Below are 54,076 nucleotides of genomic sequence, written 5' to 3' on the forward strand. Positions count from 1 at the left end.
CGAAGGGACGCTGCGCTGCGTCCGGGGCACGAGCTTCTGGCTCAAACAAAAGCCCCGGAGACATCTCCGGGGCTTTCGTCGTTCTGCATTGCGCAGCGCGTTGCAGCTACGTCCTTGTCCGCATCCGCATCATGAAGCTGTCGAAGCTGAGCTCGGCGACCTGCATCCAGGCCAGCGAGTCGGCGCGGTAGGCCGTCAGGCTCGCATACATCTTGCCGAAATGCGGATTGCTCTTGGCGAGATCGGCGTAGATCTCGTTGGCCGCGCCGTAACAGGCCTCGAGCACCTCTTGGGGGAAAGGCTTGAGGATCGCGCCGACCGACAGCAGGCGCTTCAGGGCAGGCGGGTTAACCGAATCGTACTTGCCCGTCACCCAGGTGAAGGTGTCCAGCGACGCCGCGCTGATGGCCGCCTGATAGTGCTTAGGCAGCGCGTTCCACTTGTCGAGGTTCATGACGTTGTGGCCTTGGCCGGTGCCTTCCCACCAGCCGGGATAGTAGTAATACTTTGCCACTTTCACGAAGCCGAGCTTCTCGTCGTCATACGGCCCGACCCATTCGGCCGCGTCGATCGTGCCCTTCTCCAGCGCAGGATAAATGTCGCCGGCGGCGATCTGCTGAGGCACCCCGCCGAGTTTTGCGATGATGGTGCCGGCGAAGCCGCCGACGCGGAATTTCAGGCCCTTGAGATCGTCAACGGTCTTGATCTCCTTGCGGAACCAGCCACCCATCTGCGCTCCGGTCGAGCCTGTGGGAACGCCGACGGCATTGTACTCCTTCAGGAGGTCGTTGATCATGTCCTGACCGCCGTTCCACAACAGCCAGGAAATGTGCTGGCGCGTGTTGAGACCGAACGGGAGCGAGGTGCCGAACGTGAATGCCGGGTTCTTGCCCCAATAGTAATAGAGCGCGGTGTTGCCCATCTCGACGGTGCCGTTGGCGACGGCGTCGAGCACCTGCAGGCCCGGCACGAGCTCACCGGCAGCAAAGGGCTGGATCTGGAAACGATTGTCGGTGATCTCGGCAACGCGCTTGCAGAAATATTCGCAGCCGCCATAGAGCGTATCGAGTGATTTCGGCCAGCTTGCAGCCAACCGCCATTTCACCTCGGGCATCGATTGTGCAACGGCCGGGGCGGCAACGGCACTCGCGGCGAGGCCCAGTCCGCCCGCCGTCAGGAATTTACGACGTTCCATGTATTCCCTCCCTGTCATGTCCAGTCCTCGACGAGGGATCGCGATCTTGTCGTCGCTTTGTCTTCGCCGGTGGCCGACTTTTCTTGGCGTCCGAAATTCTGTGTTCCCGGATCGGGGGGAAGGATGGACCAAAGGGAGATGGCAAATCAAGCGCACTTTGGTTGCGCTATCGCCGCTCGTTCAATGCTGCGCTGCGAACGCCGCCTCCATGGCCTTCCGCGTCTTCACCGTCTCATTGCCGGCGTCGAACTCGACGTCGCTCCAGCGCACCACCGCGCCGTGCACGACGTCATGCTTCAGCTTGACGCGGTGAGCGAGGCCAATCGGCAGCGCGCCGGCCTTCAGGCTCGCGGCGGCCGGTACCAGCTTGCCCCACACCGTGTAGCCGCCTTCGCCGTCGAGCATCTCGCCCGCACGCAGATTGCGCTTGGCGACCGCCGCGACGTCGCCGCAGAAGCCGTAGGGCTGCCCGGTCGGCTCGCCCCGCAGCGCGGCCGACAGCACCGAGATGTTCAGCTCCAGCCCGATCAGATGGTAGGGCTTGTACATCGCAGCGTAGCGTCCGCTGCCGTCGGTCTTCAGGCCGTATTGCCGAAAGCAGTCGGCGGCATAATCGTTCGGCGCCTCCAGCGCGACATAGACACCCCAGCGCAGGTCGCGGAATACGGGCCGTCCGTCGCGTTCGAGCGAGGACACCACCTCGACCACGCCCGGCCGCTCCAGCACGCCCCCATGCGAACGCGGCCGCATGATGTGCGGCAGATCGTCGACGCCGCAGGGTGGAAACAGCAGGCCGTCCGCGGGCACGTCGAGCGCGCAGGCATTGGCGATCGCGGCCATCTCGATCGCCGATTTGGTGCCGTCGAGAAACGAGTTGAACATCTGCGGATTCATGCCGGCCGACTGCGCTTCGCCCGCGGTCAGGCCGTAATGCTGCCAGACGCCGTCGGGCGTCACGTCGTGATAGGCCGGCAGATATTTCGTGCCCTTGCCGGCGGCGACGACGCGAAAGCCGGTGGCGCGGGCCCAGTCGACCATCTCGGCGGTCAGCGCCGGCTGGTCGCCATAGGCCAGCGAATAGACCACGCCGGCTTTGCGCGCTTCCTCGGCGAGCAGGGGGCCTGCCAGCACGTCGGCTTCGACATTCACCATCACGATATGCTTGCCCGCGGCGATCGCGGCGCGCGCGTGCCTGATCCCCACGGCGGGATTCCCGGTCGCCTCCACCACCACGTCCATCGCGCCGCCGGCAATGGCGCGCGCGCCGTCATCGGTGAAGACCGTCGCGGCGATGTGCTCGGCGCTCCAGCCGACCGTGCGGCACGCCTCGCGCGCGCGCTCGCGGTCGATGTCGACGATGATGGGCACCTCCAGCCCCGGCGTGTGCGGCACCTGCGCCAGGAACATCGAGCCGAATTTGCCCGCGCCGATCAATGCGACACGGACCGGTCTGCCGGCGGCCGCACGGGCCTGGAGGAGGCGGAAGAGGTTCATGGTGGAATGTCCTGGTCATGATTGTGTCCCGGACGCGGTGCAGCACGTAGTGCTGCTCCGCAGAGCCGGGACCCAAAGAAAAGCTATCCGTGGGACGTGGGCCCCGGCTCTGCAGCGCATCGTCGAAGAGACGCTGCGCTGCGTCCGGGGCACGAGACCTGTTTACTCCGCCGCCTGCCTTGGCGCACGCGCAAGCCGCAGCAGCGCGTCGTCATCCACGGTCTTGATCGGCGCAAAGTCGCGGTGGGCGATATACTCCGGCCGCGTGGGGTTGCGAATGTAGTTCGAGACCGCATTCAGTGTCAGATACACGATCTTGCGCGGGTAGGGCGTGATGTTACCGCTCGAGCCGTGCACCAGATTGCCGTGGAACATCAGCATGCCGCCGGGCTTGCCGGTCGGCGCGACGATGCCACCCTGCGCGACGAGGCGCGTCACGGTGGCCTCGTCCAAGGTCCATAGCGGATAGGATGTGGTGGCGAGGTCGTGCGAGGCTTCGAGATCGCCCGCGTTCTGGCTGCGCGGCACCAGCATCAGGGGGCCGTTGATCGGCATCACCTCGTCGAGGAAGATCGCGATGTTCATCGCCCGCGGCTCCGGCATGCCGTCGTCGCGCTTCCAGGTGCCGTAATCCTGGTGCCACTGCCAGACGTCGCCGGTGAAGGCCGATTTCGCGTTGATCTTGAACTGGTGCATGTAGACGGGCTCGCCGAACAATTGCTCGACGGGCTCGATCATGCGCGGATGCGCGCCGAGGATGCCGAACGCCTCGTTGTAGAGATGCGCGGCAAAGGCCGTGCGCGGCGCGCCGCTCTTCTCGCGCCAGACTTCGGGCCGGTTGGCGTTGTAGATGCCGACCGCCTCGCGCGCGAGCAGGTCGACCTCCTCCGGGGTGAACAGCTCGGGCAGGAACAGCCAGCCCTCGCGGTGGAAGAACTCCAATTGCTCCTGGGACAGTTTCATGGGTCATCCTCCTGTTCTGTTTGTTGTTGTCATTCCGGGGCGCGCGAAGCGCGATCCCGGAATCCATTTCTCCTCAGCGCCTGCTGCCTGATGGATTCCGGGCTCGACGCTCCCGGACCGCGCTTCGCGCGGTCCCGTCGCGTCGCCCCGGAATGACGGCGACTACGCCGCCGCCTCCGTCGCCCTCAATCTCTCCTCTGTCATCCGTCCCGCCGTCTGCGCGTGCGCCAATGCAGTGCGTTCGGCGGCCTTCGGGTTGCCAGCAAGAATGTGCGCGGCGATATCGGCATGCTCGGCCCAGGCGCTGCTGCGGTAGTCGAGCTCCGACAGCACCGTCGCCATCGAGCGCCGCATATGCGGCCATTGCGGCGCAATGGTCTCCTCGATCGCGGGATTGCCGGCGAGCTGATAGATCGCGCGGTGGAAATCGACATCGAGCGCGATGAGCTCGGCCAGCGTGGTCGTGCGGTCGATGTGGCGGCCGGCGGTCAGCGCCGCGTCGAGCCGCGCGCGTCCTGCGGCGTCGCTTGCGGCGCGCTCCGCGGCAAGCCGTGCGGCCAGCGCATCGATCGCGCCGCGCACCTCGTAGAGCTGGCGGATGCGTGCGGGATCGAGCTGGGTGACCTCGAAGCCGCGCTTGCCGCTCTCGGCGACGAGACCCTGCCGGTGCAACAGATGCAGCGCGTGCGACACCGGCTGGCGCGAGACGCCGAGCCTGTCGGCGAGTTCGTTCTGCCGGATGCGCTGCCCGGGCTGGAGCGTGCGGTCGGAGATCGCTTCCAGGATGCGCGCATAGACCTGGTCGATCAGATTCGGAAGCGGGTCGAGAGGGATCACGCCGGCAGCTCCGAAGAGATAAAGAGAATACGGAATTCCGTATTCGAAGCTACGCTTCGGATGCAGGCCGCGTCAAGCGGTATCCGAGGGTGGAGCGAGAGGCCTTTTTCAGGTCCGGTAAGTCAATGATTTCGCTGGGCCTTTCTACTGTGCATGGGGTTGTTTTCGCGAAAATTGGTTCAGCTCCCAGCACCACCAGAGAGGGCAGCTACTCCGCCAAGAACCTGCTCACGATGTCGCCGAACCCCAGCGGGTCCTGCTCGAACATCCAGTGGCCGGCATTCGGGATCACCGCCGTCTTGGCTCCCGCGATATGCTCGGCGAGCACGCGCCACATCACCGACAGGCTGCCCGTGGTGGCGCCGCCGCCGATCAGCAGCGTCGGCGTCCAGATCGCCTGCGCGTCGCTGAGCGTGTAAGGCCTGCGCTGCTCGTTGATCTGGCCGAGGAAGGTCAGCGCGTTGTCGCGCAGTTGCTGCTTGGCCGCCGCGGGCACGCGCCGCCAGGAGCCGTCGCCCTCGATGCCCTCGTAGAAATTCTGCAGCGCGCCTTCGAGCTCGCCGGCGCGGATCATCTCGACCGAGCGCGCCGTGCGCGCGGCGAGCGGCGGATGCGCGGGGGTGCCTTCGGGCACCGGCAGGGATGCGTCGAGATCGCCGCCGGGCTCGGCCAGCACCAGTTTCCGCAACAGCTCGGGCCGCGCCTGCGCCACGCGAAAGGCGATGTGGCCGCCGCGCGAATGACCCATCAGGTCGACGGGCGCGGGCTGGATCTGTTCGAGAAAGGCGATCACATCCGAGACGTGCTGCGCCATCTTGTAGTCGTCGCCGACGGCGTCCCAATGCTCGGGAAAGAAATGCCGCAGGCTGACCGAGATCACGCGATGGCTCTTCGACAGCGGACCGAGCACCGCATACCAGGTGCGGAAATCGCCGAGCGTGCCGTGCACGCAGACCAGCGGATGGCCCTCTCCGACTTCGAGATAGGCCATGTCGTAACCGTTGACGCGAAAGCTTTGCATTGGTCAGCTCGCCAGAAAATCCAGGACGACTTCGGAGTATCTCTGCGGCGCCTGCTCGAACATCGGATGCGTCGCGTTCGGGATCACCGCGGTCTTCGAGTAGGGCACATGCGCAGCGAGCGCATGCAGCACCTTCGGCAAGAGGCCCTTGGTCCGCGCGCCCAGGATGAACAGCGTCGGCATCTTGATCGCCTCCGCATCCGCCTTCGAGAACGGCGGACGGTTGTCGCGGACCTGGCCGATCAGCGTCATGGCGTTGTCGCGCAGGTTCTGCTTCACCATCGCCGGCAGCCGCGGCCAGGTGCCGGCGCCTTCCAGCGTGTCGACGAAGACGGCGAGCCCGCCGTCGACGTCGCCGGCCGCGATCTTCTCGGCCGAGGCGGCGAAGCGCGCCAAGAGCGGCGAGGGGCCGCCGACATAATCGGGATCGAGGCTGGCATCGAGTTCGCCGCCGGGCTCGGCCAGGACCAGCCGGCGCAGCAGATCGGGGCGCGCTTGCGCGACGCGAAAACAGATGTGCCCGCCGCGGGAATGGCCCATCAGGTCGACGGGGCCGAGGTCGAGCTTGTCGATGAAGGCGATGACGTCCTGGACGTGCTGCGCAATCGAATAGGTGTTGCCGACCCCGTCCCATCTCTCCGGAAAGAAGTGCCGAAGGCTGACGGCGACCACCCGATGCCGCTGCGACAGCGGGCCGAGCACGCAGCCCCAGACACGGAAGTCGTTGAGCGAGCCGTGCACGCAGACCAGCGGCGGCCGGCCCCGGTCTTCGCCCACGTCGAGATAGGGCATGTCGTAACCGTTGACGTGGAGGCTTTGCATTCAAGGCTCGCAAAAAGGGGGAGGCGGAACTCCTGTGCAAGATTCCCGGAAACCGGGTGGATCGCAACTATTTCCAAGCCTAGATTGCGGCCGAGAGCACATTGGGGGCATGCGACAAGGACGCAAGCGGGAAACACGCTATGACCGACCAGCATTTTGCCCTGTTCGACACCAGGATCGGCCTTTGCGCCATCGCCTGGGGCCCGCGCGGCATCAACGGCACGCAATTGCCGATGGGTGGCGAAGAGAAGATCCGCACCCGCATCAGCCAGCGCCACACCGAGGCCACCGAGGCCGAACCGACCCCTGAGGTGCAGCACGCGATTGACCGCATGACAAAGCTGCTCGCGGGCGAGCCTGATGACCTCACAGATATCGAGCTCGATCTCGACGGCGTGCCCGAGTTCAACCGCGGCGTCTACGCGATCGCCCGCGCGATTCCGCCGGGCAAGACCATCACCTACGGCGACATCGCCAAGCAGCTCGGCGGCGTGCAGCTGTCGCGCGATGTCGGCCAGGCGCTCGGCCGCAACCCGTGCCCGATCGTCGTGCCCTGCCACCGCGTCCTCGCGGCCGGCAACAAGCCCGGCGGCTTTTCCGCGAACGGCGGCGTGGTGACCAAGCTGAAGATGCTGGAGATCGAAGGCGCGCTGGTGAACCACACGCCGAGCTTGTTTGATTGAGGCTCTCTTACCCTCCCCCTCCAGGGGAGGGTAAGAAGTCGGCTAAATCTTCGCCGCCGCCTTCGGCCAATACTTATCGCGCAGGTGCCGCTTCACCAGCTTGCCCGTGGGCGTGCGCGGCAGCTCGGCTTCGAAATCGATCGAGCGCGGGCACTTGATCGCGGAGAGACGACCCTTGCAATAGGCAATCAGGTCGGCTTCCAGCGCCTTGCCGGCGCGGCCCATGTCGTGCGGCTGCACCACCGCCTTCACTTCTTCGCCCATCTCCTCGTTCGGCACGCCGAACACGGCGACGTCGGCGACGTCGGGGTGGGTGATCAGCACGTCCTCGGTCTCCTGCGGGTAGATGTTCACCCCGCCGGAGATGATCATGTAGGATTTGCGGTCGGTGAGGAACAGGAAGCCGTCCTTGTCGAGATAGCCGACATCGCCGAGCGTGGACCAGCCCTTGGCGTTGTAGGCCTTCTTCGTCTTCTCGGGGTCGTTGTGATAGGTGAAGGCGGGTGCGTCGGCGAAATAGACCGTGCCGATCTCGCCGACCGGCTGCTCCTCGTCGTTCTCGTCCAAAATCTTGATCTTGCCGACCACGGCGCGGCCGACGCTGCCGCGATGCTCCAGCCATTGCTGCGAATTGCAGACGGTGACGCCGTTGCCTTCCGATCCCGCGTAATATTCGATCAGGATCGGTCCCCACCATTCGATCATCTTGGCCTTCACGTCGACCGGGCAGGGCGCGGCGGCGTGGATTGCGCCCTTGAGCGTGGAAACGTCGTACTTGGCGCGTACCTCGTCCGGCAGCTTCAGCATGCGCACGAACATGGTCGGCACCAGCTGCGATTGCGTCACCTTGTATTTCTCGACCAGCTTCAGGAACTCTTCGGCGTCGAAATGCTCCATGATGATGGAGGTGCCGCCCAGCACAATCGCCATCATGTTGAACCGCAGGGGCGCTGCGTGATACAGCGGCGCCGGCGACAGATAGGTGCTCTCCGCGTTCATGCCGCACATGTCGGCGCAGAGCACGCGCAGGAAGGCGTTAGGCACGTCGATCCTGCTGCCCTCGAACGCCTTCTTGATTCCCTTCGGCCGGCCGGTGGTGCCCGACGAATACAGCATGTCGTAGCCGGCGACCTCGTCCGTAACAGGCGTGGTCGGCTGCGCGGCAGCTTCCTTGTCGTAGGAACGGAAGCCGGGCAGCGGCTCGTCCATCATGTAGAAGATCGGCTCGCCGGGCGTACCCTTGATCAGGCCCTTGATCTGGTCGGCGCATTTCGGTGTCGTGATCACGACTTTGGCGCCGCAATCGGCGATGATGTACTCGATCTCGTCCTGCTTCAGGTAGCGGCTGATCGCGGTGTAATAGAGCCCACTGCGCTGCGCGGCCCAGCACAGCTCCATGAAGGCGAGGCGGTTCTCCATCAGAAGCGCGATGTGATCGCCGGCCTTGAGATCGAGCGAGCGGAACAGCTGCGCGCCCTGGTTCGAGAGCTCGTCGAGCTCGCGATAGGTGATCGCCTTGCCGGTCCCGGCCATCCGGTAGGCGATCTTGTCGGGCGTGGTGCGGGCGTGGATGGAGGGATGGGTCATCGGGAGGTCTCGCAGCAAGCTAGATGTCATCCCCGCGAATGCGGGGATCCATAACCACAGGGCGCGGTCGTTGAAACGAGATGGAGCTCCGGCGCGGCACAACCACAGCCTTCTGTGATTATGGATCCCGGATCGGCGCGCGCTGGGGCGCGCTTGTCCGGGACGACACCGTTTGTGTGGCCGCGGCTTACAGCCGCTCCACGATCGTCACGTTGGCCATGCCGCCGCCTTCGCACATGGTCTGCAGGCCGTAGCGCTTGCCGCGCTGGTGCAGGGCGTGGACCAGCGTCGTCATCAGCTTGGTGCCGGAGCCGCCGAGCGGATGGCCGAGCGCGATGGCGCCGCCGTTGACGTTGAGCCTGCTAGGATCGGCGCCGGTGGTCTTGAGCCAGCCGGTCGGCACGGAGGCGAACGCCTCGTTGACCTCGAACAGGTCGATGTCGTCGATTTTCATGCCGGCCTTCTCCAGCGCCTTCTTGGTGGCGTGCAGGGGAGCATCGAGCATGATGACGGGATCGCCGCCGGTCATGGTCATGTGGTGGATGCGCGCGAGCGGTGTTGCGCCGAGCTGCTTGAGGCCGCGCTCGTTGACGACCATCACGCCGGAGGCGCCGTCGCAGATCTGGCTGGCGCTGGCCGCGGTGAGCTTGCCGTTCTCGGCGATCAGCTTGACGCCCTTGATGCCGTCGAGGGTGACGTCGAAGCGGATGCCCTCGTCGATGTGGTGGGTGTCCTTGGAGCCGTCGGCGCGGGTGATCTCGAGCGGCACGATCTCCTTCTTGAAGTGACCGGCCTGCGTCGCCGCGATCGCGCGCTGATGGCTGTTGTAGGAGTACTCGTCGAGATCATCCTTCGACAGGCCGTACTTCTCGGCCATCATCTCGGCGCCGGTGAACTGGCTGAACACGATGTTCGGATACTTCTTCTCGATGCCCGGGCTCTTGTAATTGCCGAAGCCGTTCTTGGCCGGCAGCTGCGACGACAGACCCATCGGCACGCGCGTCATCGATTCCACGCCGGCGGCGATCACGACGTCCATCGCGCCGGACATGACGGCTTGCGCGGCGAAGTGCAGCGCCTGCTGCGAGGAGCCGCACTGGCGGTCGATCGAGGTGCCCGGCACGCTCTCCGGCAGCTTCGAGGCCATGATCGCGTTGCGCGCGACGTTGTTGGACTGCTCGCCGACCTGCATCACGCAGCCCATGATCACGTCTTCGACGAGGGCCGGATCGATCTTGGTGCGATCGACCAGCTCGTCCAGCACCTTCGCGGCGAGATCGGCCGGATGCCAGCCGGCGAGACGGCCCCCCTTGCGCCCGCCGGCGGTACGCGCGGCGGCGACGATATAAGCCTCGGCCATGTCGGTTTCTCCCTGAATTCTTGATTGGGTTGGTTGTCGGGGACGGATTTAAGGGACGGGATGTCATTTAGTCAATCGATCAATTAACTCTTGTGATGAGGCGCTGCTTGAGCTTATCTGCGCCCCGCTTCGAGCGGCGAACAGGGATCTTCCGTGGCTACCAGCGTTCCGAACAGGCTCCCGAGCGGGAAGAATTCCACGGCGGAGAAATTGCTCGTGGCCGCGAGCGAGCTGATGATCGAACGCTCCTCGATCGAGATCTCGCTGTCCGACATCGCCCAGAAATCGGGGGCCAATGCCGCGCTGGTCAAGTATCACTTCGGCAACAAGGACGGCCTGCTGCTGGCGCTGCTCGCGCGGGATGCTGCGACCGAGATGTCCAATCTCGAATATCTGCTGGCGCAGCCGATCACGTCGACGGCGAAGCTGAAGCTGCACATCGCCGGCATCATCCGCGCCTATCACCGGTTCCCCTACATGAACCGGCTGATCCATTATCTGCTGCACGAAACCAATGCGGGCTCCGCCGACGAAGTCTCGAAATTCTTCGTGGCGCCGCTGCTCGACTTCCACCGCCGCCTGCTGGCCGAAGGCGTCAGCCGCGGCGAGTTCCGCGCCACCGATCCGGTGCTGTTCTACACCAGCCTGATCGGTGCCTGCGATCACCTGTTCTTCGGCCGGCACGCGATGTCCCGCGCGACCGGTGTCGGTCCGGTCACCGATGACGTCTGCCGGCAATACATCAAGCACATGGAAACGCTGATCTGCGGCGGCATCCTCACGCAAGCCGGGGAAGCCGCGGCGGCCGGATAATCCGGCCGAAGCTCTGCAAGTCTAGAGAAGAAACGCCCAAGGAAAGGTAGAATACGATGGAGTTGAAAGACGTAGCCGTTCTCATCACCGGCGGTGGTTCGGGTCTCGGCGAAGCCACCGCCCGCGCCATGGCGGCCAAGGGCGCCAGGATCGGCGTGATCGACCAGAACAAGGAGAACGCCGAGAAGGTTGCCGCCGAGGTGAAGGGCGTCGCGCTCCATGCCGACGTCACGAGCGAAGAGCAGATCAAGGCTGCGATCGCCAAGGCGGAAGCCGCGCACGGCGTTGCGCGCGTGCTGATGAACTGCGCCGGCATCGGCGGCTCGCAGCGCATCGTCGGCCGCGACGGCGTCTATCCGCTCGAAAAGTTCGCGCGCATCATCAACGTCAACCTGATCGGCACGTTCAACTGCCTGCGGCTGTTCGCCGAGCGTCTCGTCACCATCGAGCCGGTCGGCGAGGAGCGCGGCGTCATCATCAACACCGCTTCGGTCGCGGCCTATGAAGGCCAGATCGGCCAGATCGCCTATTCGGCCTCGAAGGGCGGCGTCGTCGGCCTCACGCTGCCGGCCGCGCGCGACCTCGCCAGCCAGAAGATCCGCGTCAACACCATCGCGCCCGGCCTGTTCTTCACGCCATTGCTGATGGGTCTGAACGAGGAAGCCCGCAAGAGCCTGGGCGCCCAGGTGCCGCATCCCTCGCGTCTCGGCGATGCCAAGGAATACGGCGCGCTCGCCGTGCACATCGTCGAGAACCCGATGCTGAACGGCGAGACCATCCGTCTCGACGGCGCCATCCGTATGGCTCCGCGCTAGGCTTTCTGTCTTACCCTCCCCTGGAGGGGGAGGGTCGATCGCGCGCAGCGCGAGCGGGGTGGGGTGATCTCTCCACACGGGCAGCGTCTCAAGCGGAGAGACCGTCACCCCACCCCGTCTCACATTTCGCTGCGCTTCATGTGAGCCGACCCTCCCCCTCCAGGGGAGGGTGGGAGACGGTCTTCGTGTGGCACAAAAAAACGAGGCCCCCATGTCCCAACCGCTGCTGATCGAGCATGACGACGGCGTCGACCGGGTGACGCTCAATCGTCCCGACAGCCTGAACGCGCTCGATCCCGCGCTGATCGACGCGCTCAACGTCTATTTCCAGGGCCTGCAGCGCAATCGCGACACGCGCGTCGTCGTGCTGAAGGGCGCCGGCAGGAACTTTTGCGCCGGCCTCGATCTCAAGGCGGCGATGGCGCGCCGCGCTGGGCAGCAGGAGCCGCCCGGTGTCACGGAGTCCCTGGATTCGCAGCGCCGTATCGCCGACATCGTGATGCTGATGCGGCGTTGTCCGCAGCCGATCCTGTCGCTGGTGCAGGGCGCAGCCGCCGGCGGCGGCTTTGCGCTGGCGCTCGCCTCCGACATCCGTATCGCGACGAAATCGGCGCGGATGAACTGCGCCTTCATCAAGCTCGGGCTCGGCGGCTGCGACATCGGCACCAGCTACTTCCTGCCGCGCCTCGTCGGCGTGTCCGTCGCGTCCGAGTTGATCCTCACCGGACGCTTCATCGGCGCCGAGCGCGCGCTGGCGGTTGGGCTGGTCTCGGAAGTCGTGGACGAGGACAAGCTCGATGCCGCAGCCGAGCCCTATGTCGATGCGATGATGACGGCTTCGCCGGTGGGCCTGCGTCTGTCCAAGGAATGTCTCAACATGAGCGTCGACGCGGGATCGCTCGAGGCTGTCATCGCCATGGAAGATCGCAACCAGGTCCTGTGCAGCCGGTCCGAGGAATTTTCGGAAGGCATCAGGGCCTTCCTTGAGAAGCGAAAGCCTGTCTATATCAGGCGCTGAACGAGAACGATCCGCAAAGGACGATAATTCCGGGAGACGCAAAATGAGTGGAAGCGCGGCGGCTGTGATGACGAAGCCCGCCTTTCGCAAGATCGAGTGGCTCGCACGCGACATCGACGTCGAGCGGCGCGGCGACGGCACGGTGGTGCTGAAGTCGCGCATTCCGCTGCAGCCTTACGAGACGCACATTCCCGCATCGCTGGCGAAATGGGCGAAGGAGGCGCCCGAGCGCATCTGGCTGGCGCAGCGCGGCGGTCCGAACCGCGAATGGCGCAAGGTGTCCTATGGCGAAGCGAAGCGCACCGTCGATGCGCTGACGCAAGGGCTGCTCAATCTCGGACTCGATGGTCGCCCCGTCGCGATCCTCTCCGGCAATTCGATCGAGCATGCGCTGATGACGCAGGCCGCGATGCAGGCGCGCGTCCCCGCAGCGCCGGTGTCGCCGGCCTACTCGCTGATGAGCCATGATCACGTCAAGCTGAAATATTTGTTCGACCTGATCAAGCCGGCCGTGGTGATGGTACAGGACGGCCCGACCTTCGAGAAGGCCCTGAAGGCGCTCGATCTCAGTGGCGTCACCGTGGTTCATGTCGCGCGGCCCTGCGACGGCATTGAGAGCATCAGCTTTGCCGGGCTTGCGGCGACGCCCGTCACGAACGCCGTCGAGGAGTCGATTGCGAAGATCACGCCGGACACCGTCGGCAAGCTGCTGTTCACCTCGGGCTCGACCGGCATGCCCAAGGCCGTCATCAACACGCAAGCGATGATGTGTGCCAATGCGGCGATGATGATGCAGGTGCGGCCGCGTGACCCGAACGGCCCGACCACGACCATGCTGGACTGGATGCCGTGGAATCACACCATGGGCGGTAATGCGGCCTTCCATCCGGTGCTGGTCGACGGCGGCACGCTTTACATCGACGACGGCCGGCCGATGCCGGGCCAGTTCGAGGAGACGCTGCGGAACCTGCGCGAGATCTCGCCGACCTATTACGCCAACGTGCCGGCCGGTTACGCGGCGCTCGCCGCCGCCATGGAGAAGGACGATGCGCTCTGCCGCTCCTTCTTCAGGAATCTCTCGATCATGGCCTATGGCGGCGCACGGTTGCCTGACGATCTCTACGACCGCATGCAGGCGCTCGCCGTGAAGACCACCGGCGAGCGCATCGTGTTCTACACCGGCTGGGGCTCGACCGAGACCGCGCCGACCTCGACCGGCACCTATTGGGACACCGAGCGCGTCGGCCTGATCGGTCTGCCGTTCCCGGGCGTCGAATTGAAGATGGTGCCGTGCGGCTCGAAATACGAGCTGCGCCTGCGCGGCGTCAACGTCACGCCCGGCTATTTCGGCCAGCCGGAACTGACGAAGACGATGTTCGACGAGGAAGGATTTTACTGCATCGGCGACGCCGGCATTTTCGTCGACGATTCCGATCCGGTGCAGGGCATCATCTTTGCCGGCCGCGTGGTCGAGGACTTCAAGCTCACTACGGGCACCTTCGTGCATGTCGGCTCGCTCCGCACCGACGCGATCGCAGCCGCAACGCCGGTGGTGCATGACGCGCTGGTCGCCGGTCAGGACCGTGCCTTCATTGGCCTCTTGGCTTGGCCCAATCTGCACGCCTGCCGCCAACTCGTCGGCAATCCTGATCTCAGCTTCGAGGACGCCGTGAAGCATCCAGAGGTGATCGCCTGCTTCAAGCGCGGGCTGGAGGCGCACAACAGGGAATGCGAGGGGGCCAGCAGCCGCATCATCGCCCGCGCGATGCTGATGGTCGAGCCGCCCTCGATCGATGGCAACGAACTGACTGACAAGGGCTACATCAACCAGCGCGCGGGCCTCGAACGCCGCGCGGCGTTGGTGGAGCGGCTCTATGCGGACAAGCCGGATCAGGATGTGATCGTGCTGCGATGAAGCCTTTCTCTCTCCATTCGTCATTCCGGGGCGCGCGCAGCGCGAGCCCGGAATCCATCGGGCCGCATACGCCTGGAGAAATGGATTCCGGGCTCGCCGCTACGCGGCGCCCCGGAATGACGGTCTCAATGACAATAAGATAAGAGGTAGCCCGCCATGAACTTCGACTTCTCCGACGACCAGAAGCAGCTCCGCGATCAGGCGCGCAAGTTCCTCGCTGAGAAATGCTCGCCCAAGGCTGTGCGCGCCGTGCTCGACGGCAAGGCGCCTTACGACAAGGAGCTCTGGAAGGGCCTCGCCGAGATGGGCTTCCTCGGCGTTGCGATCCCCGAGGAGTTCGGCGGCGCCGGCGCCGGCCATCTCGAGCTCTGTGTGATTGCCGAGGAGATGGGCCGCGCCAATGCGCCGGTGCCGTTCTCCTCGACCGTCTACCTTGCCGCCGAGGCCCTGCTGATCGCGGGCAACGATGCGCAGAAGAAGAAGTGGCTGCCGGCGATTGCTTCCGGTGAAGCGATCGGCACGCTGGCGCTGTTCGAGGGCAAGGGCAATCCGGCGCCGAAGAACGTCAAGCTGACCGCTGCGAACGGCGTGCTCAACGGCATCAAGAAGCCGGTTGCCGACGGCGCCATCGCCGACTTCGCGGTGGTCGCCGCGCGCACGGGATCGAGCGGACGCGACAGCGACGTCTCGCTGTTCCTGGTCGACCTCAAGGCCGGAGGTGTCGAAGTGAAGAGCCTCACCAATCTCGATCCGACCCGAGGGCAGGCGGAGATCGCCTTCAAGGACGCCAAGGCCGAGCCGCTCGGCGCCGCCGGTGAAGGCTGGAGCATCTTGACTCAGGTGCTCGACCGTGCCGCGGTGCTGTGCGCCTTCGAGCAAGTTGGCGGCTCCGACCGTGCGCTGGAGATGGGCCGCGACTACGCGCTCGATCGCATCGCCTTCGGCCGCCAGATCGGCTCGTTCCAGGCGGTCAAGCACATGCTCGCCGACATGTACGTCTCGGCAACGCTGGCGCGCTCCAACAGCTATTACGGTGCCTGGGCTCTCTCGACCAACGCGGCCGAGCTGCCGGAAGCGGCCGCTGCCGCGCGCATCAGCGCGACGCAGGCGTTCCAGCACTGCGCCAAGAACAACATCCAGGTTCACGGCGGCATGGGTTTCACCTGGGAGTTCGACTGCCACATGTACTACCGCCGCGCCAACGCGATGGCGCTCGGGCTCGGTAGTCTGTCCTATTGGGAAGACCAGCTGATCGACCGCATGCGGAAAAAGAACGCGGCGTGATGATGTCGTCATTCCGGGGCGCCGCACAGCGGCGAACCCGGAATCCCGAGATGAGTGAATAACATCGAGATTCCGGGTTCGCGCTGTGCGCGCCCCGGAATGACAGAGAGAAAAGACCATGAACTTCGACGACACCCCGCAGGAAGCCGAATTCCGCAGCCTGGCGCGCGCCTGGATCAGCGCCAATGCGCCCAAGCAGTACGAGGAGGAGCTGCGCAAATCCTCGCTCGGGCGCACGGTGCTGAAGAACGCCAATATCCTCGAGGTGGCAAAGGCCTGGCAGAAGAAGAAGGCCGATGCCGGCTGGGCCTGCCTGCACTGGCCGAAAGAATATGGCGGTCGCGGCTCGTCGCCGATCGAGCGCGTGATCTGGTCGCAGGAAGAAGGTCCGTTCGGCCAGCTGTCCCGCATGTTCATCATCGGCCACGGCATGTGCGGGCCGACGATGATGGCGTTCGCGCGTGAGGAGCATAAGCGCACCTACCTGCCGCCGCTCGCTTCCGGCGAGAAGGTCTGGTGCCAGCTGTTCTCCGAACCGGCCGGCGGCTCGGACGTTGCGGGTCTGCGCACCCGTGCCGAGAAGGACGGCGACGACTGGGTCATCAACGGTCAGAAGATCTGGACTTCGGGCGCGCATTATTCCGACTACGGCATTCTGCTCACGCGCACCGATCCGACCGTGCCCAAGCACAAGGGCCTCACCATGTTCTTCCTGGACATGAAGAGCCCGGGCGTCGAGGTGCGGCCGATCAAGCAGGCGAGCGGCGCCTCGGACTTCAACGAGGTCTATTTCACCAATGTCAGGATTCCCGACCATCAGCGCCTCGGCGAGGTCGGCGACGGCTGGAACGTGTCGCTGACCACGCTGATGAACGAGCGCAGCGCGATCGGTGCGGCCGTCTCGACCGGCTTCCCTGAATTGTTCGAGTATTGCTCCAGCCTGATGCTCGACGACGGCCCGGCGATCGAGGATCGCGCGGTGCGCTCGAAGCTCGCGACCTGGGCGGTGAAGGCGAGCGGGCTGAAATACACCAGCATGCGCGCGATTTCGGCGCTGTCGAAGGGCGAGCGGCCGGGCCCGGAGAACTCGATCGGCAAGCTGGTCGCGGGCTCGATGATCCAGGACGTCGCGACTTACGCGCTGGACCTGCAGGGCGCGAGTGGCGTGGTCAGCGGCGAGGATGGTGAGCTGGCCGGCCGTTTCCAGGCCATGCTGCTGCGCGCGCCCGGCACGCGCGTCGAAGGCGGCACCGACGAGATCATGCGCAACATCATCGCCGAGAGGGTGCTGGGCCTGCCCGGCGACATCAGGGTCGACAAGGACGTGCCGTTCAACAAGATCCCGACCAAGGGAAGAAATTAGCCGTCATTCCGGGGCGATGCGAAGCATCGAACCCGAAATCTCGAGATGAGTCACTAACCTCTAGATTCCGGGTTCGCCCTTCGGGCGCCCCGGAATGACAGAAAGAAAGAGGCCGCCATGAATTTCGACGACACCCCGCAGGAAGCCGCATTCCGCGAGACCGCGCGCAAGTGGATCGACGCCAATGCGCCAAAGGAGTTCGAGGAGGAGCTTTCGAAATCCTCGCTCGGGCGCATCCGGCTCGCCAAGCACGACATGGTCGAGGTCGGCAAGGCCTGGCAGAAGAAGAAGGCGGAGGGCAACTGGGCCTGCCTGCACTGGCCGAAGGAATATGGCGGCCGCGGCGCGACGCCGATCGAGAAGGTGATCTGGCAGCAGGAAGAGGGCGTCTACGGCAAGCTGACGCAGCCGTTCCAGATCGGCGAGGGCATGTGCGGCCCGACCGTGATGGCGTTCGGCAGCGAGGAGGCCAAGCGCCGCTATCTGCCCAAGCTCGCCTCGGGCGAGGAGATCTGGTGCCAGCTGTTCTCCGAGCCGTCCGCCGGCTCCGACGTTGCGGGCCTGCGCACCCGCGCCGAGAAGAAGGGCGACAATTGGGTCGTCAACGGCCAGAAGATCTGGACCTCGGGCGCGCATTATTCCGACTATGGCCTTCTGATCGCGCGCACCGATCCGAACGTGCCCAAGCACAAGGGTCTCACCATGTTCTTCCTGGACATGAAGAGCCCGGGTGTCGAGGTGCGGCCGATCAGGCAGGCCAACGGCATGCAGGAATTCAACGAGGTCTATTTCACCGACGTCGTGATCCCCGACAGCCAGCGGCTGGGCGCCGTCGGCGAGGGCTGGAGCGTGTCGCTGACCACGCTGATGAACGAGCGCATGTCGATCGGCGCGCGGCTTGCGACCGGCGTCCCTGAAATGTTCGAGTTCTGCTCCAATCTGATGCTGGAGGAGGGCCTCGCGATCGACGATCCCGCGGTGCGCTCGAAGCTGGCAAGCTGGGCGGCGAAGTCGAACGGGCTGAAATTCACCAGCTACCGCACGATCTCGGCACTGTCGAAGGGCGAGCGGCCGGGACCGGAGAACTCGATCGGCAAGCTGGTGTCGGGCATGATGCTGCAGGACATCGCGACCTACGCCATGGACCTGCAGGGTGCGGCCGGTGTGCTCACCGGCAATGACGAGGAGACGGTGCAGGGTCAGTTCCAGCAGATGCTGCTGTCCTCGCCCTCAATGCGCATCGCCGGCGGCACCGACGAGATCCTGCGCAACATCATCGCCGAGCGCGTGCTCGGCCTGCCCGGCGACATCCGCGTCGACAAGGACGTGCCGTATAACAAGATCCCGACCAAGGGCAGATGAAAGACTCTTGTGTCCCGGACGCGCGGAGCGCGAGCCGGGACCCAGGAGCCATGGGCCCCGGCTCTGCGCCGCATCACTTCGTGCTGCGTCGCGTCCGGGGCACGAAAGCGAGCTAAGCAATGGACGCAAAAGTGAATCAAAACGATCGCATCGGTGTGCTCGAAGAGCTGCTCAACGAGCGCTATTCCGTCCGCGCCTTCCTGCCGAAGCAGGTCGACCGCGCGACCATCGAGCACGTGCTGACCACGGCGCAGCGCACCGCGTCCTGGTGCAACAGCCAGCCCTGGCAGGTCGTCATCGCCAGCGGCGAAGCCAAGGAGCGCTTCCGCAAGGCGATCTACAAGGAAGCATCAGGCGGCCTCGGTGACGATTACGATTTCACCCCGCCGCGCGAATATGTCGGCGTCTATCTCGAACGCCGCCGCGAAAGCGGATTTCAGCTCTACAACACGCTCGGCATCGCCCGCGGTGACAAGATGGCGTACGCCAAGCAGGCGCTGGAGAACTACAATTTCTTTGGCGCGCCGCATGTCGCCATCATCCACACCAACGAGCCGCTCGGCATCTACGGTGCGATCGATTGCGGCGCCTATGTCGGCAATTTCATGCTGGCGGCGCAGGCGCTCGGGCTCGGCACGATCCCGCAGGCCGCGCTCGCGCGCCACTCCGGGCTGATCCGCCGCCACTTCAACCTGCCCGAGGATCGCCGCGTCGTCTGCGGCATCTCGTTCGGCTATGCCGACCACGCCCACACGGTCAACAGCTACCGCACCTCGCGTGCGAGCGTGGCTGACACCGTGACCTTCGTGGACGAGTGATCGAGGACGCAGTCCGTCTTGAGGCAGGCGAAGACGGCCGTGGAAACGGCCGCCTTCATCCTTGCCTCAATTCGCTTGACGCCGGCTGTCAGCCGCCGCTGCCGCCGATCACGGCCCGAACGGTCTCGTCCGGGCCGAAATCCTCGGCGCCATCGACATAGAGCAGCGCGGCAAGCTTCGAGCGCGCGCGGTTGACGCGGCTCTTGATCGTGCCGACGGCGCAGCCGCAGATCGAGGCGGCGTCCTCGTAGGAGAAGCCGGAGGCGCCGACCAGGATCAGTGCTTCACGCTGATCCTGCGGAAGCTTTTCGAGCGCCGTGCGGAATTCCTCGAACTCGAGATGCGCGTTCTGCGACGGCTGTGTCTTCAGCGTCTTGGCGTAATTGCCCTCGGCGTCCTCGACCTCGCGCCTCCGCTTGCGATAGTCGGAGCGAAACAGATTGCGCAGGATCGTGAACAGCCACGCCGGAAGATTGGAGCCGGGCTGGAACGAGTCGATGTTGGCGAGTGCGCGGAGCAGTGTTTCCTGCACCAAATCGTCGGCGCGGTCCGCATTGCCGCTGAGCGAAATGGCGAACGCGCGCAAGCTCGGCACGGCCGCCAGGATGTCGTCACGCAGGGAGTCCGTGAGAGGCATTAATCCCTCCCATTGTTGTTGTCGTTGGATCCGCCCTCATCGCCCAGTTGGGGGGCTGCCCCCGGCGCATCAAGCTTCTTGATCAGTTCGGCGAACCGATCTGGAACCCCCTGTCGTACGACATCGTCGTACATGGCGCGCAACTGATGGCCGATCCGGGATTGAATCTCCGGAGTGAGCCCTCCCTTGCCGGGGGTCGTGCTTCTGCTGGCTTGAGACTTGAGATCTTTCATGACCTGTTCCACGTTTCCCCGAGTTAAGTGACTGTAAATTCGAGAAGTTTTCTCAACCGGGAGCCGTTCCCTGGATAGGCACAATTCCAGGTTCGACAAAAAGTTCCCGGGCGGGGGGAACTTTTCTTAGGCTCAGGCGTAATCAACCCCAGCAGGGGAACCCGGGCCCCCCGCGTAACGCCCTGGACCTTGAGGTCGGCCCGAAGATGAATGGAGTGGGGATGTCCCGTTCGCAGCTCGTTGCTGAACACTTGCCGTTGTTGCGCCGGTATGCGCGCGCCCTGACGGGCAGCCAGGCCTCCGGCGACGCCTATGTCGCAGCCATGTTGGAAGCCATGCTGGGAGATCCGTCGGTGCTCGATGAGAGCCATGGGCCGCGCGCCGGCCTGTTCCGGCTGTTCACCCAGATCTGGAATTCGGTCTCGGTCAACGACGATTCGGAGGTGGCGACCCTGCCGATGCCGCCCGAGCGGCGGCTGTCGAACATCACGCCGCTGCCGCGGCAGGCCTTCCTGCTGCTGTCGCTGGAAGGGTTCTCGGAAGAGGAAGTCGGCTACATCCTCGGCACCGACGTCGCCGAGACGCGGCGGCTGGCGGATGCCGCCGGGCGCGAGATGGCGGCCGAGATCGCCACCGACGTGCTGATCATCGAGGACGAGACCTTCATCGCCATGGACCTCGAGAGCCTGGTGAAGAATCTCGGCCACAATGTCGTCGGCGTCGCGCGCACCCACGCTGATGCGGTGGCACTGGCCAAGAACAAGCGGCCCGGCCTGATCCTCGCCGACATCCAGCTCGCCGACGGCTCGTCGGGTCTGGACGCCGTCAACGAGCTGCTGCGCACCTTCGAGGTGCCGGTGGTGTTCATCACCGCCTACCCGGAGCGCTTCCTGACCGGCGAGCGTCCGGAGCCGGCTTTCCTGATCTCAAAGCCGTTCCAGCCGGCGATGGTGTCGGCGGTGGCGAGCCAGGCCCTGTTCTTCCAGCGCAACTCGCGCAACCGCACGCCGAAGGCGCCGGCGGCTTAAGGAAGCCTTCATCGGAAAGCAAGACGGCGCGTCGTAAGGCGCGCCGCTTTTTGTTGCCGAGCGATGCTCCGCCTCAGCAGCCGCGGCAGATGCTACGCATCATGGAGTTCAGTTTGGCATCATCTGGCCCCGGGGACTTTGGACTGAGCTTGGCCTGCTCCTCGACCCAGGATTGGAGAAATTTTTCTCGTTCCGGTGACGGCGGAGCTGGCTTGGGCAGAATTCCGTCGAAAGCCATGAGGATGGTTACCCTCTGTAGATCGTCCTTCGCCTCAGCGGGTGGCTTCGGGAAGGGCGCGGACCGCTCGACCATGGCTAGCGCCGCCGCGTCCAGCGGCGCGAAGCCCGTGCTTTCCACCAGGGCGTTTGAAATCAACTTGCCCGAACGGTCGACCACGAATGTGACGCCGGCATCGGCCCTTTGACCTATCGCATTTGAGGGAAATACCCTGTTGCGCCAGACGTGCTCGGAGACCACCTTGCGCCAGGCGGCCATCGCGTCGGACGCCGTGGAGCCGGAAGCCGGCATGCTCAGCACCAGCCCGTCGGTCGGCACCCGAAATTGTCGGCCGCTGAAGACAATCGGGACCACGAAAGAGAATGTCTCTTCCTTCAGCTCCGAAGGCGGCTGTGGAAAGGGCTGGGCGCGGGCGACGATGTCCAGCGCGGCATCGTCGAGCAGTCGCGAGCCAGTGCTCGCAGCCAGTGCCCGCGAGACCAATTTGCCGTACCGATCGATGACGAAGCCAACCCTGGCCTCACCGGTTTGCGCCAGTGCCTGGGCCGGGAACAGCCTGCTCTTGGCGATGTGTGCTGACAGTTTCGCCTTCCAAGCTTGGGCACTTTCGCTCTGCGCATCTGTCTGCGCGTGGCAAGGGAAAGCAGCCAACAATGCGAGAAGCGCGGCCAACAAGAGAAGTTTCATCTGCATCAACGCGCATACTAGTCCCGGTCTGGTTGATTGCAAGGCTCGGTGCTCGCGTCGCGGTTGCTTCGATGTGGGCAATTCGCGGGGCCGTGCAGCATCATCCCCCGCTTGACGCCAACCTCATTGCCCCGTTGATATTTCGGGCCGATGACATTCATCGCAGCCCCACGCCTCCGGGAGAAACGCACCATGGACCAGCAACTGCTCGACCGCCTTGCCATCCGCGACCTCGTCGAGAACTGGGCGGTCTGGCGCGATGCCGGTGACTGGGAGCGCTTTGCCACGGTCTGGCACGAGGAAGGCTGGATGTCCGCGACCTGGTTTCAGGGGCCGGCGCGGGATTTCATGCGCGTCAGCCAGGAGGGATTTGCCAAAGGTGTACGCATCCTGCATTTCCTCGGCGGCACCAGCATCGACCTTGCCGGCGAGCGGGCCATCGCCCAGACCAAGATGACGATCTCGCAGCGCGCGCAGGTGCACGACGTGCTCTGCGACGTCGTCTGCACCGGACGCTTCTACGACTTCCTGGAGAAGCGGCAGGACCAATCAGGAATCGGAAAATGGGGCATCGTCCGCCGCCAGCCGATCTACGAGAAAGACCGGATCGACCCGGTCGATCCCGCAGCAGAGCTTAAGCTCGACCAGAAAGCGCTCGCCGCGCTGCCCGAGGGCTATCGTCATCTCGCCTACATGCAGGAGCTGATCGGCTACAAGGTCAAGCGCGATATGCCGGGCCTGATCGGGCCCGAGGTCGAGAAGCTCTATGGCGAGGGGCGGGACTGGCTGGCGGGGAAGAAGTGAGGCCCAGACAAAAGTAAGGCGCGACTGGCATCACCACAGTCGCGCCCTACGTCGCCGGCTTATGGGGCAGGGGGGAATAGCCGGCTGTTGAGACGACTCCTGTCTGCGCGAGTCGTTCCGCGGCCTGAGAAATATTTTTGGGGGCTGCCGCCTTTGCCACACACGGTTAAGTGATCGTAACGGCCGAGAACCCCCGGTCCTCCGCCCGCGTTGTTCCCGCGATCGCCATGGGGCGAGGGACCGATAGCCATGTCACAGATTCACAAGGCATTTTTAGGCGCCGCCGCGATTGCGGCAACGCTCGGTGCGGTGCAATTGGCCTCCGGCCACGATCTGGCCGACCGCTGGCAGGCGGTCGCCGATGTGCCCAGTCACAGCTTGAACTACGCGCCAAGCCATAACGTCAATCGTGACGTCAATCGTGCCGGCAAGGCTGACCGCCTTGCCGAGCTCAAGCAGGCCGCGGTTCCCACTCGCACCGTCTCGATGCGGCTGAACGACCTCGCCGACACCTCGGTGCTGCTGCGGGTCCCCGCGGTGATCGAGACCGGCAACGCCAAGCCGCCGGTGCTGCTCCAGAACCAGAACAAGGTGCGCACCAGACCGACGATCGCCTGTGAGCCGATGGTGAGCTCGCTGACCGAGGTCGCAAAGCTGCTCCAACCCGGCCGTTGCGTGACCTGATCTGCGGGCCCCGCCGGGCCAGGCCTCCTTCCGCCGAAGGACTACTGTTCACGTCCACTTGATCCTTCGTCCGCTCGCGTTATATCCCGGGTTTCTTCCCCTTCGTTTTGACCGGGTAAACGCATGACGACGTCAGACACGGCTGTGCATACGCAGCCCTTCCAGGCCGAGGTTTCCGAGCTTTTGCACCTGATGGTGCACTCCGTCTATTCGGAGACCGATATCTTCCTGCGCGAGCTCGTCTCCAACGCCTCTGACGCCTGCGACAAGCTGCGCTACGAGGCGATCGCCACCCCTTCGCTGCTCGGCGAGGGCGACGCGCTCAAGATCCGCATCATCCCGAACAAGACGGCCACGACGCTCACGATCGCCGACAACGGCATCGGCATGGAGCGGCAGGAGCTGATCGACCATCTCGGCACCATCGCCCGCTCCGGCACCAAGGCGTTCGTGTCGAAGCTGAAGGAGGCCAAAGATGGCCTCGGCCTGATCGGCCAGTTCGGCGTCGGCTTCTATTCCGCCTTCATGGTCGCCGAGAAGATCGTCGTGATCAGCCGCCGCGCCGGCGAGAGCGACGTCTGGACCTGGACGTCGCAGGGCGGCTCCGGCTTCGAGATCGCCCGTGCCAGCGACGAGGAAGCCGCGCGCCTCGCGCGTGGTACCGAGATCGTCCTGCACCTGAAGGACGATGCCAAGAAATATCTCGAGGCTTTCGAGATCGAGCGCATCGTCGGGGCCTATTCCGACAACATCCTGTTTCCCATCGAGCTGGTGCCGGAAGAGGGCGAGCCGCGCCAGATCAATTCGGCGAGCGCGCTGTGGCAGCGCTCGAAATCCGAGCTGACGGCAGACGACTACAAGAAGGCCTATCAGCAGATCGCCTCCGCCTTCGACGATCCCGCGATGACGCTGCATTATCGCGCCGAGGGCCGCTATTCCTACGCCGTGCTGCTGTTCGCGCCCTCGACCAAGCCGTTCGACCTGTTCGAGCCGAACCGCAAGGGCCGGGTGAAGCTCTACGTCCGCCGTGTCTTCATCACCGACGATGCCGATCTGTTGCCGGGGTATCTTCGCTTCATCCGCGGCGTCGTCGACAGCGAGGATCTCCCGCTCAACATTTCGCGCGAGATGCTGCAGAACAATCCGCAGCTGGCGCAGATCCGCAAGGCCGTGGCGACCCGGGTCGTGTCGGAGCTCGAAAGCCTCGCGGAGAAGGATCCGGAGAATTTCGCCAAGATCTGGGATGCCTTCGGTGCGGTGCTCAAGGAAGGCATTTACGAGGATTTCGAGCGGCGCGAAAAGCTGCTGGCGCTGTCGCGTTTCACCACGACGTCGGGCGAGAAGCGGTCGCTGAAGCAGGTCATCGCCGACTTCAAGCCGAACCAGACCGAGATCTACTACCTCGTCGGCGACAGCATCGAGCGGCTGAAATCCAATCCGCGGCTGGAAGCCGCGACTGCGCGCGGCATCGAGGTGCTGCTGCTGTCCGATCCGGTCGACGCCTTCTGGACCTCGATGCCCTCGGAGTTCGAAGGCAAGCCGCTGAAGTCGCTGAGCCAGGGCGATCTCAATCTCGACCTGATCCCGCGCGTCGACGACAAGGACGAGGCCAAGAAGGACGAGCCCGCGGCCGACGAAGCGGCCACCATCGCCGTGATCAAGGCTGCGCTCGGCGAGCGCGTCAGCGACGTCAAGGCCTCGACGCGCCTGACCAGCTCGGCCTCCTGCCTCGTTGCCGACAGCCAGGGCCCGAGCCGCGAGCTCGAGCGCATCCTGTCGCAGCAGAACCGCGGCATGCGCACCAAGCCGATCCTCGAGATCAATCTGCGCCATCCGCTGGTCACGGCGGTCACCAGGGCGCAGGCCGGCTCGAACACGGTCGACGACCTCAGCCTGCTCCTGCTCGAGCAGGCGCAGATCCTGGACGGCGAGCTGCCGGAAGACCCGGCGGCGTTTGCGGCGCGGCTGAACCGGCTGGTGCTGCAAGGGCTCGGCGCCTAGCGCCGCTGCCTGCTGCTCTCACCTTGCCGTCATCTGTCCCTTGGAACAGTCGCCTCCGGCCTGATGTTATGCCATAGCAGGCCGTCGGCATCAGACCCGACGACGCCGTCGATTCGAGGATTACGTCCATGCGCTTGCCGATTTTGACCCTCACCGCGATTGCCACGCTGTTCGTTGCGAGCGGTGCCAGCGCCCAGACCTATGATCCGCGCTACCCGGTGTGCATGCACGTCTATATGCCCGGCGGCTTCGGTGGCGGCGGCGGCGACTATTTCGATTGCTCCTTCACCTCGCTGCCGCAGTGCCGCGCGACCGCCTCGGGCCGCTCGGCCAGCTGTGACGTCAACCCCTATTACGCCTTCGACGAGCCGCCGCCGCCCCCGCGCAAGCGTCACAAGAAGGTGCATTAGACTTCCGATGCGGCGTACCGGAATACTGTCCCTCCGCCTCTCGTCCGGCCTGATCCTTGTGGCCGGATTGCTCGCGAGCGCGCCGTCGCAGGCGCAGACCTTCGATCCGCGTTATCCTGTCTGCATGCACGTCTATTCCGGTGCGAACGGCGGTGGCGGGGAGTGGTACGACTGCTCCTTCACCTCTCTGCCGCAATGTCGCGCCACGGCCTCCGGCCGTTCCGCGATCTGCGATCCCAATCCGTATTATCCGGTCCAGGCGCCGCCGCAGCGCTTGCGTCACGTGCATCGCGGTTAGCACCGGACGGACCGGCGCTTCCGTGTTTCGCGTGCGGTGTTGCCGCTAATCTTTCCTGATCCCCGACAGCTCGACCACCTTGCGCCAGCGATCGGTCTCGGCGGTCAGCAGGCCGCCGAACTCACCGGCGTTGCCGTGCAGAGGGATTGCGCCGAGCTCGGCGACGCGGGCCTTGATGCCGGAATCGGACAGCGCAGCGTCGATCTCGCGATTGAGCAGGTCAATGATTTCGCGCGGCGTGTCGTGCGGGGCGCCGACGCCGTAGAACGATGACGTCTCGTAGCCGGGCAGCGTGTCCGCGATCGGCGGCACGTCCGGCAAAATCTCCGAGCGCTCGCGCGTGGTGACGCCGAGCGCGCGCAGCTTTCCCGCTCGCACCAGCTCGAACGACGAGGTGACGTTGTCGAACATGCCGTGGATATGGCCGCTCATCACGTCGGTCAGGCCCGGCGCCGAGCCGCGATAGGGCACATGGGTGAACTGCACGCCGGCCAGCGACTTGAACAATTCGCCGGACAGATGCAGCGAGGTGCCGATGCCGGAGGAAGCGATCGATATCTTGCCGGGATTGGCCTTGGCGTAGGCGATGAAGTCGGCGACGGTCTTCACAGGCAGGTCGTTGTTAACGACCAGCACCAGCGGAATCCGCGCGACGCCGGCGACCGGCGCGATGCCCTTGGCGAAATCATAAGGCAGCGCCGGATCGAACGAAGCGTTGATCGCGTTCGCGGTCGAGGTCAGCAGCAGCGTATAGCCGTCGGGTGCCGAGGAGATGACCGCCTGCGTCCCGATATTGCTGCCGGCACCGGGCTTGTTCTCGACGACGAAGGTCTGGCCGAGCCGGTCGGACAGCCGCTGGCAGAGCAGCCGCGACAGCAGGTCGGTCGCGCCACCCGGCGCATAAGGCACCACCCATTTCACGCTGCGCGAGGGATAGGAGGGATTGCCGAGGGCGAAGGCGCGCGGTGCAGCGAACACGGCCGCGGTGCATATGGCGGTCCGAAGGAGATGTCGTCTGGTGATCATGAGTTGTGTCTCAAGAAGAATCGGAAGTCACGCGCCCTGCTTCCTTCTCCCCTTGCGGGAGAAGGTGGCGCGAAGCGCCGGATGAGAGGTCTCTTTCTGCATGTGAGCTCGCGGATAGAGACCCCTCACCCGTCTCGCCGCTCCGCGGCGAGCCACCCTCTCCCGCAAGGGGAGAGGGAAGATCTCGCGCGTGATGAGTATTGCAAAGGCCGTTCGCTCGCACGCCGAACCCGCCGGCTTGGTAAAGGATCACTAGAGTTAATCGGCTACTAACCGGCTTTTACCTTGTCTCTTAACACCTGCGCAGGAGGCGGGAGCTAAGCTGCAGGAAGTTGCAGACACATTCCGAAAGAATGAGCGGCATGACGACCGGTGTCATCGAACGGCAAAAAGTCGCGCGCCCGCCTTCGGCTTCAAAGATCTGGCTGAAGGCCATCGAGCTCACCGCGCGGATCGAGACGCTGCCGGGACGTCTGTTCGCCGACGTGGTCGACGATTGGGCGCAGCGGCAGCCCGACCGCGTCGCGCTGGTCACGGACGAGGCAAGTCTCGACTACGCGGGCCTGTCGAGGCGCATCAATCGCTACGCGCGCTGGGCGCGCTCGGTCGGCGTCGCCAAGGGTGATACCGTCGCCTTGATCATGCCGAACGGCATCGACTATGTCGCGGCGTGGCTCGGCATCAGCCGGGTCGGCGGTGTGGTCGCGCTCCTCAACACCAAGCTGGTCGGGCCGTCGCTCGCGCACTGCATCGACGTCGCCAGGCCCGCTCATATCATCGTGGCGCATGAGCTGACGGAGATGTTGGATGGCGCCGCACCGCACCTGAAGACAGAGGCCAAGGTGTGGACCCACGGCGATGCCCGCGGCGATCGCGCCATCGATGTCGCACTTGCGGTGCTGGACGATGCTCCCCTGTCGCAGGAGGAGCGCGGCGAGGTCACCATCAACGACCGTGCGCTGCTGATCTACACCTCGGGCACGACGGGCCTGCCGAAGGCCGCCAGCATCAGCCACCGACGCATTCTCAATTGGGGTTTATGGTTCGCCGGACTCACCGGCGCCACGCCGCAGGACCGGCTCTATGATTGCCTGCCGCTGTTTCACTCCGTCGGTGGCATCGTTGCGCCGTGCAGCATGCTCGCCGCCGGCGGCTCGGTGGTGATCGCCGAGAAGTTTTCCGCCTCGCATTTCTGGCCCGACATCGTCCGCCACGACTGCACGCTGTTGCAATATATCGGCGAGCTCTGCCGTTACCTGCTCAAGGCGCCGCCGTCGGAATACGAGAACCGCCATCGCTTGCGCCTCGTCTGCGGCAACGGCCTGCGCGGCGACATCTGGGAAGATTTTCAGGATCGTTTCGCCATTCCCCGCATCCTCGAATTCTATGCGGCGACGGAAGGCAATTTCTCGCTGTTCAACGTCGAGGGCCAGCCGGGCGCGATCGGCCGCATCCCGCCGCTGCTCGCGCACCGCTTCCCCGCCAATCTCGTCAGGCTCGCCCCCGACAGCGGTTCGCCGCTGCGCAACGACGAGGGCTTCTGCATCGCCTGTGCCCGCGGCGAGGCGGGCGAGGCGATCGGCCGCATCGGCACCGCCGACGAGGGCGGCGGCCGCTTCGAGGGCTACACCGACGCCGGCGAGACCGAGAAGAAGGTCCTGCGCGATGTCTTTGCCAAGGGCGACGCCTGGTTTCGCACCGGCGACCTGATGCGGATCGACGACAAGGGCTTCTTTCATTTCGTCGATCGCATCGGGGATACGTTCCGCTGGAAGGGCGAGAACGTCGCGACCTCGGAGGTGAACGAGGTGATGCGCGATTTCACCGGCGTGGTCGACGCCACCACCTACGGCGTCAGCATCCCCGGTGCCGACGGCCGCGCCGGCATGAGTGCGATCGTCGTCAACGAGGGCTTTGACATGACGGCACTGCCTGCGCATCTCGCGCAGCGCCTGCCGGCCTATGCGCGGCCCGTGTTCATCCGCATCTCCGGCGAGATCGATGCGACCGAAACGTTCAAGCAGAAGAAGGGCGATCTGTCGCGGGAAGGATTCGATCCTTCCGCCATCTCCGATCCGCTGTTCATGTCGGAGCCGAAATCCGGTGCGTACGTCCCGCTGGATGCCGAGGCTTATGCCGCCATCCTGGATGGCTCGATCAGGCTGTAGCCCCGCCAAAATCGACAGATAGGTCCAATTTTATCTGAATTGTCCAAGAAGCCATTTACTTCTCTCGGGTAAACAAGCCGCCATGGGGAGGCGGCCAGCAAGAGCCGCCGCAACGCCAACGATAACAAAGCGAGCCAGCCATGTCGGTAAGGTCTAAGGTCATTGAGGCGATCCGGCAGATCGCCAGGGAGCAGAAGGTCGCGCTTCCGGAGCTGTCGGACGATCTGTCGCTGCACGAGACGGGTTTCGATTCACTCGCCTTCGCCATTCTCGTCGCGCGCCTCGAGGACGACACCGGCGTCGATCCCTTCACCATTTCCGAGGACGCAGCGTTCCCCGCCACGGTGGGCGATTTCGTGCGGGCCTACGAAAATGTCCCCGCGTGAGATTTTCGCCCTCCGCGACCATCTCGGCGCGGAGCTGAAGGGACGCACGATCTCCGATGCGCATGATGTCGTATCGCTGACCGACATCCTGTCGCAGACGGTCCTCGGCGGCCGCTTGCGCGAATTGTCGGGTCGCGCCGTGCTGCTCAAATTGTCCGACCAGCTCCGGTCGGGCCTCGCCATGATCGAGCTCGACGGCATCGCGCGTCGCATGCTGCTGTGTCCGCCCGATCTCAACCCGGCGCATCTCGACGCGCTGATCGCGGATGCCGGGATCGATGCCGTCGTCACCGACGAGCCCGATCACTGGGCCGATTCGGGCGTGTCGCTCGTCGTCACCGCGCAATTGCCGCCAACAGTCACCGCGCCGGCCAGGACCGAGCGCGCCACGGAATGGCTGATGCTCACCTCGGGTACCTCGGGCGTGCCGAAAATCGTCGGCCACACGCTGGAAGCGTTGACCGGCGCGATCGTTGCCGAGGGCCCCGCGCGCGGACCTGCGCCGGTCTGGGCGACGTTCTACGACATCCGGCGCTATGGCGGCCTGCAGATCTTCCTTCGCGCCATCCTCTCCGGCGGCTCGATGGTGTTGTCCGATCCGCATGAGGCGCTCGGCGATCACGTCGCGCGGCTGAAGGCGCGCGGCGTCTCGCACATTTCCGGCACGCCGTCGCATTGGCGCAAGCTCCTGATGAGCGGTTCGGCCGCGCAATTCGCCCCGGCCTATGTCCGCCTCTCCGGTGAAATCGCCGACCAGGCGGTGCTCGACGGGCTGAAGGCGGCATTTCCCAATTCTTCCGTCGGTCATGCCTATGCCTCGACCGAAGCCGGCGTCGGCTTCGCCGTGAACGACGGGCTGGAAGGCTTTCCGGCCGACTATCTCGGCAATCGCAATGGCGTCGAGATGAAGGTGGTGGACGGCTCGCTGCGGATCCGTTCGACGCGCACTGCACATGCCTATGTCGGCCGCAGCGCCGCGGCGCTCACCGATGACGACGGGTTCGTCGACAGCGGCGACATCGTCGAACGGCGCGGTGATCGCTATTATTTCGTCGGTCGCCGCGGCGGCATCATCAATATCGGCGGGCTGAAGGTCCATCCTGAAGAGATCGAGGCGGTCATCAACCGCCATCCCGACGTGCGGATGTCGCGGGCTAAGTCGCGGAAGAGCCCCATCACCGGCGGCATCGTGGTCGCCGACGTGATCCTGACCGAGGGCACCGATCCCACGCGCGCGAAGGAGATCCGCGACCAGATCCTGGAGCGATGCCGGGCACAGCTCGCGTCCCACAAGGTGCCGGCGGTGATCCGCTTCGTCGAGGCGCTCGACGTCACCCCGGCCGGAAAATTGGCGCGCACCGATGCATAATGTCCTCGTCACCGGCGGCAGCCGCGGCATCGGCCTCGCGATCAGCAAGCGCCTGGCCGGCACCGGCTATAACGTGATCGCGGCGGCGCGGCGCGAGAGCGACGAGCTCAAGGCTGCGATCGTGGAGTCGGATGGGCGACTGCATTTCCGCGCCTGCGACCTTGCCGTGATCGATGCCATTCCGGCCTTCGCAAAGCTGGTGCGCGACGAATTCGGTCCGGTCTACGGCCTCGTCAACAATGCCGGTCTCGGCACCGAAGGCCTGCTCGCCACCATGCATAACTCCGAGATCCAGGCGCTGGTGCAGCTCAACGTGCTGTCGCCGATCATCCTCACCAAATATGTGGCGCGGCAGATGATGGCGGACGGCGCGGGCCGCATCATCAACATCTCCTCGATCATTGCGACGACCGGCTATAACGGCCTGTCCGTCTACGGCGCGACCAAGGCGGCTGCCACCGGCTTCACCCGCTCGCTGGCGCGCGAGGTGGGCAAGGTCGGCATCACCGTGAACGCGATTGCACCGGGCTTCATCGACACGGAGCTCACGCATAATCTGTCCGAAGAAGGGCGCAAGCGCATCGCCGGCCGCAGCGCGCTGCGCCGCCTGCCGGAGACGGACGACGTCGCACGCATGGTGGAATATCTGCTCGGCGAAGGCGGCCGCAACGTCACCGGATCCGTGTTCACCGTCGATGCCGGGAATACGGCATAGCCGGAACCCGGCCGTCATGATTGCGTTGATCCGGCACAATGACATTCAGCCGGATTTGGTCGTAAGATGCCCCGCAATCGATTGGGTTACGTCAATCGATCTGCCCTAATCGACAGGGAGCAGTCCATGGCCATGCCAAACATGACCGCTTCACATCAGGGCCCGACGGAGCAATCCCGCGCCAGGCTGGACGACGTCCGCTGCCCGCCGATGACGCACCAGAATTCCGGCAGTCACGGCTATGAAATGTACCCGCAGCAATTCGTGCGCCTGGTCGGCTGCCATGACGCGTCCCTCGATGCCTTGCGCAAGCGCCAGGACGAGAAGCTGCATTAGCTGCTCACGTCCCGTGCTTCGGGGAATCCTTCGGCAGGTCGATCCGTTCGTGGGAAAATTCCGGCGGCCCTTCGGTGAGGCGGCGGATGCGTCGCTCACGTTCGTCGGCCGGCAGGGCCGGATCGAGCAGCGTCTCGATCTCGTGGATGGCGATCTCCTCGCTCCTGGTGGCCTCCGAGGCGACCGGGTGTTCCGACGGGAGCACCGGGGGCGCGATCTTCAGGCCCAGCTCGATCAGCTTGCAGATGGCATCCGAACGGGTCAGGCGATGGGCTTCAGCCCAGGCATCGACGGCTTCCGTCAATCTTTCGGGCATCTTCACCGCGCTGATCGGGTCGATGCCCGTGCGCCGGCGGACCGGGGAGGTAGAGTCCTTGCTGCCGAAGTCGGACACCTCGATCATCCCATGAAACCCGTGGAGCTGGACGACGATAGCCGCACTCGCCGGCCGGTCGTTTGATGCCGATCAATGACCTGCTGCGGCATCGCAGCGCGGCCCCATCTTGTTGCCGCCGCATCTTGTTGCGGCATCTTGTTGTCTTGGCCTGTTTCGGCCAATGATCGAAAGGGGCCGCCGACCGGCGAACCCGGATCGATCCTGCCACGTATTTGTTGCGCATTCCAACCATCCGGCATCCCCGATGACCTCAGGCGAATCCTTCTATGACGGCATTCCCGTCTTTCGCGGCTTCACCAGCCTGATGGACCCCGCGCTTTACGCGCCGCTCCCGGATGACTGGAGCATCGGCGTTGCCGATATCGTCGATTCCACCAAGGCGATCGCGGCGCAGCGCTACAAGGCGGTCAACATGGCCGGCGCCGCCGTGATCGCGGCAGTGACGAACGCGTTGGAGGGACGCGAATTCCCCTTCGTGTTCGGCGGCGACGGCGCAAGTTTTGCCGTCGCGCCGTCCGACCTGACTGCCGCGCGCGAGGCGCTGGCCGCGACCGCCACCTGGGTGCGGGAAGACCTCGATCTGACCATGCGCGTTGCGCTGGTGCCGGTGAGCGCCATTCGCGCGCATGGCCTCGATGTGCGTGTCGCGCGCTTCGGTCCGTCGGCCAATTTGTCCTATGCGATGTTCTCCGGCGGCGGGCTCGCCTTCGCCGACGCTGCGATGAAGCGTGGCGAGTTTGCCGTGCCGGAAGCCCCGGCGGGCACGCAGCCCGATCTCTCGGGCCTGTCCTGCCGCTTCGAGGTGATGCCGGCCTCGCGTGGGCTGATCCTTTCGGTGCTGGTGATGCCGGCACGGGACGCCGATCCGCATCTGTTTCGCAAGGTGATCGAGGACATCATCCACCTCGTCGAGCGCAGCCCGGATGGTGCGCGCCCGGTGCCTCCGCAGGGGCCGCCGCTGAAATGGCCGCCGCAGGGGCTGGACTACGAGGCCCGGACCAGGCGCGGCGGCCCGCTGATCGCGCGCCGCGCCACCGTGCTGGCCTACACGCTGTTCGTCTATCTGGTCATGCGCTTCGACCTCAAGGTCGGCGGCTTCGTGCCCAACCTCTACAGGCGTCAGGTCGTCGAGAATTCCGACTTCAGGAAATATGACGACGGTCTGCGCATGATCCTCGACTGTACGCCGGAGCTCGAACGCGCGCTGAGCGATCGCCTGGCGGCGGCCGCACGCGAAGGCGTCGTGCGCTACGGCCTCCATCCGCAGGACGCCGCCATGATGACCTGCTTCACGCCGTCGGCGTTGCGCAGCGATCACGTGCACTTCATCGATGGCGCACGAGGCGGCTACGCCTCGGCGGCAACGGCGCTGAAGGCGATGATGGCGTGAAGTATTCTTGTGTCCCGGACGCGCTGCAATGCGTAGCGGTGCTGCGCAGAGCCGGGGCACGAGAGTTCGTCGACCTCACCGTCCCGCGCGCGTCCAGGTCTCGCCGCCGCAGAGCGCGCCGACGCAGCCTTCGACCCGCAGCGAATCCGCGCCCGTGACGCTGATGCTGCTGGCATAGGTGCTGCCGTCGTCGGCGTTGTAGATCTGGCCGGACCATTTGTTCGGCCCCGCGGGCTCCATGCCGCTGAACAGCGGCAGGCCGATCATGGACCGCTTGGCGAGCGCAGGATTGGGATTCTTGCTGTCGGTAGCAGGCTGGCCGGTCGCCGTGTCGTAGGGCTCGCGCAGCCAGACGATGTGGCCGCAGATGCCGCCGCCGCATTTGGTGATCTTGACGCGCGCATCGCCCGCCTGGGTCAGCCACGTCCCGTCGACGTTCTGCGCATGAGCGGCAGACGTCCCAAGCAGCGCGGCGAGGAGGAGGATGAGAGCGGCGAATCTGGAAGTCATGGAAAGGGCCCCGAAAATGGAGCGCCTCCATAGCAGCCCGGCGAGATAGTGCAACGCCGGCCGGAATCACATTCCTGCGTTTATCGATGTGCGTTTACATACCTGCGCTCATTTGCCCCAGCGCGCGAAGGCGACCGAGGCCGCAGTCGACAGGCCGAACACGACCATGGCACCGCCGACCAGCGCGAACAGCGTCCAGGCCGGCGCTTGCGCCGTCATCAGACCGATCCCGCCGATCGCGACGATCAGAAGCCGCGCGGTGGAGGCCAGCACGGGACCCCCGACGCGCGCCGCGCCTTGCGAGGAGAAATACAGCGACACGCCCATGCCGAAGAACGCGAAGGCCGGACCGGCCCAGTGGAAATAGCTGTGTGCGGCGGCGGTGACGCCGGGATCCCCAGTGAACAGCGACACCCACAGCGCCGGATCGAGTGCGATGACGAGCCCGATCAGGCCGACGGTCAGCGCGGAGGCCGCCGCCGCAGTCCAGGCCACACGCCGCGCGCGCTTCACCTGTCCCGCGCCCATCGCCATGCCGACCATCGGCACCGAGGCGATGCCGAAGGCGAAGGTGATCGGGATCAGCAGGAATTCGAGCCGCGAGCCGATGCCGTAGCCGGCCAGCATTTCAGTGCCGAAGGTCGCGAGTATTCTTGTGAAGATCAAGATCGTGAGCACGGTTTGGAGCGGCGACAGGCAGGCGACCGCGCCCACTTTCAGAATGTCCAGGAACATCGCGCGCTCGAAATGGAAGGCGCGGAAATCGAGCTGCAGCCGGCTGCGGCCGGACGATAGATACCAGAGGAAGAAGATCGCCGCGCAACTGAACGCGATCAGCTGGCCGGCCGCGACACCCGGCATGCCGAATTGCTTGACGCCGAACAGGCCGAGCCCAAGCGTGCCGCCGAGCGCAATCTGCAGCACGCTCGCGCCAATCAGCGTCATCGAGGGCAGGCGCATGTCGCCGGTGCCGCGGATCACCGAGGCCAGCGTGTTGACGAGCCAGATCGCGACCGCGCCGGAGAACAGCACCTGTGAATAGCCGCTGGCTTCCTCGAGCACGCGCTCGCGGCCGCCAAGCAGCGTGAAGAACGTGCGGCCGAAGACGAGCATCATCACCGTGAAGAACAGCCCGCCGCAGAGGCCGATGATGGCGGCATGCAGCGCCAGCGTCGCGGCGCGGTCGCGATTCCCCGCGCCGAGCGCGCGGCTGATCGCGGACGACACGCCGCCGCCCATCGCACCCGCACTCATCATCTGCGTCAGCATCGCGAACGGAAACACCAGCGCGATCGCGGCCAGCGGGATGGTGCCGAGCCGGCCGATATAGGAGGTCTCGGCGATCGCGACCAGCGTGCTGCCGACCATCGCGATCATGTTGGGGATCGCGAGCCGGAGCAGCGTCGGCAGGATCGGCGCGGTCAGCAGGCTCGCAATGGGGGAGGCAACCGGTGCGCGCGGCGGGACGGCGTCTAGGGGAGCGTCGATCGTCATCTGTCACCGGGCGGAATATTGGATGATGATCGACATATTAACGGGTGCGCGATGTCCGCGCCACCCCTCGCCATGCAGGTCTCACCAGGGCAGGCCGCAGAGGTCGATGGTGCCCAGGGTCGGCGCGCGGACGATGTGGAAGACATAGGGCGCCATATAGCCGAACCGGATCCGCCCCTCCGGCTGCTCGCAATAGACCTCGCCGTTGAAGGGCAGCCAGCTCCGCGCCGCGTAAAAGGCGGCGTTGTGCGGCTCGCAGAACAGCAAGGCGAAGCGGGCCGCCTCGTTGGCGCGGATCGTATGCACCGCTGCGTCGATTGCCATGGTTGCATAGCCTCGGCCGCGCTGGTCTTCCCGCGTGCAGACGCCGCCGATGCCCCCGATATGCGTCTTCTGCCCGTTCCACGTGATCGTGCGGAAATAGATGCCGACATGGCAGATGAGGCCGTCCTCGGGCGTCTCGATCAGCACGCGAAGATCGGCATTGGCCCATTTGACGTGGGACCAGGGCTTGTCCGCGACCTGTTGCGGTCCCCAGACCGCCTGATGCAGCGGCTCTGCGATCGGCCACGAGGCGTCGCCGTTCAGGATGTCGATTTCGATACTCATGGCTCGGTCCTTCGGAGCTCCACTTGTCGATGCATTCGTTCTGTCATAAGCGCTTCAAAGGCAATGATATTTTGCGTCGACCGACCTGGCCTGCAGCGAATGTTCGTACTGCGCCGATTTTGTGCAATCCGGCCCAGTGGTCGCATCACGCGTTTTCGCAAATTCTGAGGTATTTAACGGCCGGGGAACCTTCTATAAGAGTCCCCGTTAAGCCAGTTCCCCATCAGTCGCGGACAAGAACCCATGACCTTTACGCTGCCCCCACTCCCTTACGCCTATGACGCCCTCGGCCAGTTCATGTCGAAGGAGACGCTGGAATTCCACCACGACAAGCATCATCAGGCCTACGTCACTAACGGCAACAACGCGCTCAAAGGGACCGAATGGGAAGGCAAGTCCCTTGAGGAGATCGTCAAGGGCTCGTTCGGCAAGAACCCCGCCGTGTTCAACAACGCCGGCCAGCACTACAACCACATCCACTTCTGGAGCTGGATGAAGCCCAATGGTGGCGGCACCAAGCTGCCGGGCAAGCTCGAGAAGAAGATCAACGAGGACCTCGGCGGCTTCGAGAAGTTCAAGACCGACTTCCAGGCGGCCGGCGTCGGCCAGTTCGGCTCCGGCTGGTGCTGGCTCCAGGTCAAGAACGGCAAGCTCGAGATCTCCAAGACCCCGAACGGCGAGAATCCACTGGTGCACGGCGCCACCCCGATCCTCGGCTGCGACGTCTGGGAGCATTCCTACTACATCGACTACCGCAACCGCCGCCCCGACTATCTCAAGGCGTTCGTCGAGAACCTCGTGAACTGGGAATACGTCGAGTCCCTGTTCGACAAGGCGTAAGCGTCATTCCGGGCGCGCGTAGCGCGAGCCCGGAATCCATTCATCCACTCGGCTGACGCCCGATGGATTCCGGGCTCGGCGCTGACGCGTCGCCCCGGAATGACAACAAGGGCGGTCGCTCACGCGGCCGCCTTTTTGCTGTGCGGAATTGCCCTGCGCGGCGTGCGCACAGGTCTGTCATCACGCCGTTTGCATCGGGGGGACACCGCCCTTAATCAGGAAGGGCATCACCCTCGAGCCGCTCCACGCCAATTGTCAGAACCCTCCCCGAACAACCCGGCGCCCGCCGAGGACGCGGAATCCGAGCCGCGGCCGGGACGCGTGCGCAAGCCGATCGGCTGGTCCACGATCATCATCGCGGTTCTGGTCGCGGTGAGTGCGGTCTTGGTCTGGCGGCGTGACGGCACCGAGGGCGTTCTCGACATTCTGACCCATGATCTCTCGCTGTTCTCGGGCATCCTGCCGCGCGTGCTTGCCGGCTGCCTGCTCGGCGCATTGATCTCGGAAATCCTGCCGCACGAGAAGGTCTCGCGCTCGCTGGGGCCGAAATCCGGGCTGATGGGCCTTCTGATCGGCACCGCCTTCGGCGCGATCCTGCCCGGCGGGCCCTTCACCGCCTATCCGGTGGCGAGCGCGCTGCTCGCGGTCGGCGCCGATTTCGGCGCCACCATCGCCATGGTCGTGAGCTGGACGCTGATCGGCTACGGCCGGGCGGTGGCTTGGGAAATCCCGATCATGGGCACCGACTTCACGTTGTGGCGGATCCTCATCTCGCTGCCGCTGCCGGTGCTCGCCGGCGCCCTCGGCCGCTTCGTCTATCTCCGGCTTTATCCGAAGCCCGCTGCCAAGGACGACGAGACTTGAGCGCGGCGCTTCTCATCGACATCCTGCTGTGGGGCTCGGTGCTCGGCGTCGGCCTGATCGCCTTCCGGCGTGGTCCAACGGTGTTCAAGGCCTCGCTGCGCGAGGGCGCGATGGACTTCATCAACATCGTGCCGCGGATCGCGCTCGGGGTGATCGGCTCCGGCTACATCGCCGCCATCATCCCGCAGGAGGTGATCACCGGCTGGCTCGGACCGGACAGCGGCTGGCTCGGGGTTGCCAGCGCCGTGGTCGCGGGCGCAGCCACGCCCGGCGGCCCCGTGATCGGCTTCTCCATTGGGACGGTGGCGCTGAAGTCCGGCGGCGGGGTGCCCCAGGTGGTGGCCTATGTCGTGGCCTGGGCCCTGTTTGCCTTCCAACGGGTGATCTTGTGGGAAATCCCGTTCATGCCGGCCCGTTTCGTCTGGTTCCGCTGTGCCGTCTCGGTGCCGTTTCCCTTCGTGGCCGCGGCGATTGCCATGGTGATCGGGAAGCCGTGAGCCGCCCCTGAATGACAAGCCCGGCCGTGGACAGACGTAATGTTATATTATAACATCTGCCGATGGTTCCCGCTGCCTCCCACGCCCACCAACACGACCATGCCCATGGCCACTCTCATGGCCATTCCCACGGGCACGACCACAGCCACGCCCACGTCCATGATGCGGCCTCGCCGCACCCCGCCCAGGCGGCGCCCTGGTCGATTCTGCGCATGACCGTGGCGGGCCGCCTCGCAGCCGCCCTTGCCGTCTGTGCCGTGCTCTGGGGCGTGGTCTTCCTGGCGATGAGGTGATGATGGCGGCCGTGCACTTCCATAACGTCACGCTCGGCTATGACCGGCATCCGGCCGTGCACCATCTCAACGGCGAGGTTGCGCGAGGCGCGCTGGTTGCCGTGATCGGCCCGAACGGCGCCGGCAAGTCGACCCTGCTGCGCGGCATCGTCGGCATCCTCCGGCCGCTCGACGGCAGCATCCATCTCGGCGGGCTCGATGCCAGGGATATCGCCTATCTGCCGCAGAGCGCGGAGATCGACCGCAGTTTCCCGATTTCGGTTTTCGATTTCGTCAGCACCGGCTTGTGGCGCGGCACCGGCCTGTTCGGGGGCATCGGCAAGGCGGCCCGCGAAAAGATCCTGCGCGCGATCGCGTCCGTCGGTCTCAACGGCTTCGAGAACCGCCCGATCGGTACGCTCTCGGGCGGCCAGATGCAGCGGGTGCTGTTCGCCCGCGTGGTGCTCCAGGACGCTGCGCTGATCGTGCTCGATGAGCCCTTCAACGCCATCGATGCGAAGACCACCGCCGACCTGCTCGCGCTGGTCAAGCAATGGCACGGCGAGGGCCGCACCGTGCTCGCCGCGCTGCACGACATGGAGATGGTGCGTAACCATTTCAACGAGACGCTGGTGCTGGCGCGCGGCCCGGTGGCGTGGGGGCCGACCGCGGAGGTGCTGACGCCCGAAAACCTGCTGGTCGCGATGCGGATGTGCGAGGCCTTCGACGACACCGCCGCGGCCTGCGCGGCCGATGACATCAGCTCGCGGGCCGCGTGACCACAGATGGCCTATGACGCGCTGATCGGCCCGTTCACCGAATTCGAGTTCATGCGGCGCGCGCTCGCCGCCGTGATCGCGCTGTCGCTCGCGGGCGCGCCGATCGGCGTGTTCCTGATGCTGCGGCGGATGAGCCTCGTCGGCGACGCCATGGCGCATGCGATCCTGCCGGGCGCTGCGGTCGGCTTCCTGCTCTCAGGCCTCAATCTGTTCGCGATGACGGCCGGCGGTCTCATCGCCGGCTTTGCGGTCGCGATCCTCGCCGGCGTGGTGGCGCGCTCGACCGGCCTGAAGGAGGACGCTTCGCTCGCGACCTTCTACCTGGCCTCGCTGGCGCTCGGCGTCACCATCGTCTCGATCAAGGGCACCAATATCGATCTGCTGCACGTGCTGTTCGGCAACATCCTCGCGATGGACGACCAGACGCTGCTGGTGGTCGCCTTCAACGCCACCGTGACGCTGCTGGTGCTCGCGGTGATCTATCGCCCGCTGGTGATCGAGAGCGTCGATCCCCTGTTTCTGCGCACGGTCAGCCGCGCCGGAGGACCCGCGCATCTCGCCTTCCTCGCGCTTGTCGTGATCAACCTCGTCAACGGCTTTCAGGCCCTCGGCACGCTGCTCGCGGTCGGGCTGATGATCCTGCCGGCGGGCATCGCCCGGTTCTGGTCGCGCGATCTCACTACGATGATCTGCATCGCGGTGGTCGCCGCCGCGGTTTCGGGCTATGCCGGCCTCGTGCTGTCGTTCCAGACCCGCGTGCCCTCGGGCCCCGCGATCATCCTGGTGGCGACGATGATCTACATCGTCTCGGTGCTGTTCGGCCGTGTCGGCGGTGTGGTCAGGCAGCTGTTTCCCGGCCGGCATCTGGAAGCGTGACGATGCGGCGGCTCCTGCTTTGCGTGCTCCTGCTGATCGCCTCGCCACTGCACGCGGCCGAGCGGCTCAATGTGGTCGCGAGCTTCTCGATCCTCGGCGATTTCGTCCGCAACGTCGGCGGCGACCGGGTCAACGTCACGACGCTGGTCGGCCCCGACAGCGACGTTCACGTCTATACGCCGGCGCCTGGCGATGCAAAGCGGGTCGCGGAGGCGAAGCTCGTCGTCGTCAACGGGCTCGGTCTCGAAGGCTGGCTGCCGCGCCTCGTGCAATCCTCCGGCAGCAAGGCGACAGTCGTCACCGCGAGCGCTGGCATCACGCCGTTGAAGCTCGGTTCGGCCGCAGACCCTCACGCCTGGCAGTCCGTCCCCAACGCCAAGATTTACGCGACCGATATTGCCAATGCGCTGGCCGTGGCCGCCCCGGATGATGCGGAGTACTTCCGGGCCCAGGCAAAAGCCTATCTGGAAAAGCTCGAAACGCTCGACCGCGAGGTCCGCGAGGCCGTGGCCAGGATCCCGTCGGACCGGCGGAAGGTGATCTCGACCCATGACGCCTTCGGCTATTTTTCCGCCGAGTACGGTATCCGGTTCATCGCCCCCCTGGGCGTCTCCACCGAAACCGAGCCGAGCGCGCGGGACATCGCTTCCATCATCGGCCAGATCAAGGCCCAAAAAATCCCGGCCGTATTCCTGGAGAATATCAGCGACGACCGGCTGATCCGGCGGATCGCAGCAGAGACCGGCTCAAAAGTCGGCGGGACCCTGATTTCGGACGGTTTGACCGGCGAAAAGGGGCTTGCACCCACTTACATTGACATGGTCAGGCACAATATAAAGGCCCTGACCAGCGCGCTTGACCATTAGGGCAGGGGGCCACCCCGCCTCGCGTCGCGCGGAAAAGCCCGAAGTCGGAGTTGTTATGTCTGAGACCTCCCAGAAAATTCCCGTGACCGTCCTGACCGGCTATCTCGGCGCCGGCAAGACCACGCTCTTGAACCGCATCCTGTCGGAAAACCACGGCAAGAAATACGCCGTCATCGTCAACGAGTTCGGCGAGATCGGCATCGACAACGACCTCATCATCGGCGCCGACGAGGAAGTGTTCGAGATGAACAACGGCTGCATCTGCTGCACGGTGCGCGGCGACCTCGTGCGCATCATGGACGGGTTGATGAAGCGCAAGGGCAAGTTCGACGCCATCATCGTCGAGACCACGGGCCTTGCCGATCCCGCGCCGGTCGCCCAGACCTTCTTCGTCGACGAGGACGTGCAGAAGAACGCGCGGCTCGACGCGGTCGTTACGGTGGCCGACGCCAAATGGCTGTCCGACCGGCTCAAGGACGCGCCCGAGGCCAAGAACCAGATCGCCTTTGCCGACGTCATCGTTCTCAACAAGACCGATCTCGTGAGCAAGGGCGAGCTCGCCGAGGTCGAGGCCCGCATCCGCGCCATCAACCCCTATGCCAAGCTGCATCGTACCGAGCGCTGCTCGGTGGCCCTGGCCGATGTGCTGGACCGCGGCGCGTTCGACCTCGACCGCATCCTCGAGGTCGAGCCGGACTTTCTGGCGGCCGACGATCATGACCACGACCATGATCATCACCACCACGGCCACGATCATCACCATGATCACGGCCACGGCCTGAAGCACTATCACGACGAGGACATGCAGTCGCTGTCGCTCAAGACCGACAAGCCGCTCGATCCCAACGTGTTCATGCCCTGGCTCCAGAATCTGGTGCAGGTCGAGGGCGGCAAGATCCTCCGCTCCAAGGGCATCCTCGCCTTCCACGACGACGACGACCGCTACGTCTTCCAGGGCGTCCACATGATGCTGGAGGGCAACCACCAGCGGAAGTGGAAGGAGGGCGAGAAGCGCGAGAGCCGCCTCGTCTTCATCGGCCGCGAATTGCCGGAAGAGGCGATCCGCAAGGGTTTTGAGAGCTGCATCGTCTCGTGATGAAAGAGTTTACGCCCGCCCCCGATTCCGCCTCGATCGTCTCCGTCACCGACCGCGTCAAGCCTGTTGCGCTCGGCATGGGCGTGACGTCGGTACACTTCCTGGGCGACCGCGCCGCTTTCGTCGGCGGCGAGGAGAAAGTCGCCTTCGTCGATGCCAAGGGTGAGATCACCCATGTCGCCGTTCACAGCGGCGGCATTCTCTCCACGGCCTCCGACGGCAAACGCATCCTGATGGGCGGCGACGACGGCAAGGTCGTCTCGCTCGATGCCAAGGGCGAGGTGACGCTGCTCGCCACCGATCCCAAGCGGCGCTGGATCGACGCGGTGGCGCTGCAGGCCGACGGCGGCGCGTTCGCCTGGTCCGCCGGCAAGACCGCGACGGTCAAGAGTGGCAAGGCCGAGGAGAAGTCGCTCGAGGTGCCCTCGACCGTCGGCGGGCTTGCTTTCGCGCCGAAGGGCCTGCGGCTTGCGATCGCGCATTACAACGGCGCGACGCTGTGGTTTCCGAACATGGAAGGGTCAGCCGAATTCCTGCCCTGGGCCGGCTCGCATCACGCCGTCACCTTCAGCCCCGACAACAAATTCCTGGTCACCGCGATGCACGAGCCGGCGCTGCACGGCTGGCGGCTCGCCGACAACAGGCACATGCGCATGACCGGCTATCCCGGCCGCGTCCGCTCGATGTCCTGGAGCGCGGGCGGCAAGGGCTTGGCGACCTCGGGCGCCGACACGGTCATCATATGGCCGTTCGGCAGCAAGGACGGCCCGATGGGCAAGGAGCCCGCGATGCTCGCGCCGCTGCAGGCGCGCGTTTCGGTCGTCGCCTGCCATCCCAAGAACGACATCCTGGCCGCCGGCTACAGCGACGGCACCGTGCTGATGGTGCGGCTGGAGGACGGCGCCGAGATCCTGGTCCGCCGCAACGGCACGCCCCCTGTCGCCGCGATCGGCTGGAATGCGAAGGGCACGCTGCTGGCTTTCGCCGACGAAAATGGGGATGGCGGCCTGCTCGAGCTTTGATCTGTCATGGTTCCGGCCGTATAGGGGACCATGCGATTTCTAACGACCTTCCAACTGGGCGATTTCGCCGACACGCTCATCAGCCTGACCACGGCCTTCGTGCTGGGCACGCTGATCGGCGCCGAGCGACAATACCGCCAGCGCACCGCGGGCCTGCGCACCAACGTGCTGGTCGCCGTGGGAGCTGCGGCCTTCGTCGACCTCGCCATGCAGCTGGACAATGCCGAGGGCGCGGTGCGGGTGATCGCCTATGTCGTCTCCGGCATCGGCTTCTTGGGAGCCGGCGTCATCATGAAGCAGGGCATGGACGTGCGCGGGCTCAACACGGCCGCCACGCTGTGGGCCTCGGCTGCGGTCGGCTCCTGCGCCGGCGCCGATATGATCGCGCAGGCGGCCGCGCTGACCGTCTTCGTCATCGCCGGCAACACCATGCTGCGCCCGCTGGTCAACGCCATCAACCGCATCCCGCTGAACGAGAAGGCGCTCGAGGCAACCTATTACTTCAAGCTTGCGGTCGCGACCGACGCGCTGCCCGACATGCGCGATCGGCTCGTCGAAAAGTTGGAGGCCGCGAAATATCCGGTGGCCGATATTGAAGTGGTTGAGATCGGCGAGGACGTTCTGGAGATCGTCGCAAAGCTGGTCGCGACCGCAGTCGATCCGAACGAGCTGAACGCGGTGGCAACCGATCTTCAGCACCTGCCGGGCGTGCGCCACGCCACTTGGGAAGTCAGCACCTCGGACTGAGCGCGGCGTTTTGGCGCGCGAACGGGCGGTTCCCGCTTCGGCTGCTGCGGAACCGCGGCCCGGCGACTTCGTTGATTCCGCGGACAGACGCGGTGACCGACATGACCGTCAACGACAAGCGCAGACTGAAGCTCGACCTGACCATTGCCGCCTCGCTGTTCGCAGCAGGACTTGTGGTCTCGGTAATGTCGCTCGCCCAGATCCGCGCCGAAAGCCGGATGCAGCTGGCGCAGGCGACGCCGCCGCTTCAGGGCACGCCGTCCGACGATCAGAACAAGCCCGCGGAAGCCAAGCCTGGCGGCGACCGCCCGACCACGCCGGCTCCTGAGCCCGCTCGGCCCGATCCGCAGACCCAGGGTGCGGCGACTGCAGTCCAACCGGCACTGCCTCCGGCCCCAGCGGAGAAGATCGCCCCGCCGATCAAGGAGAAGTAGGTTTCTCCGTCATTCCGGGGCGCGCGAAGCGCGAACCCGGAATCCATTCTTCCGCACGTATTGCCGCCCGATGGATTCCGGGCTCGACGCTACGCGTCGCCCCGGAATGACGAGCGGAGAGGCGTCCCTCACCGCACCAGCACATTCCTGAACTGCCAGGGATCGCTGGTGTCGATATCCTCGGGGAACAGTCCCGGCCGATCCGTCAGCGGCGTCCAGTCGGTGTAATAGCCTTTCACCGGGCCCAGATACGGCAGCTGGATTTCCAGCAGGCGCTCGAAATCCATCTCGTCGGCTTCGACGATGCCTTCGTTCGGGTTTTCCAGTGCCCATACCATGCCGCCGAGCACGGCGGAGGTCACCTGCAGGGCGGTGGCGTTCTGGTAGGGCGCGAGTTCGCGGGTCTCTTCGATGGAGAGCTGAGAGCCGTACCAGTACGCATTGTTGTCGTGGCCGAACAGCAGCACGCCGAGCTCGTCGATGCCGTCGACGATTTCGTCCTCTTCGAGAATGTGGTGCTTTTCCTGCATCTTGCCGGCGCGGCCGAACAGCTCATGCAGCGACAGCACGGCGTCGTCGGCCGGATGATAGGCGTAGTGGCAGGTCGGCCGGTAGATCGCGTTGCCCGAAGCGTCACGCACCGTGAAGTAATCGGCGATCGAGATCGACTCATTGTGGGTGACCAGGAAGCCGTATTGCGCGCCGCGGGTCGGGCACCAAGTGCGCACGCGCGTGTTGGCGCCAGGCTGCATCAGATAGATGGCAGCGCCGCAGCCGGCTTCGTGGCTATGCGCATTCTCGGGCATCCATTTCTCATGGGTGCCCCAGCCGAGCTCCGACGGTTGCATCCCCTCCGACAGGAAACCTTCCACCGACCAGGTGTTGACGAAGACGTCGGGCTCTTTCGGCTTCTTGGAGCGCTGGGTGTCGCGCTCGGCGATGTGGATGCCCTTGATGCCGGCCTGCCGCATCAAATCCGCCCATTCGGCTCTCGTCTTCGGCTTGGGGGCATTGAGCTTCAGGTCGGCGGCGACGTTGAGCAGCGCCTGCTTGACGAAGAAGGAGACCATGCCGGGATTGGCGCCGCAGCAGGAGACGGCCGTGGTCGAGCCCGCCGGCCGCGCTTTCTTGGCGGCCAGCGTCACTTCGCGCAGGGCGTAGTTGGAGCGCGCTTCCGGGCCCTTCGAGGAATCGAAATAGAATCCGAGCCAGGGCTCGTTGACGGTGTCGATATAGAGCGCGCCGAGCTCGTTGCAGAGCTCCATGATGTCGGTCGAGCCGGTGTCGACCGAAAGATTGACGCAAAAGCCCTGGCCGCCGCCCTCGGTGAGCAGCGGGGTCAGCAACTCCCGGTAATTGTCCCTGGTCACGGCCTTCTGGATGAAGCGCACATTGTGCTTCTCGCAATGCGCCTTGCGGCCCTCGTCCTTGGGATCGATCACGGTGACGCGCGACTTGTCGTAGTCGAGGTGCCGCTCGATCAGCGGCAGCGTGCCTTTGCCGATGGAGCCGAAGCCGACCATGACGATGGGACCGGTGATCTTCGCGTAGATCTGCGAGGGAGGGCTCATGGGATGGTTTCTCCGGAACGTGCTGGCAGGCAAAGGGTGGGTGGATCAGGCGCCGCGGCGCTTGGCGGTGACTTCGATCTCGACCTTCATCTCGGGCTTGGCGAGGGCGCTGACGACCAGCAAGGTCGCGGCCGGCCTGATGTCGCCGAGAACCTCGCCGCAGACGGCGAAGTGGGCGTCGATGTAACTCGTATCGGTGACGTAATAGGTCGCACGGACGATGTCGGCCATCTCGAATCCGCCCTCCTTCAGGGCGGCCGCGATGGTCTTGAAGCAGTTGCGTGACTGGCTCGTGACGTCGGCCGGCATGGTCATCGTGGTGTAGTCATAGCCGGTGGTTCCCGCGACGAAGGCGAACTCGCCGTCGATCACGGCGCGGCTGTAGCCGACGGTCTTCTCGAGCGGGGAGCCGGTGGAAATCAGGCGACGGGACATGGTCATGGGCCTCGACTGAAGGGGAATTTCGTGGGGTTAAAGGGCGTTTCCGGCGCCTGCGCAACCCCCAAGGAACGGGCTTGGCGCAGGCGCGCGACCGGGTGTTGCCGCTTAACGCGGCCGGGTCTTCGCTACGAAGGCGATCCCTTAGGCCGCGTGCGCTTGGAGGGGACGAACTACCCTCCGTTTGGACAGGGCCGCACCGGTTGGGACGATCATCCCCTCGACGCCATCGAGCGCGCCGTCTGTGAACTCGATCGCCAGCAGGCGGTCGCGCTCGAACGGGCCGGGCAGCATCAGTGTGCCGGTCTTCTCCGCCGAGAAGCCGAACCGGGCGTAATAGGGGGCATCGCCGAGCAGGATGACGGCGCCATGCCCGCGCGCCCGGGCGGCGGCCAGCGCTTGTTGCATCAGCGCGGCGCCGATCCCGAGCTCGCGGCAGGCAGGGTCCACTGCCAGTGGTCCGAGGACCAGGGCGGGCCTGCCTCCGGCGCTGACGTGCCACAGCCGCACGGTTCCCACGAGCTTGCGCTCGCGCACGGCCGACAGGGCAAGGCCTGCGGCCGGCGCGCGTCCGTCGCGCAGGCGCTGGCAGGTGCGGCCATGGCGGTCCTCGCCAAAGCTGGCATCCAGCAGCGCTTCACGGGCGACGGCGTCGGCAGCACGTTCCGCACGGATCACGAACGGAGCGGCTTTCGAGGTGAGGGCGATCTGTGGCTTCCGAAAAGCAGTCATGGCGCATCAGTCCCCGCTTGAACCGGCGTGCGCGAGGCACGCCTGTTCAAGGCGTCGTCAGACATCGAGATGTTGGGAAGGGAGCCGGCAAGCCGGCTCCCGGGTTCGTCAGGCCTCTGGAAACGAGAGGCGGATCAGATGTGGTAGGTCTTCAGCGGCGGGATGCCGTTGAAGGCCACCGACGAGTAGGTCGACGTGTAGGCCCCGGTGCCTTCGATCAGAACCTTGTCACCGATCTCCAGCGTCACGGGAAGCGGATACGGGTTCTTCTCGTACAGCACGTCGGCGCTGTCGCAGGTCGGGCCGGCGAGCACGCACGGGGTCATGTCCGCGCCGTCGTGACGGGTGCGGATGGCGTAACGGATCGACTCGTCCATGGTCTCGGCGAGACCGCCGAACTTGCCGATGTCCAGGTACACCCAGCGCACCTCGTCCTCGTCGCTCTTCTTCGAGATGAGCACGACCTCGGATTCGATGATGCCGGCATTGCCCACCATGCCGCGGCCCGGCTCGATGATGGTCTCCGGGATCTGGTTGCCGAAGTGCTTGCGCAGCGCGCGGAAGATCGAGCGGCCGTAGGTCACGACCGGCGGCACGTCCTTCAGGTACTTGGTCGGAAAGCCGCCGCCCATGTTGACCATGGTCAGGTTGATGCCGCGCTCGGCGCAGTCGCGGAACACCTGCGAGGCCATCGCCAGCGCACGGTCCCACGCCTTCACCTTGCGCTGCTGCGAGCCGACATGGAACGAGATGCCGCACGGCTCCAGCCGGAGGCGCTTGGCGAGGTCGAGCACCTCGACCGCCATCTCCGGGTCGCAGCCGAACTTGCGCGACAGCGGCCATTCGGCGCCGGCGCAGTCATAGAGGATGCGGCAGAACACCTTCGCGCCGGGAGCGGCACGGGCGACCTTCTCGACCTCGGCGGCGCAGTCGACCGCGAACAGCCGGATGCCGAGCGCGAAGGCGCGCGCGATGTCGCGCTCCTTCTTGATCGTGTTGCCGAAGGAGATGCGGTCGGGCGTCGCACCGGCGGCCAGCGCCATCTCGATCTCGGCGACGGTCGCGGTGTCGAAGCAGGAGCCCATGGACGCCAGCAGCGCCAGCACTTCCGGCGCCGGGTTCGCCTTCACGGCATAGAACACGCGGCTGTCGGGCAGCGCCTTGGCGAAGCTCTGATAATTGTCGCGCACGACCTCGAGGTCGACGACGAGGCAAGGCTCGGTGTCGAGGCCATCCTGGCGGCGGTTGCGCAGGAATTCCTGGATACGTTCGGTCATGGCACTCTCCCAAACGGCCCAGCGACGGGCCCGTTCAAAACATGACGTCGGATAAGAGTGCTCTGGCCGGATCGCGCGATGGAGGCGCGACGAAGCCACAAGACTCAAACCAGACTGTGCTGCCGTGGATTGGTTGGGAGTGTTCCCGCCCGCACACCTGGCAATGAAGGACAAGCCTTTTCAGTAGCCCGCGCCGGCGTTGGAATGCCGGTAGAGACCAAAAAAGCCCGATCCGTCGTTGCTTTAAGTCGCGTCCCCCGTTGAGAGCGGGGTGCGCCGGTTCGCCTCCGGCTGCCAGTCACGGTTGCAAAGAGTGAAGTCACCTTCGACATGGCATCTCTTGAGAGAGATGCTGGACGCTCCGGGTTTGCTTCCTCGTTCGACCTCTCGGTCTCGCGACTTCCGCACTTCCGAAGAGCCCCTCGGCTTCTTCACCCCTTGGCGGCTGTCCGGCCTCTTGTCCGGATACCTACCGACTGACACACGACCACAGGCACGTGCGAAATTGGGCAAGAGCGCACATAAGCGTTTTGACTCTGCTTCGCAAGAATTTTTTTAGGCTGCGAACAGAATTGCCTAACATCTGCTTGCGCAGTGTTGCGCGAGCGACGCGGAAGATGAACGGGCGTTAAGTTTTTGAGCCCAGTGCGCGCGTCACGCGCGCGAGCAACTTCAGCCGCGCTTCGTGAAAGGCTCGACGCGCTGAGCCGCGCGGATGAACGCGGTCATCACGAGCACGCCGAGCGCGAACAGCACGGCCTGCAGGATGTGCGTGCCCTGATCGCCGAGCCCGAACAGGATCGCGAGCGCCCAGCCGCCGGCGAACGCCGCGCCGAACACCTCTGCGCCGATCAGGATGGCGGCGCTGATGACGGTGATGACGCTGGGCCAGACGATCCGGCGGGAGGACGTGGAAGACGCGTTCATGAGCTCTGGGGTCCGTGGTCTATCGAGGGCCGCAATCTCCCCGAAAAGGCGGCCGGGAGCAAGGCCAAATGGCTCAAAAAAGCCCCATCGCGTGCTATAGCTGGCCGCAACAATCGACCCATGAAAATCGGGACTTGTGATGTCAGAACCCCGCCGAACTACGGACTCCGAGGCCAATCCGCTGCTGAAGGCCTGGGTGACGCCGTTTGCCGCCCCGCCCTTCGACGAGATCAAGCCGGAGCACTTCCTCCCGGCCTTCGAGCAGGCCTTCGCCGACCACTCCGCCGAGATCGCGGCGATCACCAATGATCCGGCTGCGCCCGACTTCGCCAACACGGTCACGGCGCTGGAGCGCTCCGGCAAGCTCTTGAGCAAGGTCGCGGCGGTGTTCTACGACCTCGTTTCGGCGCATTCCAACACGGCCATCCTGGAGATCGACAAGGAGATCTCCTTGCGGATGGCGCGGCACTGGAATCCGATCATGATGAATGCCGTGCTGTTTGGTCGCATCGCCCAGCTGCACGAGGACCGCGCCAATCTCGGTCTTTCGCCCGAGCAGCTTCGCCTGCTGGAGCGCACCTACACCCGCTTCCACCGCGCCGGCGCCGGCCTCTCCGAGCAGGCCAAGACACGGATGGCCGAGATCAACGAGCGGCTGGCCCAGCTCGGCACCGGCTTCAGCCATCATCTGCTCGGCGACGAGCAGGAATGGTTCATGGAGCTTGGCGAGGCCGACCGCCAGGGCCTGCCGGATAGCTTCGTCGCCAGCGCCAAGGCTGCGGCGGAAGAGCGCGGCATGGCAGGCAAGGCCATCGTCACGCTGTCGCGCTCCTCGGTCGAGCAGTTCCTGAAGAGCTCGGCGCGGCGTGACCTGCGCGAGAAGGTCTACAAGGCCTTCATCGCGCGCGGCGACAACGGCAACGCCAACGACAACAACGGAACCATCGTCGAGGTCCTGAAGCTGCGTGAGGAGAGCGCCAATCTCCTGGGCTATCCGACCTACGCCGCCTACCGGCTCGAGGATTCCATGGCCAAGACGCCGGAGGCGGTGCGGAGCCTGCTGGAGCGGGTCTGGAAGCCGGCGCGCGCCCGGGCGCTCGCCGACCGCGACGAGATGCAGGCGCTGATCACGACAGAAGGCGGCAATTTCAAGCTCGCTCCCTGGGACTGGCGCTTCTACGCCGAAAAGCTGCGGCTTCAGCGCGCCAATTTCGACGATTCCGCGATCAAGCCGTATCTGTCGCTCGACAACATGATCGCTGCCGCCTTCGACTGCGCCACGCGCCTGTTCGGCGTCACCTTCGAGGAGCGCAAGGACGTTCCGGTCTGGCACCCCGACGTCCGGGTCTGGGAGATGAAGGACAGGGACGGCAAGCATAAGGCGCTGTTCTATGGCGACTACTTCGCCCGGCCGTCGAAGCGCTCCGGCGCCTGGATGACCTCGCTGCGCGACCAGCAGAAGCTCGACGGCGACGTCGCGCCGCTCGTTCTCAACATCTGCAATTTCGCCAAGGGGGCCGATGGCGAGCCCTCGCTGCTGTCGCCCGACGATGCCCGCACCCTGTTCCACGAGTTTGGCCACGGCCTGCACGGCATGCTCTCGAACGTGACCTATCCCTCGCTGTCGGGCACCTCCGTGTTCACCGATTTCGTCGAGCTGCCATCGCAGCTCTACGAGCACTGGCAGGAGCGCCCCGAGGTGCTGCAGAAGTTCGCCCGTCACTACCAGACCGGCGAGCCGCTGCCGGACGATCTGCTGCAACGGTTCCTGGCCGCGCGAAAATTCAACCAGGGCTTTGCCACGGTCGAATTCGTCTCCTCGGCGCTGGTCGACCTCGAATTCCACACCCAGCCGGCCGCCGCCGCGCAGGATGTCCGCGCCTTCGAGCGACGCGAGCTCGAGAAGATCGGCATGCCCGAGGAGATCGCGCTGCGTCACCGTCCGACCCAGTTCGGTCACATCTTCACCGGCGACCATTATGCGGCCGGTTATTACAGCTACATGTGGTCCGAGGTGATGGACGCCGACGCCTTCGGCGCGTTCGAGGAGGCCGGCAACATCTTCGATCCCGCCGTCGCCAAGCGCCTGCACGACGACATCTATTCGAGCGGCGGCTCGGTCGATCCGGAGGCCGCCTATGAGGCCTTCCGCGGTCGTCCTCCGGAGCCCGACGCACTGCTGCGCCGGCGCGGTTTGCTCGACGACACCAAGGCGGCCTGATGGACACGATGCGCCGCCTGTTTGGACTGCTGCTGGCCGCCAGTCTCATGCTCGCAGCGGGCGCGGCGAGCGCGCATCCGCATGTCTGGATCACCGCGACCAGCGAGCTGCTCTACGCCGCCGATGGCAGCATCACCGGCGTGCGCCACGCCTGGACCTTCGACGACATGTTCTCGGCCTATGCGGTGCAGGGGCTCGAGAGCAAGACCAAGGGCACCTATACCCGCGAGGAGCTCGGGCCGCTGGCGCAGACCAATGTCGAGTCGCTGAAGGAATACGCCTACTTCACCTTTGCGCGAGCCGACGGCAAGAAGGAGCGATTCCAGGAGCCGGTCGACTATTTCCTCGACTACAAGGACACGGTGCTGACCCTGCACTTCACGCTGCCGCTGAAGAACCCGGTCAAGCCCAAGCAACTGGTGCTCGAAGTGTTCGACCGTTCCTTCTTCATCGACTTCCAGATGGCCAAGGACAATCCGGTCAAGCTGGTCGGCGCGCCCGCCGGCTGCCAGATGAAGCTGGACCGGCCGAACGACGGCTCGGCCACGGCCCAGAAGCTCAACGAGCAGACCTTCCTGAACGGCGAGAACTCGAATTTCGGCATGATGTTCGCCAACAAGATCACGGTGGATTGCCCTTGACGCCAAAGCTCTCCCCGCTCGCGCGCGGGCTTGTGGCCTGCGCCGCCGTTCTCTTCATCATCGGTGTGGCCGATGCCGCGCTTCACGATGTCTTCGCGCAGAATCCGTTCGGCGCGCCGAAGCAGGCGCAAGCGCCCGAGCCCGAGGCCAGCGGGATCATCGGCTGGCTCCTGGCAAAACAGTCGGAATTCTATCGCCAGATGTCGGCGACTATCCGCGCCGCGAAGTCCGACGGCTCGGCGGTGTGGACATTGCTGTTCATCTCGTTTGCCTACGGCATCTTCCATGCCGCCGGTCCCGGCCACGGCAAGGCGGTGATCGCCTCCTATCTCGTCGCCAACCGCGAGACCGCGCGGCGCGGCATCGCGCTGTCGTTTGCGTCCGCGCTGATGCAGTCGCTGGTGGCGATCCTGATCGTCGGCATCTCGGCCTGGATCCTGAATGCGACCGCCAAGACCATGTGCAAGGCGGAAGGGGTGATCGAGATCGCGAGCTACGCCCTGATTGCGCTGTTCGGGCTGCGGCTGGTCTGGGTCAAGGGCCGCACGTTCATCCGCGCGCTGCAGGCGGTCCAGCCGGTGCCGGCGATCGCCGGCGTGCCGCACCATCATGATCATCACCATCATCATGATGCCCACGATCATCATGGCCATGATCACCATCAGCACGATCACGGTCATGACCACGCGCACGCCCATGCCCATACCCACCACGGACACGACCACGTCCATGACGAGCATTGCGGCCATTCCCACGGTCCCACGCCGAGCGAGCTCGCCGGACCCGGCGGCTGGCGGCGCGGCTTCGCCGCGATCCTCACCGTCGGCATCCGCCCCTGCTCGGGCGCCATCCTGGTGCTGGTGTTCGCGCTCGCCCAGGGCCTGTTCTGGGCCGGCATTGCCGCGACCTTCCTGATGGGGCTCGGCACCGCGATCACGGTCGCGGCCATCGCGGTCGTCGCCGTTTCCGCCAAGGACATCGCCGCTCGCCTCAGCGCCGGGCGCGACGGTGGCGGTGCGCTGTTCATGCGCGGCATCGAATTCGCGGCGGCCGCCGTCGTGCTGCTGTTCGGCACAGGCCTGTTGCTCGGCTACATCGCGGCCGAGCGGACGACGTGTTTCTAGAGCGTTTTCGAGCGAAGTGGACACCGGTTCGCGTGAAGAAAACGCGTCAAAACAACAATCTAGAGCTTCGGTTCTGATTCAA

General features: G+C 65.2%; 56 protein-coding genes. 35 read left to right on the top strand and 21 right to left on the bottom strand.

The genetic code is table 11. The features are described from left to right. Nucleotides 1-106 precede the first annotated feature (106 nt). From UNPF46_RS22870 to UNPF46_RS22895, 6 genes are all read right to left on the bottom strand, one after another. The gene (locus UNPF46_RS22870; RefSeq protein WP_142251515.1) at nt 107-1,195 is read right to left on the bottom strand and encodes a TRAP transporter substrate-binding protein; all 1,089 of its coding nucleotides are present in this window, start codon (nt 1,193-1,195) and stop codon (nt 107-109) included. A 180-nt stretch (nt 1,196-1,375) separates the two neighbouring features. Further along, on the bottom strand, nt 1,376-2,689 hold the full coding sequence (locus tag UNPF46_RS22875; protein ID WP_142251516.1) for an NAD(P)H-dependent oxidoreductase: 1,314 nt from the start codon (nt 2,687-2,689) through the stop codon (nt 1,376-1,378). A gap of 162 nt (nt 2,690-2,851) precedes the next feature. Then, on the bottom strand, nt 2,852-3,652 hold the full coding sequence (locus UNPF46_RS22880; RefSeq protein ID WP_142251517.1) for a phytanoyl-CoA dioxygenase family protein: 801 nt from the start codon (nt 3,650-3,652) through the stop codon (nt 2,852-2,854). 162 nt (nt 3,653-3,814) lie between these two features. Then, nucleotides 3,815-4,489 (bottom strand): GntR family transcriptional regulator, encoded by a 675-nt coding sequence (locus tag UNPF46_RS22885; protein WP_142251518.1) that lies wholly within the window; start codon nt 4,487-4,489, stop codon nt 3,815-3,817. Between the two features lie 208 nt (nt 4,490-4,697). Beyond that, on the bottom strand, nt 4,698-5,510 hold the full coding sequence (locus UNPF46_RS22890; RefSeq protein ID WP_142251519.1) for an alpha/beta fold hydrolase: 813 nt from the start codon (nt 5,508-5,510) through the stop codon (nt 4,698-4,700). Nucleotides 5,511-5,513: 3 nt separating this feature from the next. Further along, complete coding sequence (locus UNPF46_RS22895; protein WP_142251520.1) at nt 5,514-6,332, bottom strand: alpha/beta fold hydrolase; 819 nt, start codon at nt 6,330-6,332, stop codon at nt 5,514-5,516. A 140-nt stretch (nt 6,333-6,472) separates the two neighbouring features. On the opposite strand from UNPF46_RS22895, the gene UNPF46_RS22900 reads away from it, so the two are divergent. Then, nucleotides 6,473-7,015: a methylated-DNA--[protein]-cysteine S-methyltransferase gene (locus tag UNPF46_RS22900; RefSeq protein WP_142251521.1), complete on the top strand. Its 543-nt coding sequence runs from the start codon at nt 6,473-6,475 to the stop codon at nt 7,013-7,015. Between the two features lie 42 nt (nt 7,016-7,057). Here the strand turns inward: UNPF46_RS22900 and UNPF46_RS22905 are convergent, their stop codons facing one another. After that, nucleotides 7,058-8,602, bottom strand: coding sequence for an acyl-CoA synthetase (locus UNPF46_RS22905; protein ID WP_142251522.1), 1,545 nt, complete (start codon nt 8,600-8,602; stop codon nt 7,058-7,060). Between the two features lie 187 nt (nt 8,603-8,789). After that, entirely contained in the window at nt 8,790-9,962 is a 1,173-nt protein-coding gene (locus UNPF46_RS22910) for an acetyl-CoA C-acetyltransferase (RefSeq protein ID WP_142251523.1), read from the bottom strand. 210 nt (nt 9,963-10,172) lie between these two features. Between UNPF46_RS22910 and UNPF46_RS22915 the strand changes: the two genes are divergently transcribed. The 8 genes from UNPF46_RS22915 to UNPF46_RS22955 all read left to right on the top strand — a co-directional run bounded on the left by UNPF46_RS22915 (nt 10,173) and on the right by UNPF46_RS22955 (nt 19,350). Beyond that, the gene (locus tag UNPF46_RS22915) at nt 10,173-10,775 is read left to right on the top strand and encodes a TetR family transcriptional regulator (RefSeq protein ID WP_100177616.1); all 603 of its coding nucleotides are present in this window, start codon (nt 10,173-10,175) and stop codon (nt 10,773-10,775) included. A 56-nt stretch (nt 10,776-10,831) separates the two neighbouring features. Continuing rightward, nucleotides 10,832-11,590 (top strand): SDR family NAD(P)-dependent oxidoreductase, encoded by a 759-nt coding sequence (locus tag UNPF46_RS22920; protein WP_100177617.1) that lies wholly within the window; start codon nt 10,832-10,834, stop codon nt 11,588-11,590. A gap of 211 nt (nt 11,591-11,801) precedes the next feature. After that, nucleotides 11,802-12,608, top strand: a complete 807-nt coding sequence (locus UNPF46_RS22930; RefSeq protein WP_142251524.1) for an enoyl-CoA hydratase/isomerase family protein — start codon at nt 11,802-11,804, stop codon at nt 12,606-12,608. A gap of 43 nt (nt 12,609-12,651) precedes the next feature. Further along, entirely contained in the window at nt 12,652-14,523 is a 1,872-nt protein-coding gene (locus UNPF46_RS22935) for an AMP-binding protein (protein WP_142251525.1), read from the top strand. Between the two features lie 156 nt (nt 14,524-14,679). Further along, the gene (locus UNPF46_RS22940) at nt 14,680-15,807 is read left to right on the top strand and encodes an acyl-CoA dehydrogenase family protein (protein ID WP_100177620.1); all 1,128 of its coding nucleotides are present in this window, start codon (nt 14,680-14,682) and stop codon (nt 15,805-15,807) included. Nucleotides 15,808-15,925: 118 nt separating this feature from the next. Next, a complete protein-coding gene (locus UNPF46_RS22945; protein ID WP_142251526.1) occupies nt 15,926-17,170 on the top strand; it encodes an acyl-CoA dehydrogenase in 1,245 nt (414 codons plus the stop codon). Nucleotides 17,171-17,287: 117 nt separating this feature from the next. Next, nucleotides 17,288-18,532 (top strand): acyl-CoA dehydrogenase, encoded by a 1,245-nt coding sequence (locus UNPF46_RS22950; protein WP_100177622.1) that lies wholly within the window; start codon nt 17,288-17,290, stop codon nt 18,530-18,532. Between the two features lie 119 nt (nt 18,533-18,651). Continuing rightward, on the top strand, nt 18,652-19,350 hold the full coding sequence (locus tag UNPF46_RS22955; RefSeq protein ID WP_100177623.1) for a nitroreductase: 699 nt from the start codon (nt 18,652-18,654) through the stop codon (nt 19,348-19,350). 88 nt (nt 19,351-19,438) lie between these two features. On the opposite strand, the gene UNPF46_RS22960 is transcribed toward UNPF46_RS22955, so the two are convergent. Both UNPF46_RS22960 and UNPF46_RS22965 read right to left on the bottom strand, forming a co-directional pair. Continuing rightward, on the bottom strand, nt 19,439-19,987 hold the full coding sequence (locus tag UNPF46_RS22960; protein WP_100177624.1) for a sigma-70 family RNA polymerase sigma factor: 549 nt from the start codon (nt 19,985-19,987) through the stop codon (nt 19,439-19,441). After that, nucleotides 19,987-20,220, bottom strand: coding sequence for a NepR family anti-sigma factor (locus UNPF46_RS22965; protein ID WP_174718967.1), 234 nt, complete (start codon nt 20,218-20,220; stop codon nt 19,987-19,989). The genes UNPF46_RS22960 and UNPF46_RS22965 overlap by 1 nt, the downstream gene beginning before the upstream one ends. 221 nt (nt 20,221-20,441) lie before the next feature. On the opposite strand from UNPF46_RS22965, the gene UNPF46_RS22970 reads away from it, so the two are divergent. Continuing rightward, the gene (locus tag UNPF46_RS22970; RefSeq protein WP_174718968.1) at nt 20,442-21,248 is read left to right on the top strand and encodes a response regulator; all 807 of its coding nucleotides are present in this window, start codon (nt 20,442-20,444) and stop codon (nt 21,246-21,248) included. Between the two features lie 73 nt (nt 21,249-21,321). Here the strand turns inward: UNPF46_RS22970 and UNPF46_RS22975 are convergent, their stop codons facing one another. Then, the gene (locus UNPF46_RS22975) at nt 21,322-22,179 is read right to left on the bottom strand and encodes an energy transducer TonB family protein (protein WP_100177627.1); all 858 of its coding nucleotides are present in this window, start codon (nt 22,177-22,179) and stop codon (nt 21,322-21,324) included. Between the two features lie 186 nt (nt 22,180-22,365). Here UNPF46_RS22975 and UNPF46_RS22980 point away from each other — a divergent pair, with 186 nt between their 5' ends. The 5 genes from UNPF46_RS22980 (at nt 22,366) to UNPF46_RS23000 (ending at nt 26,370) form a co-directional block, all read left to right on the top strand. Further along, a complete protein-coding gene (locus tag UNPF46_RS22980; protein ID WP_181770066.1) occupies nt 22,366-22,977 on the top strand; it encodes a nuclear transport factor 2 family protein in 612 nt (203 codons plus the stop codon). 249 nt (nt 22,978-23,226) lie between these two features. Beyond that, entirely contained in the window at nt 23,227-23,661 is a 435-nt protein-coding gene (locus tag UNPF46_RS22985) for a hypothetical protein (RefSeq protein ID WP_142251528.1), read from the top strand. Between the two features lie 123 nt (nt 23,662-23,784). Beyond that, entirely contained in the window at nt 23,785-25,662 is a 1,878-nt protein-coding gene (gene htpG / locus UNPF46_RS22990; RefSeq protein ID WP_142251529.1) for a molecular chaperone HtpG, read from the top strand. Between the two features lie 128 nt (nt 25,663-25,790). Beyond that, a complete protein-coding gene (locus tag UNPF46_RS22995; RefSeq protein ID WP_100175967.1) occupies nt 25,791-26,072 on the top strand; it encodes a DUF3551 domain-containing protein in 282 nt (93 codons plus the stop codon). 7 nt (nt 26,073-26,079) lie between these two features. After that, nucleotides 26,080-26,370, top strand: a complete 291-nt coding sequence (locus tag UNPF46_RS23000) for a DUF3551 domain-containing protein (protein WP_100175966.1) — start codon at nt 26,080-26,082, stop codon at nt 26,368-26,370. A gap of 45 nt (nt 26,371-26,415) precedes the next feature. Here UNPF46_RS23000 and UNPF46_RS23005 read toward each other — a convergent pair whose 3' ends face one another. Next, nucleotides 26,416-27,396, bottom strand: a complete 981-nt coding sequence (locus tag UNPF46_RS23005) for a Bug family tripartite tricarboxylate transporter substrate binding protein (protein ID WP_142251530.1) — start codon at nt 27,394-27,396, stop codon at nt 26,416-26,418. A gap of 353 nt (nt 27,397-27,749) precedes the next feature. On the opposite strand from UNPF46_RS23005, the gene UNPF46_RS23010 reads away from it, so the two are divergent. From UNPF46_RS23010 to UNPF46_RS23030, 5 genes are all read left to right on the top strand, one after another. Further along, complete coding sequence (locus UNPF46_RS23010; protein ID WP_142251531.1) at nt 27,750-29,564, top strand: long-chain-acyl-CoA synthetase; 1,815 nt, start codon at nt 27,750-27,752, stop codon at nt 29,562-29,564. Between the two features lie 140 nt (nt 29,565-29,704). Then, the gene (locus tag UNPF46_RS23015) at nt 29,705-29,950 is read left to right on the top strand and encodes an acyl carrier protein (protein ID WP_142251532.1); all 246 of its coding nucleotides are present in this window, start codon (nt 29,705-29,707) and stop codon (nt 29,948-29,950) included. Then, nucleotides 29,937-31,319 (top strand): class I adenylate-forming enzyme family protein, encoded by a 1,383-nt coding sequence (locus tag UNPF46_RS23020; protein WP_181770067.1) that lies wholly within the window; start codon nt 29,937-29,939, stop codon nt 31,317-31,319. Before UNPF46_RS23015 ends, UNPF46_RS23020 begins: the two co-directional genes overlap by 14 nt. Continuing rightward, nucleotides 31,312-32,034 carry an SDR family NAD(P)-dependent oxidoreductase gene (locus UNPF46_RS23025; RefSeq protein WP_142251533.1) on the top strand — a complete coding sequence of 241 codons (723 nt, stop codon included), beginning with the start codon at nt 31,312-31,314 and terminating at the stop codon, nt 32,032-32,034. The genes UNPF46_RS23020 and UNPF46_RS23025 overlap by 8 nt, the downstream gene beginning before the upstream one ends. A gap of 126 nt (nt 32,035-32,160) precedes the next feature. Further along, nucleotides 32,161-32,370: a hypothetical protein gene (locus UNPF46_RS23030; RefSeq protein ID WP_100175963.1), complete on the top strand. Its 210-nt coding sequence runs from the start codon at nt 32,161-32,163 to the stop codon at nt 32,368-32,370. Between the two features lie 4 nt (nt 32,371-32,374). Here UNPF46_RS23030 and UNPF46_RS23035 read toward each other — a convergent pair whose 3' ends face one another. Further along, entirely contained in the window at nt 32,375-32,773 is a 399-nt protein-coding gene (locus UNPF46_RS23035) for a hypothetical protein (protein ID WP_100175962.1), read from the bottom strand. Between the two features lie 238 nt (nt 32,774-33,011). On the opposite strand from UNPF46_RS23035, the gene UNPF46_RS23045 reads away from it, so the two are divergent. Then, nucleotides 33,012-34,157 (top strand): DUF3095 domain-containing protein, encoded by a 1,146-nt coding sequence (locus UNPF46_RS23045; protein WP_142251534.1) that lies wholly within the window; start codon nt 33,012-33,014, stop codon nt 34,155-34,157. Nucleotides 34,158-34,232: 75 nt separating this feature from the next. Here the strand turns inward: UNPF46_RS23045 and UNPF46_RS23050 are convergent, their stop codons facing one another. The 3 genes from UNPF46_RS23050 to UNPF46_RS23060 all read right to left on the bottom strand — a co-directional run bounded on the left by UNPF46_RS23050 (nt 34,233) and on the right by UNPF46_RS23060 (nt 36,770). Continuing rightward, nucleotides 34,233-34,667 (bottom strand): DUF2147 domain-containing protein, encoded by a 435-nt coding sequence (locus UNPF46_RS23050; protein ID WP_100175960.1) that lies wholly within the window; start codon nt 34,665-34,667, stop codon nt 34,233-34,235. Nucleotides 34,668-34,775: 108 nt separating this feature from the next. Further along, nucleotides 34,776-36,161, bottom strand: a complete 1,386-nt coding sequence (locus tag UNPF46_RS23055; RefSeq protein WP_142251535.1) for an MATE family efflux transporter — start codon at nt 36,159-36,161, stop codon at nt 34,776-34,778. Nucleotides 36,162-36,242: 81 nt separating this feature from the next. Continuing rightward, nucleotides 36,243-36,770, bottom strand: a complete 528-nt coding sequence (locus UNPF46_RS23060; RefSeq protein ID WP_142251536.1) for a GNAT family N-acetyltransferase — start codon at nt 36,768-36,770, stop codon at nt 36,243-36,245. Between the two features lie 243 nt (nt 36,771-37,013). Between UNPF46_RS23060 and UNPF46_RS23065 the strand changes: the two genes are divergently transcribed. From UNPF46_RS23065 to UNPF46_RS37625, 11 genes are all read left to right on the top strand, one after another. Continuing rightward, the gene (locus UNPF46_RS23065) at nt 37,014-37,610 is read left to right on the top strand and encodes a superoxide dismutase (RefSeq protein WP_014491764.1); all 597 of its coding nucleotides are present in this window, start codon (nt 37,014-37,016) and stop codon (nt 37,608-37,610) included. Nucleotides 37,611-37,862: 252 nt separating this feature from the next. Continuing rightward, complete coding sequence (locus UNPF46_RS23070) at nt 37,863-38,474, top strand: permease (protein WP_142251537.1); 612 nt, start codon at nt 37,863-37,865, stop codon at nt 38,472-38,474. Next, a complete protein-coding gene (locus UNPF46_RS23075) occupies nt 38,471-38,971 on the top strand; it encodes a hypothetical protein (protein ID WP_097657369.1) in 501 nt (166 codons plus the stop codon). The genes UNPF46_RS23070 and UNPF46_RS23075 overlap by 4 nt, the downstream gene beginning before the upstream one ends. 62 nt (nt 38,972-39,033) lie before the next feature. Next, nucleotides 39,034-39,264 carry a hypothetical protein gene (locus UNPF46_RS38340; protein ID WP_100175956.1) on the top strand — a complete coding sequence of 77 codons (231 nt, stop codon included), beginning with the start codon at nt 39,034-39,036 and terminating at the stop codon, nt 39,262-39,264. Between the two features lie 2 nt (nt 39,265-39,266). Further along, complete coding sequence (locus UNPF46_RS23085) at nt 39,267-40,022, top strand: metal ABC transporter ATP-binding protein (protein ID WP_181770068.1); 756 nt, start codon at nt 39,267-39,269, stop codon at nt 40,020-40,022. 6 nt (nt 40,023-40,028) lie between these two features. Beyond that, nucleotides 40,029-40,898: a metal ABC transporter permease gene (locus UNPF46_RS23090; RefSeq protein WP_142251539.1), complete on the top strand. Its 870-nt coding sequence runs from the start codon at nt 40,029-40,031 to the stop codon at nt 40,896-40,898. A 2-nt stretch (nt 40,899-40,900) separates the two neighbouring features. Further along, nucleotides 40,901-41,764, top strand: a complete 864-nt coding sequence (locus tag UNPF46_RS23095) for a metal ABC transporter substrate-binding protein (RefSeq protein ID WP_142251540.1) — start codon at nt 40,901-40,903, stop codon at nt 41,762-41,764. A gap of 55 nt (nt 41,765-41,819) precedes the next feature. After that, nucleotides 41,820-42,860 (top strand): CobW family GTP-binding protein, encoded by a 1,041-nt coding sequence (locus UNPF46_RS23100; RefSeq protein WP_142251541.1) that lies wholly within the window; start codon nt 41,820-41,822, stop codon nt 42,858-42,860. After that, complete coding sequence (locus tag UNPF46_RS23105; RefSeq protein WP_181770069.1) at nt 42,860-43,882, top strand: WD40 repeat domain-containing protein; 1,023 nt, start codon at nt 42,860-42,862, stop codon at nt 43,880-43,882. The genes UNPF46_RS23100 and UNPF46_RS23105 overlap by 1 nt, the downstream gene beginning before the upstream one ends. A 30-nt stretch (nt 43,883-43,912) precedes the next feature. Then, nucleotides 43,913-44,629 carry an MgtC/SapB family protein gene (locus tag UNPF46_RS23110; RefSeq protein ID WP_142251543.1) on the top strand — a complete coding sequence of 239 codons (717 nt, stop codon included), beginning with the start codon at nt 43,913-43,915 and terminating at the stop codon, nt 44,627-44,629. A 101-nt stretch (nt 44,630-44,730) separates the two neighbouring features. Then, a complete protein-coding gene (locus UNPF46_RS37625) occupies nt 44,731-45,063 on the top strand; it encodes a hypothetical protein (RefSeq protein WP_181770071.1) in 333 nt (110 codons plus the stop codon). Nucleotides 45,064-45,191: 128 nt separating this feature from the next. Here UNPF46_RS37625 and UNPF46_RS23120 read toward each other — a convergent pair whose 3' ends face one another. From UNPF46_RS23120 to UNPF46_RS23145, 5 genes are all read right to left on the bottom strand, one after another. Beyond that, nucleotides 45,192-46,634, bottom strand: coding sequence for a homospermidine synthase (locus UNPF46_RS23120; RefSeq protein WP_142251545.1), 1,443 nt, complete (start codon nt 46,632-46,634; stop codon nt 45,192-45,194). A gap of 45 nt (nt 46,635-46,679) precedes the next feature. Further along, nucleotides 46,680-47,069, bottom strand: a complete 390-nt coding sequence (locus tag UNPF46_RS23125) for a RidA family protein (RefSeq protein ID WP_142251552.1) — start codon at nt 47,067-47,069, stop codon at nt 46,680-46,682. Nucleotides 47,070-47,216: 147 nt separating this feature from the next. After that, nucleotides 47,217-47,804 carry a GNAT family N-acetyltransferase gene (locus UNPF46_RS23130; protein ID WP_142251546.1) on the bottom strand — a complete coding sequence of 196 codons (588 nt, stop codon included), beginning with the start codon at nt 47,802-47,804 and terminating at the stop codon, nt 47,217-47,219. A 134-nt stretch (nt 47,805-47,938) separates the two neighbouring features. Continuing rightward, a complete protein-coding gene (locus UNPF46_RS23135) occupies nt 47,939-49,081 on the bottom strand; it encodes a type III PLP-dependent enzyme (protein ID WP_100175946.1) in 1,143 nt (380 codons plus the stop codon). Nucleotides 49,082-49,753: 672 nt separating this feature from the next. Continuing rightward, the gene (locus UNPF46_RS23145; protein ID WP_100175945.1) at nt 49,754-50,008 is read right to left on the bottom strand and encodes a hypothetical protein; all 255 of its coding nucleotides are present in this window, start codon (nt 50,006-50,008) and stop codon (nt 49,754-49,756) included. Nucleotides 50,009-50,147: 139 nt separating this feature from the next. Here UNPF46_RS23145 and UNPF46_RS23150 point away from each other — a divergent pair, with 139 nt between their 5' ends. The 3 genes from UNPF46_RS23150 to UNPF46_RS23160 are packed head-to-tail and all read left to right on the top strand — an operon-like array spanning nt 50,148 to nt 53,994. Beyond that, nucleotides 50,148-52,229: a M3 family metallopeptidase gene (locus UNPF46_RS23150; RefSeq protein ID WP_142251547.1), complete on the top strand. Its 2,082-nt coding sequence runs from the start codon at nt 50,148-50,150 to the stop codon at nt 52,227-52,229. Then, a complete protein-coding gene (locus tag UNPF46_RS23155) occupies nt 52,229-52,870 on the top strand; it encodes a DUF1007 family protein (RefSeq protein WP_246668716.1) in 642 nt (213 codons plus the stop codon). The genes UNPF46_RS23150 and UNPF46_RS23155 overlap by 1 nt, the downstream gene beginning before the upstream one ends. After that, complete coding sequence (locus UNPF46_RS23160; protein WP_181770070.1) at nt 52,867-53,994, top strand: nickel/cobalt transporter; 1,128 nt, start codon at nt 52,867-52,869, stop codon at nt 53,992-53,994. The genes UNPF46_RS23155 and UNPF46_RS23160 overlap by 4 nt, the downstream gene beginning before the upstream one ends. Nucleotides 53,995-54,076: the final 82 nt, after the last annotated feature.

It is taken from the genome of Bradyrhizobium sp. UNPF46 (assembly GCF_006658625.1).
Taxonomy (GTDB): domain Bacteria; phylum Pseudomonadota; class Alphaproteobacteria; order Rhizobiales; family Xanthobacteraceae; genus Bradyrhizobium; species Bradyrhizobium nitroreducens.

Coding starts and splice junctions, on each gene's coding strand:
- UNPF46_RS22870 (WP_142251515.1), bottom strand. CDS start 1,195: ATGGAACGTCGTAAATTCCTGACGGCGGGCGGACTGGGCCTCGCCGCG.
- UNPF46_RS22875 (WP_142251516.1), bottom strand. CDS start 2,689: ATGAACCTCTTCCGCCTCCTCCAGGCCCGTGCGGCCGCCGGCAGACCG.
- UNPF46_RS22880 (WP_142251517.1), bottom strand. CDS start 3,652: ATGAAACTGTCCCAGGAGCAATTGGAGTTCTTCCACCGCGAGGGCTGG.
- UNPF46_RS22890 (WP_142251519.1), bottom strand. CDS start 5,510: ATGCAAAGCTTTCGCGTCAACGGTTACGACATGGCCTATCTCGAAGTC.
- UNPF46_RS22895 (WP_142251520.1), bottom strand. CDS start 6,332: ATGCAAAGCCTCCACGTCAACGGTTACGACATGCCCTATCTCGACGTG.
- UNPF46_RS22900 (WP_142251521.1), top strand. CDS start 6,473: ATGACCGACCAGCATTTTGCCCTGTTCGACACCAGGATCGGCCTTTGC.
- UNPF46_RS22905 (WP_142251522.1), bottom strand. CDS start 8,602: ATGACCCATCCCTCCATCCACGCCCGCACCACGCCCGACAAGATCGCC.
- UNPF46_RS22910 (WP_142251523.1), bottom strand. CDS start 9,962: ATGGCCGAGGCTTATATCGTCGCCGCCGCGCGTACCGCCGGCGGGCGC.
- UNPF46_RS22920 (WP_100177617.1), top strand. CDS start 10,832: ATGGAGTTGAAAGACGTAGCCGTTCTCATCACCGGCGGTGGTTCGGGT.
- UNPF46_RS22930 (WP_142251524.1), top strand. CDS start 11,802: ATGTCCCAACCGCTGCTGATCGAGCATGACGACGGCGTCGACCGGGTG.
- UNPF46_RS22935 (WP_142251525.1), top strand. CDS start 12,652: ATGAGTGGAAGCGCGGCGGCTGTGATGACGAAGCCCGCCTTTCGCAAG.
- UNPF46_RS22940 (WP_100177620.1), top strand. CDS start 14,680: ATGAACTTCGACTTCTCCGACGACCAGAAGCAGCTCCGCGATCAGGCG.
- UNPF46_RS22945 (WP_142251526.1), top strand. CDS start 15,926: ATGAACTTCGACGACACCCCGCAGGAAGCCGAATTCCGCAGCCTGGCG.
- UNPF46_RS22950 (WP_100177622.1), top strand. CDS start 17,288: ATGAATTTCGACGACACCCCGCAGGAAGCCGCATTCCGCGAGACCGCG.
- UNPF46_RS22955 (WP_100177623.1), top strand. CDS start 18,652: ATGGACGCAAAAGTGAATCAAAACGATCGCATCGGTGTGCTCGAAGAG.
- UNPF46_RS22960 (WP_100177624.1), bottom strand. CDS start 19,987: ATGCCTCTCACGGACTCCCTGCGTGACGACATCCTGGCGGCCGTGCCG.
- UNPF46_RS22965 (WP_174718967.1), bottom strand. CDS start 20,220: ATGAAAGATCTCAAGTCTCAAGCCAGCAGAAGCACGACCCCCGGCAAG.
- UNPF46_RS22970 (WP_174718968.1), top strand. CDS start 20,442: ATGTCCCGTTCGCAGCTCGTTGCTGAACACTTGCCGTTGTTGCGCCGG.
- UNPF46_RS22975 (WP_100177627.1), bottom strand. CDS start 22,179: ATGCAGATGAAACTTCTCTTGTTGGCCGCGCTTCTCGCATTGTTGGCT.
- UNPF46_RS22980 (WP_181770066.1), top strand. CDS start 22,366: ATGGACCAGCAACTGCTCGACCGCCTTGCCATCCGCGACCTCGTCGAG.
- UNPF46_RS22985 (WP_142251528.1), top strand. CDS start 23,227: ATGTCACAGATTCACAAGGCATTTTTAGGCGCCGCCGCGATTGCGGCA.
- htpG (WP_142251529.1), top strand. CDS start 23,785: ATGACGACGTCAGACACGGCTGTGCATACGCAGCCCTTCCAGGCCGAG.
- UNPF46_RS22995 (WP_100175967.1), top strand. CDS start 25,791: ATGCGCTTGCCGATTTTGACCCTCACCGCGATTGCCACGCTGTTCGTT.
- UNPF46_RS23000 (WP_100175966.1), top strand. CDS start 26,080: ATGCGGCGTACCGGAATACTGTCCCTCCGCCTCTCGTCCGGCCTGATC.
- UNPF46_RS23005 (WP_142251530.1), bottom strand. CDS start 27,396: ATGATCACCAGACGACATCTCCTTCGGACCGCCATATGCACCGCGGCC.
- UNPF46_RS23010 (WP_142251531.1), top strand. CDS start 27,750: ATGAGCGGCATGACGACCGGTGTCATCGAACGGCAAAAAGTCGCGCGC.
- UNPF46_RS23015 (WP_142251532.1), top strand. CDS start 29,705: ATGTCGGTAAGGTCTAAGGTCATTGAGGCGATCCGGCAGATCGCCAGG.
- UNPF46_RS23020 (WP_181770067.1), top strand. CDS start 29,937: ATGTCCCCGCGTGAGATTTTCGCCCTCCGCGACCATCTCGGCGCGGAG.
- UNPF46_RS23025 (WP_142251533.1), top strand. CDS start 31,312: ATGCATAATGTCCTCGTCACCGGCGGCAGCCGCGGCATCGGCCTCGCG.
- UNPF46_RS23030 (WP_100175963.1), top strand. CDS start 32,161: ATGGCCATGCCAAACATGACCGCTTCACATCAGGGCCCGACGGAGCAA.
- UNPF46_RS23035 (WP_100175962.1), bottom strand. CDS start 32,773: ATGATCGAGGTGTCCGACTTCGGCAGCAAGGACTCTACCTCCCCGGTC.
- UNPF46_RS23045 (WP_142251534.1), top strand. CDS start 33,012: ATGACCTCAGGCGAATCCTTCTATGACGGCATTCCCGTCTTTCGCGGC.
- UNPF46_RS23050 (WP_100175960.1), bottom strand. CDS start 34,667: ATGACTTCCAGATTCGCCGCTCTCATCCTCCTCCTCGCCGCGCTGCTT.
- UNPF46_RS23055 (WP_142251535.1), bottom strand. CDS start 36,161: ATGACGATCGACGCTCCCCTAGACGCCGTCCCGCCGCGCGCACCGGTT.
- UNPF46_RS23060 (WP_142251536.1), bottom strand. CDS start 36,770: ATGAGTATCGAAATCGACATCCTGAACGGCGACGCCTCGTGGCCGATC.
- UNPF46_RS23065 (WP_014491764.1), top strand. CDS start 37,014: ATGACCTTTACGCTGCCCCCACTCCCTTACGCCTATGACGCCCTCGGC.
- UNPF46_RS38340 (WP_100175956.1), top strand. CDS start 39,034: ATGGTTCCCGCTGCCTCCCACGCCCACCAACACGACCATGCCCATGGC.
- UNPF46_RS23085 (WP_181770068.1), top strand. CDS start 39,267: ATGGCGGCCGTGCACTTCCATAACGTCACGCTCGGCTATGACCGGCAT.
- UNPF46_RS23090 (WP_142251539.1), top strand. CDS start 40,029: ATGGCCTATGACGCGCTGATCGGCCCGTTCACCGAATTCGAGTTCATG.
- UNPF46_RS23095 (WP_142251540.1), top strand. CDS start 40,901: ATGCGGCGGCTCCTGCTTTGCGTGCTCCTGCTGATCGCCTCGCCACTG.
- UNPF46_RS23100 (WP_142251541.1), top strand. CDS start 41,820: ATGTCTGAGACCTCCCAGAAAATTCCCGTGACCGTCCTGACCGGCTAT.
- UNPF46_RS23105 (WP_181770069.1), top strand. CDS start 42,860: ATGAAAGAGTTTACGCCCGCCCCCGATTCCGCCTCGATCGTCTCCGTC.
- UNPF46_RS23110 (WP_142251543.1), top strand. CDS start 43,913: ATGCGATTTCTAACGACCTTCCAACTGGGCGATTTCGCCGACACGCTC.
- UNPF46_RS37625 (WP_181770071.1), top strand. CDS start 44,731: ATGACCGTCAACGACAAGCGCAGACTGAAGCTCGACCTGACCATTGCC.
- UNPF46_RS23120 (WP_142251545.1), bottom strand. CDS start 46,634: ATGAGCCCTCCCTCGCAGATCTACGCGAAGATCACCGGTCCCATCGTC.
- UNPF46_RS23125 (WP_142251552.1), bottom strand. CDS start 47,069: ATGTCCCGTCGCCTGATTTCCACCGGCTCCCCGCTCGAGAAGACCGTC.
- UNPF46_RS23130 (WP_142251546.1), bottom strand. CDS start 47,804: ATGACTGCTTTTCGGAAGCCACAGATCGCCCTCACCTCGAAAGCCGCT.
- UNPF46_RS23135 (WP_100175946.1), bottom strand. CDS start 49,081: ATGACCGAACGTATCCAGGAATTCCTGCGCAACCGCCGCCAGGATGGC.
- UNPF46_RS23145 (WP_100175945.1), bottom strand. CDS start 50,008: ATGAACGCGTCTTCCACGTCCTCCCGCCGGATCGTCTGGCCCAGCGTC.
- UNPF46_RS23150 (WP_142251547.1), top strand. CDS start 50,148: ATGTCAGAACCCCGCCGAACTACGGACTCCGAGGCCAATCCGCTGCTG.
- UNPF46_RS23155 (WP_246668716.1), top strand. CDS start 52,229: ATGGACACGATGCGCCGCCTGTTTGGACTGCTGCTGGCCGCCAGTCTC.